At 64.0% G+C, this 57,169-nt stretch carries 51 protein-coding genes and 4 pseudogenes (2 of these 55 only partly in view); 28 read left to right on the plus strand and 27 right to left on the minus strand.

All coding sequences use genetic code 11. The features are described from left to right. Positions 1 to 1,361, plus strand: the 3' portion of a protein-coding gene (locus IM701_RS17365) for a methyl-accepting chemotaxis protein (protein ID WP_193828566.1). 55 nt of this gene lie to the left of the window's left edge; only the last 1,361 of its 1,416 coding nucleotides appear in the window; its start codon lies off the left edge, out of view; it ends in the stop codon at positions 1,359 to 1,361. A gap of 42 nt (positions 1,362 to 1,403) precedes the next feature. On the opposite strand, the gene IM701_RS17370 is transcribed toward IM701_RS17365, so the two are convergent. After that, complete coding sequence (locus IM701_RS17370) at positions 1,404 to 2,498, minus strand: acyl-CoA dehydrogenase family protein (protein WP_193828567.1); 1,095 nt, start codon at positions 2,496 to 2,498, stop codon at positions 1,404 to 1,406. Positions 2,499 to 2,642: 144 nt separating this feature from the next. Between IM701_RS17370 and IM701_RS17375 the strand changes: the two genes are divergently transcribed. Beyond that, complete coding sequence (locus IM701_RS17375; RefSeq protein ID WP_039335645.1) at positions 2,643 to 3,410, plus strand: LuxR C-terminal-related transcriptional regulator; 768 nt, start codon at positions 2,643 to 2,645, stop codon at positions 3,408 to 3,410. Between the two features lie 69 nt (positions 3,411 to 3,479). On the opposite strand, the gene IM701_RS17380 is transcribed toward IM701_RS17375, so the two are convergent. The 5 genes from IM701_RS17380 to IM701_RS17400 form a co-directional block, all read right to left on the minus strand. Next, positions 3,480 to 4,373 carry an MBL fold metallo-hydrolase gene (locus tag IM701_RS17380; protein WP_062343837.1) on the minus strand — a complete coding sequence of 298 codons (894 nt, stop codon included), beginning with the start codon at positions 4,371 to 4,373 and terminating at the stop codon, positions 3,480 to 3,482. A gap of 10 nt (positions 4,374 to 4,383) precedes the next feature. After that, the gene (locus IM701_RS17385) at positions 4,384 to 5,136 is read right to left on the minus strand and encodes an SDR family NAD(P)-dependent oxidoreductase (protein ID WP_193828568.1); all 753 of its coding nucleotides are present in this window, start codon (positions 5,134 to 5,136) and stop codon (positions 4,384 to 4,386) included. A gap of 1 nt (position 5,137) precedes the next feature. Next, positions 5,138 to 6,766, minus strand: a complete 1,629-nt coding sequence (locus IM701_RS17390; protein ID WP_193828569.1) for an FAD-binding oxidoreductase — start codon at positions 6,764 to 6,766, stop codon at positions 5,138 to 5,140. Beyond that, positions 6,763 to 7,095 carry a cytochrome c gene (locus IM701_RS17395; RefSeq protein WP_052242517.1) on the minus strand — a complete coding sequence of 111 codons (333 nt, stop codon included), beginning with the start codon at positions 7,093 to 7,095 and terminating at the stop codon, positions 6,763 to 6,765. Before IM701_RS17395 ends, IM701_RS17390 begins: the two co-directional genes overlap by 4 nt. Before the next feature lie 115 nt (positions 7,096 to 7,210). Continuing rightward, on the minus strand, positions 7,211 to 7,660 hold the full coding sequence (locus IM701_RS17400) for a DUF3429 domain-containing protein (RefSeq protein WP_230487896.1): 450 nt from the start codon (positions 7,658 to 7,660) through the stop codon (positions 7,211 to 7,213). Positions 7,661 to 7,769: 109 nt separating this feature from the next. Between IM701_RS17400 and IM701_RS17405 the strand changes: the two genes are divergently transcribed. From IM701_RS17405 to IM701_RS17460, 12 genes are all read left to right on the plus strand, one after another. Further along, positions 7,770 to 8,936 (plus strand): FAD-binding domain-containing protein, encoded by a 1,167-nt coding sequence (locus tag IM701_RS17405; protein WP_230487897.1) that lies wholly within the window; start codon positions 7,770 to 7,772, stop codon positions 8,934 to 8,936. A gap of 139 nt (positions 8,937 to 9,075) precedes the next feature. Next, positions 9,076 to 9,471, plus strand: coding sequence for a Zn-ribbon domain-containing OB-fold protein (locus IM701_RS17410; protein WP_193828571.1), 396 nt, complete (start codon positions 9,076 to 9,078; stop codon positions 9,469 to 9,471). Then, positions 9,468 to 10,619, plus strand: coding sequence for a thiolase family protein (locus IM701_RS17415; RefSeq protein WP_193828572.1), 1,152 nt, complete (start codon positions 9,468 to 9,470; stop codon positions 10,617 to 10,619). The genes IM701_RS17410 and IM701_RS17415 overlap by 4 nt, the downstream gene beginning before the upstream one ends. A gap of 5 nt (positions 10,620 to 10,624) precedes the next feature. Next, entirely contained in the window at positions 10,625 to 11,839 is a 1,215-nt protein-coding gene (locus IM701_RS17420; protein ID WP_193828573.1) for an acyl-CoA dehydrogenase family protein, read from the plus strand. Between the two features lie 12 nt (positions 11,840 to 11,851). Continuing rightward, the gene (locus IM701_RS17425) at positions 11,852 to 12,826 is read left to right on the plus strand and encodes a thiamine pyrophosphate-dependent dehydrogenase E1 component subunit alpha (RefSeq protein ID WP_039335658.1); all 975 of its coding nucleotides are present in this window, start codon (positions 11,852 to 11,854) and stop codon (positions 12,824 to 12,826) included. A gap of 17 nt (positions 12,827 to 12,843) precedes the next feature. Next, entirely contained in the window at positions 12,844 to 13,857 is a 1,014-nt protein-coding gene (locus IM701_RS17430) for an alpha-ketoacid dehydrogenase subunit beta (RefSeq protein ID WP_062343830.1), read from the plus strand. Between the two features lie 11 nt (positions 13,858 to 13,868). Then, the gene (locus IM701_RS17435; protein WP_193828574.1) at positions 13,869 to 15,308 is read left to right on the plus strand and encodes a dihydrolipoamide acetyltransferase family protein; all 1,440 of its coding nucleotides are present in this window, start codon (positions 13,869 to 13,871) and stop codon (positions 15,306 to 15,308) included. Continuing rightward, on the plus strand, positions 15,305 to 15,835 hold the full coding sequence (locus tag IM701_RS17440; RefSeq protein WP_193828575.1) for a VOC family protein: 531 nt from the start codon (positions 15,305 to 15,307) through the stop codon (positions 15,833 to 15,835). Before IM701_RS17435 ends, IM701_RS17440 begins: the two co-directional genes overlap by 4 nt. A 75-nt stretch (positions 15,836 to 15,910) precedes the next feature. Further along, entirely contained in the window at positions 15,911 to 16,840 is a 930-nt protein-coding gene (locus IM701_RS17445; RefSeq protein WP_193828576.1) for a helix-turn-helix domain-containing protein, read from the plus strand. A gap of 95 nt (positions 16,841 to 16,935) precedes the next feature. Beyond that, complete coding sequence (locus IM701_RS17450; protein ID WP_193828577.1) at positions 16,936 to 19,578, plus strand: TonB-dependent receptor; 2,643 nt, start codon at positions 16,936 to 16,938, stop codon at positions 19,576 to 19,578. A gap of 81 nt (positions 19,579 to 19,659) precedes the next feature. Continuing rightward, a complete protein-coding gene (locus IM701_RS17455) occupies positions 19,660 to 20,763 on the plus strand; it encodes an NAD(P)-dependent alcohol dehydrogenase (RefSeq protein ID WP_193828578.1) in 1,104 nt (367 codons plus the stop codon). 54 nt (positions 20,764 to 20,817) lie between these two features. Then, on the plus strand, positions 20,818 to 21,651 hold the full coding sequence (locus IM701_RS17460; protein WP_193828579.1) for a kinase: 834 nt from the start codon (positions 20,818 to 20,820) through the stop codon (positions 21,649 to 21,651). Here the strand turns inward: IM701_RS17460 and IM701_RS17465 are convergent. Next, complete coding sequence (locus IM701_RS17465; protein WP_193828580.1) at positions 21,534 to 22,442, minus strand: arylmalonate decarboxylase; 909 nt, start codon at positions 22,440 to 22,442, stop codon at positions 21,534 to 21,536. The genes IM701_RS17460 and IM701_RS17465 overlap by 118 nt on opposite strands. Here IM701_RS17465 and IM701_RS17470 point away from each other — a divergent pair. Continuing rightward, positions 22,332 to 23,366, plus strand: a complete 1,035-nt coding sequence (locus tag IM701_RS17470; RefSeq protein ID WP_193828581.1) for a serine hydrolase — start codon at positions 22,332 to 22,334, stop codon at positions 23,364 to 23,366. The genes IM701_RS17465 and IM701_RS17470 overlap by 111 nt on opposite strands. On the opposite strand, the gene IM701_RS17475 is transcribed toward IM701_RS17470, so the two are convergent. From IM701_RS17475 to IM701_RS17485, 3 genes are all read right to left on the minus strand, one after another. After that, positions 23,341 to 24,318, minus strand: coding sequence for a LacI family DNA-binding transcriptional regulator (locus tag IM701_RS17475; RefSeq protein ID WP_230487933.1), 978 nt, complete (start codon positions 24,316 to 24,318; stop codon positions 23,341 to 23,343). The two genes, IM701_RS17470 and IM701_RS17475, sit on opposite strands and share 26 nt — an antisense overlap. Positions 24,319 to 24,504: 186 nt before the next feature. Beyond that, complete coding sequence (locus IM701_RS17480; RefSeq protein WP_193828583.1) at positions 24,505 to 26,121, minus strand: glycoside hydrolase family 43 protein; 1,617 nt, start codon at positions 26,119 to 26,121, stop codon at positions 24,505 to 24,507. After that, entirely contained in the window at positions 26,118 to 27,350 is a 1,233-nt protein-coding gene (locus tag IM701_RS17485; RefSeq protein ID WP_230487898.1) for an MFS transporter, read from the minus strand. The genes IM701_RS17480 and IM701_RS17485 overlap by 4 nt, the downstream gene beginning before the upstream one ends. A gap of 371 nt (positions 27,351 to 27,721) precedes the next feature. On the opposite strand from IM701_RS17485, the gene IM701_RS17490 reads away from it, so the two are divergent. Then, positions 27,722 to 30,676 carry a TonB-dependent siderophore receptor gene (locus tag IM701_RS17490; protein ID WP_062343820.1) on the plus strand — a complete coding sequence of 985 codons (2,955 nt, stop codon included), beginning with the start codon at positions 27,722 to 27,724 and terminating at the stop codon, positions 30,674 to 30,676. A 105-nt stretch (positions 30,677 to 30,781) separates the two neighbouring features. Here the strand turns inward: IM701_RS17490 and IM701_RS21940 are convergent, their stop codons facing one another. The 3 genes and pseudogenes from IM701_RS21940 to IM701_RS17500 all read right to left on the minus strand — a co-directional run bounded on the left by IM701_RS21940 (position 30,782) and on the right by IM701_RS17500 (position 32,658). Further along, positions 30,782 to 31,375, minus strand: coding sequence for an MFS transporter (locus tag IM701_RS21940; RefSeq protein WP_230487899.1), 594 nt, complete (start codon positions 31,373 to 31,375; stop codon positions 30,782 to 30,784). 1 nt (position 31,376) lies between these two features. Beyond that, a pseudogene (locus tag IM701_RS21945) lies at positions 31,377 to 31,700 on the minus strand (MFS transporter); the annotation flags it as partial. Positions 31,701 to 31,737: 37 nt separating this feature from the next. Further along, the gene (locus IM701_RS17500; protein WP_230487900.1) at positions 31,738 to 32,658 is read right to left on the minus strand and encodes an aldehyde dehydrogenase; all 921 of its coding nucleotides are present in this window, start codon (positions 32,656 to 32,658) and stop codon (positions 31,738 to 31,740) included. 97 nt (positions 32,659 to 32,755) lie between these two features. Here IM701_RS17500 and IM701_RS21950 point away from each other — a divergent pair. The 7 genes and pseudogenes from IM701_RS21950 to IM701_RS17535 all read left to right on the plus strand — a co-directional run. Continuing rightward, a pseudogene (locus IM701_RS21950) lies at positions 32,756 to 33,445 on the plus strand (alpha/beta fold hydrolase); the annotation flags it as partial. Positions 33,446 to 33,476: 31 nt separating this feature from the next. Continuing rightward, positions 33,477 to 33,593: pseudogene (locus IM701_RS17510) on the plus strand (aconitase family protein); the annotation flags it as partial. Further along, positions 33,593 to 34,222: a 3-isopropylmalate dehydratase small subunit gene (gene leuD / locus IM701_RS17515; RefSeq protein WP_193828868.1), complete on the plus strand. Its 630-nt coding sequence runs from the start codon at positions 33,593 to 33,595 to the stop codon at positions 34,220 to 34,222. The pseudogene IM701_RS17510 and the gene leuD, both read left to right, overlap by 1 nt. Further along, positions 34,219 to 34,809 (plus strand): annotated as a pseudogene (locus tag IM701_RS17520) (isochorismatase family protein); the annotation flags it as partial. The gene leuD and the pseudogene IM701_RS17520, both read left to right, overlap by 4 nt. Before the next feature lie 222 nt (positions 34,810 to 35,031). Continuing rightward, a complete protein-coding gene (locus IM701_RS17525) occupies positions 35,032 to 37,209 on the plus strand; it encodes a TonB-dependent receptor (RefSeq protein WP_193828587.1) in 2,178 nt (725 codons plus the stop codon). After that, positions 37,206 to 37,385: a hypothetical protein gene (locus IM701_RS17530; RefSeq protein WP_039335686.1), complete on the plus strand. Its 180-nt coding sequence runs from the start codon at positions 37,206 to 37,208 to the stop codon at positions 37,383 to 37,385. Before IM701_RS17525 ends, IM701_RS17530 begins: the two co-directional genes overlap by 4 nt. Continuing rightward, positions 37,382 to 37,756 carry a hypothetical protein gene (locus tag IM701_RS17535; protein ID WP_193828588.1) on the plus strand — a complete coding sequence of 125 codons (375 nt, stop codon included), beginning with the start codon at positions 37,382 to 37,384 and terminating at the stop codon, positions 37,754 to 37,756. Before IM701_RS17530 ends, IM701_RS17535 begins: the two co-directional genes overlap by 4 nt. A 143-nt stretch (positions 37,757 to 37,899) precedes the next feature. Here the strand turns inward: IM701_RS17535 and IM701_RS17540 are convergent, their stop codons facing one another. Genes IM701_RS17540 through IM701_RS21955 form a run of 4 tightly spaced genes read right to left on the minus strand, consistent with a single transcriptional unit; the run spans position 37,900 to position 40,433 of the window. Further along, on the minus strand, positions 37,900 to 38,406 hold the full coding sequence (locus IM701_RS17540) for a DUF3237 domain-containing protein (protein WP_193828589.1): 507 nt from the start codon (positions 38,404 to 38,406) through the stop codon (positions 37,900 to 37,902). 20 nt (positions 38,407 to 38,426) lie between these two features. Then, positions 38,427 to 39,332, minus strand: coding sequence for a serine aminopeptidase domain-containing protein (locus IM701_RS17545; protein WP_230487901.1), 906 nt, complete (start codon positions 39,330 to 39,332; stop codon positions 38,427 to 38,429). Then, positions 39,332 to 39,706: a cytochrome c family protein gene (locus IM701_RS17550; RefSeq protein WP_193828590.1), complete on the minus strand. Its 375-nt coding sequence runs from the start codon at positions 39,704 to 39,706 to the stop codon at positions 39,332 to 39,334. The genes IM701_RS17545 and IM701_RS17550 overlap by 1 nt, the downstream gene beginning before the upstream one ends. A 31-nt stretch (positions 39,707 to 39,737) precedes the next feature. Then, the gene (locus tag IM701_RS21955; RefSeq protein WP_370584373.1) at positions 39,738 to 40,433 is read right to left on the minus strand and encodes an alpha/beta hydrolase; all 696 of its coding nucleotides are present in this window, start codon (positions 40,431 to 40,433) and stop codon (positions 39,738 to 39,740) included. A 287-nt stretch (positions 40,434 to 40,720) separates the two neighbouring features. Between IM701_RS21955 and IM701_RS17560 the strand changes: the two genes are divergently transcribed. After that, positions 40,721 to 41,698: a quinone oxidoreductase gene (locus IM701_RS17560; RefSeq protein WP_193828591.1), complete on the plus strand. Its 978-nt coding sequence runs from the start codon at positions 40,721 to 40,723 to the stop codon at positions 41,696 to 41,698. On the opposite strand, the gene IM701_RS17565 is transcribed toward IM701_RS17560, so the two are convergent. From IM701_RS17565 to IM701_RS17585, 5 genes are all read right to left on the minus strand, one after another. After that, complete coding sequence (locus IM701_RS17565) at positions 41,695 to 42,300, minus strand: hemerythrin domain-containing protein (RefSeq protein ID WP_230487902.1); 606 nt, start codon at positions 42,298 to 42,300, stop codon at positions 41,695 to 41,697. The genes IM701_RS17560 and IM701_RS17565 overlap by 4 nt on opposite strands. Before the next feature lie 11 nt (positions 42,301 to 42,311). Beyond that, complete coding sequence (locus tag IM701_RS17570) at positions 42,312 to 44,477, minus strand: catalase (RefSeq protein ID WP_193828592.1); 2,166 nt, start codon at positions 44,475 to 44,477, stop codon at positions 42,312 to 42,314. A 155-nt stretch (positions 44,478 to 44,632) separates the two neighbouring features. Further along, positions 44,633 to 44,860: a hypothetical protein gene (locus IM701_RS17575; protein WP_039335700.1), complete on the minus strand. Its 228-nt coding sequence runs from the start codon at positions 44,858 to 44,860 to the stop codon at positions 44,633 to 44,635. A gap of 75 nt (positions 44,861 to 44,935) precedes the next feature. Continuing rightward, complete coding sequence (locus IM701_RS17580) at positions 44,936 to 45,709, minus strand: enoyl-CoA hydratase/isomerase family protein (protein WP_039335702.1); 774 nt, start codon at positions 45,707 to 45,709, stop codon at positions 44,936 to 44,938. Between the two features lie 132 nt (positions 45,710 to 45,841). After that, a complete protein-coding gene (locus IM701_RS17585) occupies positions 45,842 to 48,202 on the minus strand; it encodes a TonB-dependent receptor (protein ID WP_193828593.1) in 2,361 nt (786 codons plus the stop codon). Positions 48,203 to 48,447: 245 nt separating this feature from the next. On the opposite strand from IM701_RS17585, the gene IM701_RS17590 reads away from it, so the two are divergent. Genes IM701_RS17590 through IM701_RS17600 form a run of 3 tightly spaced genes read left to right on the plus strand, consistent with a single transcriptional unit; the run spans position 48,448 to position 51,557 of the window. Further along, positions 48,448 to 49,221 (plus strand): TIM barrel protein, encoded by a 774-nt coding sequence (locus IM701_RS17590; RefSeq protein ID WP_193828594.1) that lies wholly within the window; start codon positions 48,448 to 48,450, stop codon positions 49,219 to 49,221. Positions 49,222 to 49,254: 33 nt separating this feature from the next. Then, entirely contained in the window at positions 49,255 to 50,598 is a 1,344-nt protein-coding gene (locus tag IM701_RS17595) for an MFS transporter (protein ID WP_193828595.1), read from the plus strand. Between the two features lie 11 nt (positions 50,599 to 50,609). Beyond that, positions 50,610 to 51,557 (plus strand): ThuA domain-containing protein, encoded by a 948-nt coding sequence (locus IM701_RS17600; RefSeq protein WP_062343741.1) that lies wholly within the window; start codon positions 50,610 to 50,612, stop codon positions 51,555 to 51,557. Positions 51,558 to 51,572: 15 nt separating this feature from the next. Here IM701_RS17600 and IM701_RS17605 read toward each other — a convergent pair whose 3' ends face one another. The 5 genes from IM701_RS17605 to IM701_RS17625 form a co-directional block, all read right to left on the minus strand. After that, positions 51,573 to 51,896 carry a type II toxin-antitoxin system RelE/ParE family toxin gene (locus tag IM701_RS17605; RefSeq protein WP_193828596.1) on the minus strand — a complete coding sequence of 108 codons (324 nt, stop codon included), beginning with the start codon at positions 51,894 to 51,896 and terminating at the stop codon, positions 51,573 to 51,575. Positions 51,897 to 51,910: 14 nt separating this feature from the next. Further along, positions 51,911 to 52,150 (minus strand): type II toxin-antitoxin system ParD family antitoxin, encoded by a 240-nt coding sequence (locus tag IM701_RS17610; RefSeq protein ID WP_193828597.1) that lies wholly within the window; start codon positions 52,148 to 52,150, stop codon positions 51,911 to 51,913. 65 nt (positions 52,151 to 52,215) lie between these two features. After that, positions 52,216 to 53,913, minus strand: a complete 1,698-nt coding sequence (locus tag IM701_RS17615) for a bifunctional diguanylate cyclase/phosphodiesterase (protein ID WP_193828598.1) — start codon at positions 53,911 to 53,913, stop codon at positions 52,216 to 52,218. A gap of 99 nt (positions 53,914 to 54,012) precedes the next feature. Then, positions 54,013 to 55,572, minus strand: coding sequence for a carboxylesterase/lipase family protein (locus IM701_RS17620; RefSeq protein ID WP_193828599.1), 1,560 nt, complete (start codon positions 55,570 to 55,572; stop codon positions 54,013 to 54,015). Between the two features lie 5 nt (positions 55,573 to 55,577). Further along, positions 55,578 to 56,420: a nuclear transport factor 2 family protein gene (locus tag IM701_RS17625; protein ID WP_082013408.1), complete on the minus strand. Its 843-nt coding sequence runs from the start codon at positions 56,418 to 56,420 to the stop codon at positions 55,578 to 55,580. Between the two features lie 342 nt (positions 56,421 to 56,762). Here IM701_RS17625 and IM701_RS17630 point away from each other — a divergent pair, with 342 nt between their 5' ends. Continuing rightward, positions 56,763 to 57,169, plus strand: the 5' end (the start) of a protein-coding gene (locus IM701_RS17630) for a sugar phosphate isomerase/epimerase (RefSeq protein WP_193828871.1). The gene runs 586 nt beyond the window's last position; only the first 407 of its 993 coding nucleotides appear in the window; the start codon lies at positions 56,763 to 56,765; its stop codon lies off the right edge, out of view.

Here is a 57,169-nt window from a genome sequence, read left to right on the forward strand (position 1 = left end):
TGCTGGCGCTGCTCGGCGCTTCGGCATTGAACCTTTTCGACGTTCCCGCCATTCTGCTGTTCCCCGAACACATCCTCATGCTCGTTTCAGGCGCCGCAGTCATCTCGCTGGTCCTGACCTTCATGATCATGCGCACGGTGACGGAGCGGATTTGCAGGCCTTATGTGGACACGGTCGTACGCATGGAAGCGCTAGCCGGCGGCGATACCGAGAGTCCGATCCGCTATACGAACCATGCCGATTGCGTGGGGCGCATGACCAAGGCGATGGAGAAGTTTCGCCTCAGCATCCGCGCCTCGACCGATCTGGAAACGCAGCGCCGGATCATCGACCGAATGAACAGTTCGCTGGAACGACTGGCCGCCAACGACCTCACGGCAGAAGTCACCGAGGCGTTCCCTGGTGAGTACGAGGAGATGCGCCGCAACTTCAATGCGGGGCTTGCCAGTATCTCGGACGCGCTCGCCAGCATTCGCGGCCTCGCCGGAACGGTGCTGACCGGATCGGAGGAGATTGACGCAGCTTCAGCCGATCTTGCCCGCCGCAACGAACGGCAGGCCGCAAACCTGCAGCGTGCGGCGACGGCGATGAACCAGGTTACGAGCGCGCTTGGCCAGACCGCCGAGCGCGCAGATACCGCCCACCGCTCCGTGGCCAGCGTAGCCGCCAAGGCCGCAGAAGGCCACGAGGTTGCCGCCTCGGCAATGGATTCCATGCACGAGATCGAGAAATCGTCTCAGGAAATCGGCCGGATTGTCGGGCTGATCGACGGCATCGCCTTCCAGACCAACTTGCTGGCGCTCAACGCTGGCGTGGAAGCGGCGCGCGCAGGGGAGGCCGGCAAGGGTTTTGCCGTTGTCGCCACCGAGGTGCGCGCCCTTGCCCAGCGCTGCGCCGAAGCTGCGCGGGATATCAAGGGGCTGGTCGATAGCAGTACCAGCACGGTTGCCAGGGGCGTCACGACCGTCGAGCGGACGCGCTCGGTGCTCGGCGAATTGAACGGACTGATCGACGAGATCAGCAGCTTCATCACCGAAGTCGCCTCGCATACCGCAGAGCAAGTGCGCAACCTTGCCGGCGTGAATGCCGACGTGGCCGAGATGGACCAGATGACGCAGCAGAACGCCGCCATGGTCGAGCAATCGGCAGCGGCGGCGCGCAGTCTGTCGGAACAGGCCAATGCCTTGTCCGCAGGCGTCGGCGCGTTCCTGATCAAGGATCAGCCGAGCGCCAGGCCAAGGGTTACCGGACCGGTCGTGGTACGTTCGCCCGGTGCTGCCCTTCAGTCTCCTGTAAAGTCAGCTGCTCCGATGCAAACCAGCGGCAGCCTCGCGCTTGCCGAAGACTGGTCGGAGTTCTGAGGCAAGACGGCCCTGAAACCTTCAGGTTCGGGCCATCTTCCTTCAGGCAGCAGCAAACCGGTCGAGCGCGGCAAGCCCGTCGTCGGGCCAGCGCGACAGGGCAAGCAGGCGCTTGTGACCGTGGCCGATGAACAGTTCGTCGGTCACGCCCATGCCGCCGTGGAACTGGATCATCTCGTGCCCAAGTTCGACCGAAGCCGGGGCGACGAAGGCGCGCAGGCCGTCAACGGCGGTGGCGAACCTGTCCGATCCCTGGCTGACAATGGCAAGATCGAGCAGTGCCCTACCCTGCTCGATCGCGGCATATTGCGCGGCCATGCGGTGCTGGATCGCCTGGAACGAGCCCAGGGGCGTGCCGAACTGCTGACGCGTGCGCAGGTAATCGAGCGTGGCTTCGAACAGCTGCTGCATTATACCCAGCGCCTCGGCAGATCGGGCGAGCGAGGCAAGCACGCCGACTTCGGCAACATCGGCCAGCGAGCCGCCGAGCCGCTGGGCCGGCACCGCAGCGAGATCGAGCGAGACTGCCAGCGATCCGTCCACCATCCGCCACGGGTTGATCGAAAGACCGGGCGCATCGGCGGCGACGAGATAGAGCGCCACGCCTTCCTGATCGGCAGGTGCGCCATGTTCGCGCGCGGTGACGATATAGCCATCAACCCCGGCGCCAGCGGGCACGCACGATTTCGCTCCGGTCAGAGCGCCCGCATCATCGACGCGCGTTTCGATGAAGGTCCGTCCTGCACGGGCACGCTGTTCAGCATGGGCCAGCGCAAGGCGGCGGGTGCCCATGGCAAGGCCGTCCATCCATTGTGCAGCAAGATCGGCCGGGGCGACGCGTTCGAACAGCCGCGCTGCGACCATCACGTTTTCTATCAGGGGTTCGACGACGAGGCCCTTGCCCAGCGCCTGAAACACCGTGGCGATCGCAGTGGCATCTAGCGCCATCCCGCCACTTTCGAATGACAGGGGTGCCGCAACGAGGCCGAGTTCGGCCAGCAGGGACCACATCTGCGGCGAGAAGCCATTCGCCCCGCCGAGATAGACACGGCGGCGATCGAGGTCGTAGTTGTCATCGACGAAGCGCTCGGCAAGGGCCTTGAGCATTTCCTCGTCTTCATTCAGGTCGAAATTCACGTCCCTCTCCTCAAGGAGACGACCTGTAACAAGTTCGCACGGCTCGCCATGCTGCGCAAATGACTAGGCGTTTGAGCCAATACCGTCGTTGTTTCCAAAGCACTTGGCCGGTATGACCCATGTCCATAAGTACAGGAGAGGTCAGTGCAGCTTTCGGTGGAGTCGATCGACTCGGTCAGGATCAGCAATCCGCAGGACGTGCGCCGCGCGGCAGAAGCCCTGCACCAGATCGCAACGGCCGCCGGCATGCGTGCCGCCCCTGCGCACGATATTGCTGACAAGCGCACGCCGGTCGATGCCGATGGCAACATCTTGGCACGCGACGTATTCGGCTGGAACGACGAGAAGGTGTGGTGGCGCAATTCGCGCATCGCGCTCGATTCGCCGCTGACGTCTGCGTGCCGGTTCGAGAGCGAGCCATTCTGGGTGAACGCCAACGGTTTTCACACCCGCCAGCCTAACCACTACCTGACCGCCATCGACCTCACCAACTTCGAGGCTCGCGCGATGACCCGCGCTGCCATCGTCGTGCCCGTGCACCTGCCGTTCGGGCAGATCGGTGCAGTCAGCTTCAATCCGCTCGATCCTGCGCAGACCGAACTGGATGACGTGTTCCTTGAGAACGGCGACGCCTTCGGCATCTATGCACGCACCTTCATCGCCAGCTATGTCCATGCGATGGGATCGGCGCAGGCCCTGCCCTCGGGCTCGCGCCTGTCAAAGCGTGAGGTGGAGTGCCTGCGTTGGGCGGCCATCGGCAAGACCGACCTGGAAATCAGCATGATCATGGGCCGCAGCCGGGCCACGGTGCGTTTCCACATCCACAACGCCTCGATGAAGCTCAATGCGGTGAACCGCAGCCAGACAGTCTTCAAGGCGGCGCAGCTGGGCTATATCTCGCTGGCGACTTGAGGGTGGTCACCGAGGCATGTGCGTGAACAGCCGTTCGAGGTCTCAGCCTTCCGTCTCGTTCATCGTCCCTCACTCATCCCACGGCGGAATTTCGCCAGCGCCAACCTGGCTGGAGATGCCGAGCAGGAACCCGCCGTAGACTTCGGTCGCATTGGGATACTTCGCGGCCATGATCGCGGCGAGTTCCTTTGAGGTCTTCGACCGGCTGCGCGCCTCGGCGAAGGCCTTGATGTAGGCGCGGGTCCAGCCGATGCTCATGCTGTCATCAGGCAGGCCGGGCTTGGTGTGTCCGGCGACGACCTTGACCGGATTGAGCGCCTCGAGCTGGTCAAGCGTCTTCAGCCAGGCATCGTACTGCGCAGGTCCGTGTTCGCCGAGCCAGACGTAGACGCCATTGTAGAGAATGTCCCCTGCGATCAGGGTGCGGGTCTCGGCGTCCCAGACCACGGTCGAATGGACGTGATCGCCCTGCATCGGGCCCAGAACCTGAAGTTTGTGGCCTTCGAGATCGAAGCTGTCTCCGGCCATCGCCACGGGCTGCACCGGGCGCTTGGGCGCATTCGTGCCGAGCTGTCCGCTCCAGCGCTTGAACTTGATCGGGATCGAGCGCGCCATATCCTTGGCGGCAACCGGATTGGCGATGATCTTCGCGTCCGGGAATGCATCCTGCAGCACGTCCAGTCCGAAGAAGTGATCGGGGTGATCATGCGTGATGATGATCGCCTTGAGGCTCTTGCCGCTGTCGAGCACTTCAGCGGCAACGCGCATGGCGTCGGACCGGGCAAAGGGTACGTCGACAAGGACGGCGTCCTTCTCACCGGTGATCAGGGTGACGTTGGCCACCATGCTGACCGGGCTGGTCGGGATCACCTTGTATTCGAGCGGCCCCTTTGCAGGTGTCTGGGCATGGGCTGCGCTGATTGAAAGCGCCGATGCCGCGAGAAGCGAGAGAACCTTTCGCATTTCCGTCTCCTCAGTGTGCGGTTTGGCCGCCGTCGATGGTGAAAGTGGCGCCGTTGATGAAGCTGGCTCCGTCCGAGCACAGGTGCAGCACCGTGGGAGCGATTTCCTCGGGGCGCGCGGCGCGGCCTGAAATGTTCTGGGCGAAGAACATCTGGGTGAATTCGTTGCTGTCGGCCCAGTGCTGGGTCATCGGGGTGACGACGAAGCCGGGCGCGATGGCGTTCACGCGGATGCCTTGCTGGGCGTATTCCACGGCCGCCGCCTTGGTCAGGCCGGAGACGGCATGCTTCATTGCGCAGTAGGCGCTCATATTGGGGTCCGCGATCAGCGCGCCGACGCTGGCGGTGTTGACGATTGCCCCGCCGCCGACCTTCAGGAAGTGGCGGATTTCGGCCTGCATGGCGAAGAACACACCCTTGAAGTCGACATCGATGGCAAGGTCGAGTTCGTCCTCCGGAATTTCGTGGATCGGACGCTGTGGTGGTAGGACGCCGGCGTTATTGAACGCCGCATCCATCCGGCCGAAGCGGTCGAGGCATTGCGCCACCAGTTCGTCCAGCTCCGGGGCCTTGCGCACGTCGGTCTTGCGGAAGGCCGCCCGGCCCCCTTCTCCGAGAATCATCGCGACGGTTTCATCGGCGCGGTCGTCGATGTCGCCGATCATTACCGAGGCGCCTTCGCGCGCGAATGCGATGGCTGTGGCCCGGCCGATGCCGGTGGCGGCGCCCGTCACGAGGACGGCCTTTCTTTCGAAGCGCATCATCTTACACGATTCCTGATTTGCCGGGGGCGAGAATGCCGTTGGGATCGAGCGCGTGCTTGATCTTGGCGTTGAATTCGCGGTTCACGGCCCCGTACTGCTGGGCGACAAGCTCCATCGAGTTCACGCCGGTGCGGTAGCTCGCCCAGCCTTGCGCGCCGAAGCGGGTGACGAGTTCGCGGTAGCAGGCGTCGGCCTTCTTCTCCTGCTCGGCATCGGACTTGTCGAACAGCAGCGCGATGATGTGGTGCAAGTCGCGCCAGCCGATGGCGTAGGCCGCGGTGTAGTCGAAGCCGTGGCGTTCGACGATTTCCTTGGCCAGCGCGGTCTGGCGCTCGGCCTCAACGCCGCGCGCGGCGGCGACAGGCGCGAACCATGCAAGGCCCCCGCCGGCCCCGCGCCAGCGCAACAGGCCGATCTCGTCAAGGTTGAGGCCGCCTTCCATCAGCGTGGCGTGGTGATGGAACCACGGGTTATCGCCCATTTCGGCCGCGGTAAGCACTTCACCGCCGCTGGCTTCAAGGCTGGCGCGGATGATCGGCTCGACGCCCGCCACGGTCTGTTCGGTGCCGTAGAGTGCGAAGTAGGTGTTCCACATGCCCAGGCCATTGGCCTTGGCTGCTTTCTTTAGAGAAGCCTCATCGAGCACCGCGCCATCGGGCACGATCTCGTTGCGGCGCTTGAACATGGCGAGCTGGTAGGACGCACTCATCATCAGGTTGCAGTTGGCGACGAGATTGGAGACGCGAAGCGGGCGCATCGCCTCGATGATGCGCGGCACGTCGGCCATTTCACCATGACGCACCATGAACGGCTTGTAGACTGGCGGCTTGGGCATGAGCCACAGGCCCATCTTGGTGACGACGCCGAAGTTCGACTGGGTGAACAGGCCGTCGAGATAGGGTCCGTAGCCCCACTTGAACGCCTGCCACGCGGTGCTGCCCTTGATCGAGCCCATGCCGGTGCGCATGACTTGCCCATCGGCCAGCACCACTTCCATTCCGCACTGGAACATGAAGTGTTCGCCATAGGGCGTATAGCCCACCCCGCGATCGAGCGTGTTGCCTACCGGCGAGGCAATCGGGCCGACAGTCGGCACGTCGATCCACAGCGGAATGTTGTTCTCTACCAGGTGATCCTTGAGCTGCTGGTAGGTGACGCCGGGTTCGAGCAGGCAAGTCCCGAGATCGGCGTCGACTTCAAGGATGCGGTTCATCCGCTTGAGATCGAGCACGACCTGCCCCGGCGTGGCGGGCGCGGTCATCCCGTAGCCCATGTTCTTGCCGGTGGAGACCGGCCAGAGCGGCTGGCGGTACTTGTTGGCGATGCGGACGATCTCCTGCACCTGCTCAACGCTTTCGGGGCAGACAGCGCCGATGGGCACGTGGCGGTTCGCCGGGTCTGGCACATAGACCTTGGCGTAGGGAGCGACTGCTTCCTCATCGCCGAACACCCATTCCGCGCCAACGACAGCGCGGAAGGCCTTCATCACCCCGGCAAAGTCTGCCTTGGACATGTGAGGGGCGAGCGGCGCGGGGTTCCTTGCGCTGGCGCCGGTGCCAAGGCCAAGGCTGGCTGCACCGATGATGCCTGCGCCAAGCAGGCCGCGACGGTCGAGGTTCAGATCGCTCATTGTCCGTGCTCCCCCTTGCGAGCATCGCTTTTCTCGATCCAGGCGGCGAGAGCTTCCAGCTCCTCAGGCTTCACCTCGGTCGGGCGGAAGGCGGGCATGCCGTTCTGGCCATGGCGGACGATGTACTTGACGCTCTCCGCCGGGATTGCCCGGCCAAGGATGATCGGGCCGACGTTGCGGCCATGACAGTAGCCGCAGGTCTTGGCGTAGACCGTCTCCGGCGCGCGGATCGGTTGCGTCTCGCCCAGTTTCTGGCTGGCAATGGCGGGCGCGGCCAGCGCGAGCAGCGTTGCCCCTGCAATGGCAAGGGCTGTGGTCTTATCGGGCATGTATCCCCTCCGGTGCGGCGTGATCTCCGCTTGCCGAAAGAGTTATCGCGCCTGTGGGCGCCTCGCTATCGGCGCTGTTCCGGAGCGTTCCACCAAGCGAAACGTGCGTGCGAGATCAGCCAAGTGATGCGAGTGCCAGGGTCAGGATGCCAAGGCCGCCCGCCATCCACGCCCGCAAACGCAACCAGCCCGGCGGCAGAGTGACGTCGCCGGAAAGCTTGCGGTCTACCAGCGGGCTGGCCAGCAGCAGCAGGCCCAGCGCAACCAGCGAAGGGCCCGGCCAGTGCCAGCCCTCACTCCACGGCAGCAGCGCAGCCCACGCAGCAAGGCTGGGCAGCACCGACACGACATAGAGCCCGGACTTCCGCACCCCGCCAAGCAGCCCGGCCATCCACCACAGCCCACCGAGGAACGACAGGATCAACGCAGCGTAGAAGCAGCCTGCCGCCTTGGCGGTCCACTGATACGGCCCCTTGTCCATTACTGCCCAGATGCACAGCGCCTGTGGCAGCCAGCCCGCCAGTCCCAAGACGGTGACGGCAGGAGGCAGGGTGGTTCGGGTCACGCGGGCAGACTCTTTCATCGTTCGCCCGCTCTGCCCCTGCGCCTATCCTCTCGCAACACGGCCCTGTTGCCACGTCGAGGATTACTGCCAGCGGGTTTAGGCCATGGGCATGGACAGGTTCCCCCTCACCCGCGCCGCTGCTCTCGAACGACTCGAACGTTTCGTTCCCCGCGCCGGCAGCGCCTATGCGGCGCGGCGCAATCTCGTCGACCCGCAGGGCAACCACGCCAATGTCTCCCGCCTTTCCGCCGCGCTGCGCCGCCGTCTGATCGGCGAAGACGAAGTTGTGCAAAGCGTTCTGGCGGCGCATCGGCTGGACAAGTGCGAAAAGTTCATCGCCGAGGTATTCTGGCGGACCTACTGGAAGGGCTGGCTGGAGCAGCGCCCCGGGGTGTGGAGCGCATACCTCGCCGATGTCAGCGCGTTTCATCCCGGCACCATGATTGCCGAGGCGATGGCAGGCCGCACCGGCATCGATGCCTTCGACCATTGGGCACGTGAGCTTGCGGCGACTGGCTACCTGCACAACTGGGCGCGGATGCAGGTTGCATCGATCTGGATCTTCACGCTCGGCCTGCCCTGGCAGTTGGGTGCGCAGTGGTTCTTAGAGAAGCTGGTCGATGCAGACCCTGCTTCCAATACGCTGAGCTGGCGATGGGTGGCGGGCTTGCATACGCCGGGCAAGACCTATCTTGCCGATGCCGACCGGATCGCGGCGATGACCGGGGGCAGGTTCAGGCCCGATGGTCTTGCCCGAGTGGCGCGCACTCCCGAGGCGGCTTCACCCTTGCCGCGAACGCCGCTCCGCACGGCAATTGCCCTGGACCCTGCCCTGCCCACGCTGGTCCTGTTGACGCCTGAAGACTGCTCGTTGGAAACTGTCCTGCCAGATCTTGACGTGCGCGCCGTGGTTGTTGCCGACGATCTTGCGGCCAACGAGTGGGACCGGATGGCACTCGACGACGCAGCCCTTCGTGCTGCTGCTCACTGGCAATGTCCTGTCGGGGTAGCCAATCCCGTGGCCTTCGCCGAGCTTCACGGCTGCAGGCAGGTGGTTACCGGCTTTGCCCCCGTCGGTCCGGTCGCTGCCGCGCTTGACGCGCTGCGATCACGACTTGCCGCAAACGGCATGGTCCTTGCCGAACACCAGCGCACGTGGGACCGCCTGTGCTGGCCCCACTGCGGCAAGGGCTTCTTCAACCTCAAGAGCGAAATTCCGCGCCTGCTGGACCAACTTCGACCAATGCGCTCGCCCCTGTCCGTTTGCTTGCCCTAGCGTTTTGCTGACCCTAGCGTTTTGCTGACCCTAGCGTTTTGCCCACCCTAGCGTTTTGCAGAGTCGGCAAATGCTGCTTCGACGGGTCTAGTGCAGGAAACCGGAATCAGGCCTCCGGACTTGCACGGACGGGAGTGGAATGCACGTTATCGCCCAAGGGCTCATTACCGAGGACAACCCGCCGCACCTGATCGGCGGGCGCGAGCGTGATACGGGCCGCGTGGTGTTTCCCTGTCCCACTGGTGACCGGTACGATCAAGTCGCGCTGTCACGCACCGGCACGCTGTGGTCCTACACCATCCAGCGCTATCGCCCGAAATCGCCACCCTACAAGGGCCCCGAGGCCTTTCGCCCATGGGCCGTCGCCTACGTCGAGCTGCCGGGCGAAGTGATCGTGGAATCGCGCCTGACCGACATCGCCTTCGAAGACATCCGCATCGGCATGCCGCTGGAACTGACCATGATACCGCTCGATCCGGATGCCGCCGATCCGGTGATGATCCCCGCCTTCCGGCCTGCAGGAGATGCGGCATGAGCGACGATGTCTGCATTGTTGGCGTCGGCATTCACCCGTTCGGTCGCACCGATGGGCTGTCCGGCCTCGAACAGGGCGTATATGCCGTGCGCGAGGCGCTGGCCGATGCCGGGATCGACTGGCCGCAGATCCAGTTTGCCTATGGCAGCTCGGACGCGGCCGGCAATCCCGATACGATGGTCGAGCGCCTGGGCCTGACCGGCGTGCAGTTCATCAACGTGCGCAATGGCTGTGCGGCTGGCGGGTCGGCGCTGTTCTCTGCCCAGATGGCGATCAAGAGCGGCGAGTTCGACATCGGTCTTGCCGTCGGCTTCGACAAGCACCCGCGCGGCGCGTTCAATGCCCTGCCTTCGGAATACAACCTGCCGGAATGGTATGGCGATGCCGGCTACATGATCACCACGCAGTTCTTTGCGGCCAAGATCATGCGCTACATGCACGAACACGGCATCAGCCAGACCAGCCTGGCGCGCGTGGCCAACAAGGCCTTTCGCAATGCGGTGCATGCGCCCCATGCCTGGCGGCGCGAACCGGTGGACATGGAGACCATTCTCGAGGCGCCGCTCGTTTCGGACCCTTATACCAAATACATGTTCTGCTCTCCGGCTGAGGGCGGCGTCGCGCTGATCCTGGCCAGCGAGAAGAAGGCGCGCGAGCTGGGCAAGCCGCTGGTCCGGCTCAAGGCTGCGACGATGCGCACCCGCCCGCCGAAGAGCTTCGAGGTTTTTGCGCCGTCGATCGACATCGGCGGTGGCAAGGCCACGGCCACGCAGATCGCCAGCGCCGATGCCTTCCGCATGGCCGGTATCGGGCCCGAAGACATTGCCCTTGCCCAGCTGCAGGACACCGAATGCGGCGCGGAGATCATGCACATGGCCGAGAACGGCTTCTGCAAGGACGGCGATCAGGAAGCATGGCTGGCGCAAGGTCGCACCGAGATTGGCGGCAGCCTTCCGGTCAACACCGATGGCGGCTGCCTCGCCTGTGGTGAGCCGATCGGCGCATCGGGCCTGCGCCAGGTCTACGAGAACGTCGTCCAGCTGCGCGGTGATGGCGGCGGCAGGCAGGTTCCCGGCAATCCCAAGACCGCATACAGTCATGTCTATGGCGCCCCCGGCGTCTCTGCCGTTACAATTCTCGAGCGTTGACAGTTATGGATATCGATCTTTCTCCCGAAGAACTGGCCTTCCGTGACGAAGTGCGCGCCTTTCTGGCCGAGAAGCTGCCTGAAGAAGTGAAGCATGGCGCCGCGATGTCGCCCACCGTGTTCGTCGAACCGGACATCGGCCAGCGCTGGAACGCGGTGCTGAACGAACAGGGCTGGCTCGCCTATCAGTGGCCCAAGGACGTGGGCGGTACGGGCTGGACGCCCACGCAGCGCTACATCTTCGAAAAGGAGTGTGCACTTGCCGGCGCACCGAACCTGACGGTGCTGGGTCTCAAGCTCGTCGCCCCGGTGATCTATACTTTCGGAACGCCCGAACAGAAAGCGAAGTACCTGCCCAAGATCCTGTCGGGCGAGGATTACTGGTGTCAGGGCTTTTCCGAACCCGGCTCAGGCTCTGACCTTGCCAGCCTGCAGTGCCGTGCCGTGCTTTCCGATGACGGTACGCATTACAAGCTCAATGGATCGAAGATCTGGACCACGCACGCCCACTGGGCCAACAAGATGTTCGCGCTGGTCCGCACCGATGCCAGCGTGAAGAAGCAGGCAGGTATCTCGTTCCTGCTCGTCGACATGAACCAGCCCGGCGTCTCGGTCCGGCCGCTGCTGACGCTGGCCGGTGACCACGAAGTCAACCAGGTGTTCCTTGAAGACGCCATCGTGCCAGTCGAGGACCGCGTCGGCGAGGAAGGTGATGGCTGGAAGCTCGCCAAGTTCCTGCTCGAGAACGAGCGCGGTGGTTCGTGCCATTCGCCCAAGCTGGAATACGACCTTGCCCAGATCGAACAGGCTGCGGAAGGTGAGCCCGATGGCCGTGGCGGCAGGCTGGCTGACGACACTGACTGGAAGCGCCGCGTGGCCAAGGTGCGACTGGGCATCCAGAGCCTCGAGATGATCGAGCTGAAGATTCTCTCGGAGATCGCCAAGGGTCGCCCGCCCGGACCGCAAACCTCGCTGTGCAAGCTGCTGGCCTCCAACCTCCGTCAGGACGTCGATCTGCTGGCAGTGGATCTTTATGGCCCGGCCGGCCTCCAGCTCGATCTGGCGCGGCCGCTTTATGGCGACAATGCCCCGGCACCGATCCACGCAGAGGGCGCGCAGGTCGCGTCTGCGCGCTATCTCAACAGCCGGGCATGGACAATTTTCGGCGGAACCAACGAAGTGCAGGCAAGCATCATCGCGCGCACTGTGCTCGGACTGTAAAGGAAGAAGAGGATGCAACTGAGCCGTGAGGCGCTATTGCGCGCCTATCGCCAGATGAAGGTGATCCGCGAATTCGAGGAACGCCTGCACGTCGATATCCAGACCGGCGAAATTGCCGGGTTCACTCATCTCTATTGCGGGCAGGAAGCCGTCGCGGTCGGTGTGTGCGAGCATCTCGACAATGACGACAAGATCGTCTCGACCCATCGCGGCCACGGCCACTGCCTTGCCAAGGGCTGTGACGTGAACGGAATGATGAAGGAAATCTGGGGCAGCCGCGAAGGCCTGTGCAAGGGCAAGGGCGGCTCGATGCATATTGCCGACGTCGACAAGGGCATGCTCGGCGCCAACGGCATCGTCGGCGCGGGCGCCCCCATCGCGGTAGGCGCCGGGATCGCCGCCAAGATCGATGGGAAGGGCAAGGTCGCCATCACATTCTCGGGCGACGGCGCGTGCAACCAGGGAACCACGTTTGAAGCGATGAACATGGCCGTGGTTACCAAGGCCGCGACCATCTTCGTGTTCGAGAACAACCACTATTCCGAGCACACCGGCTATCAGTATGCGGTCGGCACCAATGGCGACATCGCCAGCCGCGCTGAAGCCTTCGGCATGAAGGTGTGGCGCGGGGACGGGACCGACTTCTTCTCGGTCTATGAAACCATGCGCGAAGTGCTCGATTACGTGCGCGTCCCCGGCAACGGTCCAGCGGCGGTGGAATTCGATACCGAGCGCTTCTTCGGCCACTTCGAGGGCGACCCGCAGCGCTACCGCGGCCCGGGCGAACTCGACCGCATCCGCGAGGAGCGCGACTGCCTCAAGAAGTTCCGCGAAAGCGTGACCCAGGCCAAGCTGCTGGCAGGCGAAGACCTCGACAAGATCGACGCCGAAGTGCTGGAGGCCATCGAGGAATCCGTCCGGCAAGCCAAGGCTGCCGATCGTCCCACCGCCGAAGACGTCCTGACCGACGTCTACATTTCGTACTGAGACGAGGGAGCGGACCAATGGCAAAAATGATGTACCGCGACGCTGTCGTCTCGACGATCGCAGAGGAAATGGAGCGCGACGAGAACGTCGTGTGCCTGGGCGAAGACATTGTCGGCGGCATGGGCACGCCCGGTGGCCCCGAGGCCATCGGCGGCATCTGGTCGACCTCGACCGGATTGTTCGGGAAGTTCGGCGCGGACCGCGTGATCGACACGCCCATTTCGGAAAGCGCAATCATGGGTGCGGCTGCGGGCCTTGCGCTTTCGGGAAAGCGCCCGATTGCCGAGCTGATGTTTGCCGACTTCATCGGCGTCTCTCTCGACCAGATCTGGAACCAGATCGCCAAGTTCCGCTACATGTTCGGCGGCAAGACCAAGTGCCCGGCGGTGATCCGCATGGCCTATGGCGCGGGCTATAATGCCGCTGCCCAGCACAGCCAGGCAGTGCATCAGATCCTGACCGGCATGCCCGGCCTCAAGGTGGTGATGCCGACCACTCCTGCCGACGTGAAGGGTCTGCTGCGCACTGCAATCCGCGACGATGATCCGGTGATCTTCCTTGAACACAAGGCGCTTTATGGCGTCAGCGGCGAAGTGCCTGACGATCCGGACTTCATGATTCCGTTCGGCCACGCCCGCCTTTCCCGCGCCGGGCAGGATGTGACGATCGTCTCGACCGGTCTGCTTCTCGGCTTCTGCGAAGCGGTGGCGGACAAGCTGGCCGCCGAGGGCATCGGCTGCGACGTAATCGACCTGCGCACCACAAGCCCGCTGGACGAGGAAACGATCCTCGACTCCGTCGAAGTGACCGGTCGCCTAGTTGTCGTCGACGAAGCGCCGCCGCGCTGCAGCCTCGGGGCCGATATCTGCGCGCTGGTAGCTGAAAAGGCCTTCGCCAGCCTCAAGGCGCCCCCGCTGTCGGTCAACCCGCCGCACACCCCCATCCCGTTCGCGCGCGAGCTGGAATCTGCCTACCTCCCCTCGATCGACAAGATCGAGGCGGCGGTGCGCAAGGTTCTGGGCTACCGCTGAGGAGCCGCGACATGGCCAATATCCGCCCGTTCTGCATGCCCAAGTGGGGCATCGAGATGACCGAGGGCACGATCGCCGAATGGATGGTCAAGGAAGGCGAGGCCTTTTCCAAAGGCCAGGTCCTGTGCCTGATCGAAACCGCCAAGATCACCAACGAGGTCGAGGCTGAATACGATGCGGTGCTCAAGCGCCTGCTGACCCCGGCGAGCGACGAAGCGCACCCGGTGGGGGCGCTGCTGGCGGTGTTCGCCGATGCCGATACCAGCGACGCCGAGGTCGACGAGTTCATCGCCGGCTTCAAGCCCGCCGAAACCTCGGTTGCGGCCAAGGGCGGTGGTTCTGCACCGGCCCCGGCGGCAGCGACACCTGCTGCACCTGCCCAGGCACTGGCGCGCGAGCCGAAGAAGATCGTCACCAATCGCGCGATCAGCCCGGAAGCGCTGAAGCTCGCCGAAGCGGAAGGCGTCGATATCGAGCCGATCGAAGGATCGGGCCGCAACGGACGCATTACTTACCAGGACGTGGTGCAGGCTTTGCGCCCGGAACGCGCGGTATCCTACAAGGGCAGCGCGCAACTGGTGGAAGATACACCCGAGGCGTTCGCCTCCCCACTCGCCCGCCGCATTGCCGCGCAGCATGGGATCAGCCTATCCTCCATCAAGGGCACCGGCGCGCGCGGCCGCATATCCAAGGCCGACGTGCTGGCGCTGGTCAAGCCGACCACGGCCGCTGCGCCAGTCTTCGGTGCGCCGTTCGAACTCGTTGCCAACCAGCCGAGCGTCCAGCCCTTCGACAAGGTGCGCAAGGTCGTGGCGAAGCGCCTCACCGAGGCCAAGCAGACCATCCCGCATTTCTACCTGCGCGTCTCGGCCTCGGTCGATGCGCTGATGGACTTGCGCAAGACGGCGAACCTCGTTCTCGGTACCAAGGCGTCGATCAACGATTACATCGTCAAGGCCGTGGCGCTGGCACTGGTGAAGCACCCTGACGTCAACGTACAGGTCCATGGCGACAGCGTGCATTCGTTCCCGCACGCAGACGTCGCCATTGCCGTGGCCAGCCCCAAGGGCCTCGTGACTCCGATTGTCCGCCAGGCAGACCGCATGCACATCGCCCAGATCGCGGCGACCACCCGCGCGCTGATCGACAAGGCGCAAGCAGGCAAGCTTGGCTATGAGGACATGGATGGCGGCACATTCTCCGTCTCCAACCTCGGCATGTTCGGGATCGAACAGTTCGATGCGATCATCAACCCGCCACAGGGTGCGATCCTTGCCGTCGGCGGAGCCAATCGCGTCGCGGTGGAGGCGGACAATGGCGGCATCGCCTTCGAGACCCGCATACAACTGACCATGTCGGTTGATCATCGTGCCATTGATGGCGCAGCAGGGGCGCAGTTCCTGCAGACGCTCAAGGGCCTGCTCGAAGCACCGGAGGGCCTGTTCCAATGACCCGCGCAATCACCAGGCTCGGCCCGGTCGGCCAACTTGCCTACCTGCCGCAGGATTTCGACGCGGCGGTGAAATACTGGACCGAGACGATGGGCGTCGGCCCGTTCTACCTGATGGAGAACGTCGCGCTCGGGGATGCCAAGTACAAAGGCGTGCCCACGGGCGCGGTGTTCTCCATCGCCATCGCCTATTGGGGTGATGTGCAGATCGAACTGATCCGTCCGGAAAACAGCGAGCCTTCTATCTACACCGGCGAATACGCGGTGACCGACAGTCTCCACCACATCTGCATCTTTGTGGATTCGATCGAAGAAGCCCGAGCCGCCTGCGCCGAAGCAGGCGCCGAGATTCTCGTGGAGGGCAAGGTCGGTGCCGACGGCGAGGTGATCTACGTCGATCCCGGAAAGGGCCCCGGCCACGTGATCGAATTGCTCCAGAACATGACCGGCGCCGATGCCATCTTCCAGATGATCAAGGACGCCGCGAAAGACTGGGACGGGTCTGAACCGCTGCGCAAGCTGGGCTGACAAGCGCACGCTTGGCAGGCGTTGCTATATCCTATAACAATGCTGCCGGAGAGTCCTGAAACCGGCGGTAAAACCATGCTCGAAGTTCTCAGCACGCGCGAACTTGCTCCGGTTGATCGGCTCGATTACTGGAACGAGCTGATCGCCTCGACCTACACCGGCATGGTCGTCGACGCCCCGCGCGACCGCTTCGACGCGCGACTGACCGTGTGGCAGATGGGAACGCTGCGCATGGTTCGCCCCTATTCGCGCGCTGCCGTAATCTCGCGCCATGCCGAAAGGCATACCCGGCCCACCGATCAGACGCTCGTCGCGCACCTACTGACGCGCGGCGTAGCCCGGCTCGAACAGCGTGGCCGCACCGTCGATCTGACGGAAGGCGACATGGTACTGTGCGCAGCCGAGGAGTTCTATCGCTTCGACACCAGTACGACGCACGAGATGATGGTGGTGGAGTTCGATCGCCGCACGCTGGCCGAGCGCATGCCCAATATCGACGATTTCGTCGCAAAGCGCATTTCCGGCCAACTGCCTTCAACCCGGCTTGCCCATCGCTACATGTCCTCGCTGTGGCAGGAAGCGCCCGAGACTCTGCCCGATGCGCATTGGCAGATGCACGCGGGCATCCTTGGCGACATCATTGCCTCGTGCATCAAGGGCAGCGGCGAGGTGATGGAAGCGCCGAGTCACTTCCTCCTGACGCGCGCCGAAGCCATGATCCTTGAACGGATCGGTGATCCAGACCTCACCCCGTCGGCTTTGGCTACGAGCCTTGGCGTTCCTCTGCGCACGCTACAGGCCGCTGCTGCCAGTACCGGAACAACGCCAAGCGCCTTGATCATGCGCCGCCGCCTGCATCGCGCGGCAAAGAGGCTGGTGAGCGAGCCCGGTGCGAGCGTGACCACGATTGCCATGGAATGCGGCTTTGCCGATTCCGCACACTTCGCCCGCCGGTTCCAGCAGCACTTCGGCACAACGCCCAGCCACTATCGCCGGATGAACTGACAGGTCCTTGCGCATCCGTCCGGTTTCCTGCGCGCGCAGACAAGCAGCTTTGAAACCGACAGCTAGACCGATCCCATAAACATGGGAGGTTCTGCATGAAGGCTCGATTCACTTCGGCTAGCGTCTTTGCGCTGGCTGCATCCATTCTCGCGGTTCCGACGTTCGCCCAGGAAACCGCGCAGGCCGATGATGCTGGCGGCATCGAGGAGATCGTCGTCACCGCGCAGAAGCGCGTCGAGAACGTGCAGGACGTGCCGATCGCGATTTCCGCATTCGGCGGCACTGCGCTGAAGGAGCGCGCCGTTGCCGACATTTCCGCGTTGAGCGGCATCGCGCCCAACGTCAACCTTGATGGCGGCACGCCGTTCTCGGGATCGTCAGCCGTGCTTTCCGCAACGATCCGCGGCATCGGTTCGGATGACTTTGCGTTCAACATCGATCCGGGCGTCGGCATCTACCTCGACGGCGTATTCCTGGCCCGTACCGTCGGCGCCAACCAGGACCTGCCAGATGTAGAGCGCATCGAGGTGCTGAAGGGACCGCAGGGCACGCTGTTCGGGCGCAACACCATCGGCGGTGCGATCTCGATCGTCACGCACAATCCCGGCAAGGAGTTCCGCCTGACCGGTGACCTTACCACCGGCAGCTTCGACCTGCTGCGCGCCCGCGCCACGCTGGACCTGCCACTGACGGACAGCCTTGCCGCCTCGCTGACGGGCGCGGTCAACAGCCGCAGCGGCTTCCAGAAGCGTATCCCATACAACGGTAGCGCGGCGGAAATGCGCGCTATTGCCAATTCCGATCCTTTCACCTCGTTCAACAACGCGGACTACTCGACGTCATCGCGCCAGAGCGCGGACAACAACTTGAGCCTGCGCGGCAAGCTGCGGTGGGACGATGGCGGTGCCTTCCGCGCAACGCTTTCGGGTGATTACACCAATCAGGATTCCTCGGGGCAGAACAACTCGCTGCTCGGCGTGTCCTTCCCGCCGGGACCGTTTGCCCCGACCAACCCCCTGCCCGGAACCGGCATCAACCCGATCGATCCGGCCGGCGGCTTCCTCTTCGCCGGGCTCTACAACTTCTGCATCGGCTCGACTCAGGCGGAGATCGCCGCACGCGGTGCCAGCGCGATCTGTGGCGCGCGTGGCACCAGCGTCAACCCCGGTCGCCTCCTGGGTTCGCTGGCAGGCGTCAACACCGACGCCGACCCCACGAACAATCGCCTGCCATGGGATGGGCGCTTCATCACCGGCGATCCTGACAAGACCTATGCCACCGGTCCGACGCTCAACAAGCTGCGTGCCTGGGGCTTTGCCGGGAGTCTGGAATATGACCTTGCCGAAGGCCTGATGGTCCGCTCGATCACCAGCTACCGCAAGACCGACTGGAAGGCGGGATCGGACCTCGACGGTTCGCCGCTTTCCATGCTTGAGCTGACCTTCAGCCAGAACCAGCAGCAGTTCAGCCAGGAAGTGCAATTGCTCGGGTCCAACCTTCTCGACGGCAAGCTGAATTTCGTGGCCGGCGCCTATTACTTCAAGGAAGACGGTGACCTGCACGATTACGTGACCTTCGACGAAGGCTTGCTGCAGGTGGATGGCCCCAACAGCTTCGACACCAAGAACTACGCCTTCTTCGGCCAGGTCGATTTCCGCGTTAACGACTGGATCGGGATCACGCTGGGCGGGCGATACACCAAGGAGACGAAGCTGTTCGAAGGCGGGCAGCAGGATCTGAACGGTGGCAACTACAAGTTGTTCGGCTGCGCGAACGCTGCGGGCACGATCTTCCCGTTCGGCGATTTCCCGCTGGCGCCGCCGCAGGCTGCGGGCGGCCCGCCCTGCTTTGCCGCGCTGTCCTATCCCGATCCCACCAACCCGGTACGGGTCTACGTGCCAGGGGTGAACCGCAAGACCTTCTCGAACTTCGCGCCGAAGATCGGCGTGCAGCTGCACCCCAATGACGACGTGATGGTCTATGGCAGCTATTCCGAAGGCTACAAGACCGGCGGTTGGACCACGCGACTGACCAACCCGCAAGGTAACGTGGCGCCCGATTTCGACGAGGAAATTGCCGAGACCTTCGAAGTTGGCGTGAAGTCCACCTGGCTCGACCGTCGCCTGCAAGTAAACGTCGCGGCCTTCTCGACCAATTACAAGAACGTCCAGTTGAACCAGCAGGTCGGCACTTCGCCCACCATCGACAATGCCGGCACAGCGCGGATCAAGGGCGTGGAACTCGAAGCCATCGTCGCTCCGGTCAAGGGCCTGACGATCAACGCGTCGGTCGGCTATCTCGATGCCTATTTTACAGCGCTTTCGGCCAGCGTCCTGCGCCCCGACGTGGCAGGCCCGATCCCCGGCTTGCGCGAAGGTGCCGTGGTTGGCGGACAGCTGCCAAAGACCGCGAAGTGGTCCACCAATCTGGCGCCGCGCTATGAACTCGGCCTTGGCAACGGTGGCTCGATGGTGTTCCTGGCTGACTGGACGCACAAGAGCGCGGTGTGGAACGACGTGGCGCGCTATCTGCCGCTGCGCCGCCAGCCGATCGACATCGTCAACGCCAGCCTCACTTACCGCGAACCGGGCGGCAAGTGGGACCTGACCGTGGGCGCCACGAACCTGACCGATGAGCGCTACCTCGTTTCGGCAGGCGCCAACGACGCGGCCGGGGTTTACTTCGGCAGCTACAACCGGCCCCGCGAATGGTACGCCCGCGTCGGCTTCAAGTTCTGATCGTCCGAAGCCCCGCCACAAAATCCGAACCGTGGACGGGGCTTCGCCTCCATCCCTTTTGCCATTCACAGGAAATCCGACATGACCACCGCCAACGCCGCAGTCCTGCGCACTGCGGGCGCAGCGCCAAGGATCGAGACTGTCACCATTGACGCTCCGCGCGCCGACGAAGTGCTCGTCGAAATGCGCGGCGTCGGCATCTGTCATACAGATATGGTGATGCGCGACGGGCACCTGCCAGTGCCGCTTCCCGTGGTGCTGGGTCACGAGGGTTCGGGCGTCGTCAGGGCGGTGGGCAGCGACGTGTCCGATCTCATGGTGGGCGATCATGTCGTGCTGAGCTTCATGTCCTGCAGCCATTGCCCCAGCTGCGACGAGAAGGCGCCGGCCTATTGCCATTCATGGGTACCGCTGAACTTCTTCGGTGCGCGCGCCGATGGCTCGACCGCGCTGACCGACGCAGGTGGCGCACCGGTGCATAGCCATGTCTTCGGCCAATCATCATTCGCAACGCATGCCGTGGTCAACCGGCGCAATGCGGTGAAGGTGTCCGAGGATCTGCCGATCGAGCTGCTCGGCCCCTTGGGCTGCGGCATCCAGACCGGCGCGGGCGCGGTGCTCAAAGCCTGCCACGTGCGCGCAGGATCCAGCGTCGCGGTGATCGGAGTGGGCGCGGTTGGCCTGTCTGCGGTCATGGCAGCGGGCATCGCCGGCGCAGGAACGATTGCGGCGATAGATGTCAATCCAGCGCGGCTGGACCTCGCCATTGAACTGGGCGCGACCCACGTCTTGCGGAGCGGTGACGACTTCGCGGCGCTGGCGGCGGAAGCGGGCTGTCCGGCAGGGTTCGACTATATCATCGATACCACGGGCATTGCCTCGCTGGTGAACGCTGCGATCCTTGCCCTCGCGCCGCGAGGCGAAATCGCGCTGGTCGGCGCCTATGCCCCCGGCACAGAAGTGCGGGCCGACACCACCCACGTCATGAGCGCGGGCCGCGTGATCCGCGGCGTCGTAGAAGGCAGCGCCGATCCCCAAACCTTCATCCCTGAACTCATCGAATACCACCGCGCAGGTCGCTTCCCGTTCGACCGCCTCGTCGAATGGTTCAGGTTCGACGAAATATCCGAGGCGTTTGCCGCTGCAGAATCGGGACGCGTGGTAAAGCCGATCCTGCGGTTCTAGGTTGCGGCGCTGTTGGGCGCGCCTGATAATCGGTGTCCATCTTGGGGACACCGCATGACAAGCACCGTCGAGATTCTGGCAGAAGCGATCCTTGATCAGCTTTCGCAAGACCGCAATGGTCCCTTCGCGGTCGGCATCTGCGGCGCGCAAGGTTCCGGCAAGACGTGGACCACTCGCCTGCTGGCCGAACGCATGGAGCAAGACGGCCTGCGCACGGTAACGCTGTCGCTCGATGATCTCTATCTGCCCAAGGCAGGCCGGCAGCGACTGGCTGAGATGGTCCATCCGCTCTTTGCGGTGCGGGGCGTTCCGGGCACGCATGACGTTGCAGCAGGCATCCGCATTCTCGATGCGCTTGGCGGAACGGGATCCCTCGCCTTGCCGGCTTTTGACAAGGCGAAGGACGACCAGGTTCCGCACGAGGACTGGCGGATGGTAGACACCCCCGTCGATATCGTCCTGTTCGAAGGCTGGTGCGTCGGAGCGCGGCCGCAGGAAGCCGGCCTGCTCAGCGCTCCCATCAACGCGCTGGAACGGGACGAAGACCCGGATGCGGTCTGGCGGAGCCACGTGAACGCCTGCCTCGCTGGACAGTATCAGGCGTTCTTCTCGAAGTTCGACATGCTGGTGCTGCTGCAGGCCCCCGGCTTCGAGGTCGTGGCCGAGTGGCGTCTGGAGCAGGAGGAGACCCTGCGCCGCGCTCTGGCCAGCGAAGGCCGTGACGTATCAGGCTTGATGGACCGAAAGGCGATCGAACGTTTCGTGATGTACTACGAACGGATCACACGGCACATTCTCGATGAAATGCCGGCTCGGGCCGATCTCGTGATCGAACTCGACGCGCAGCGGCGGCCAGCCTCGGTGAAGGTCAACCGCCAAAGGCGTTGAGGGTGCGCGTCTGCGGAGGGAGAACCGCGCGCGCACCCGTAGCCTCGGAACTCGGAGAGGAGTCTTCCGAGGCCTTCGATCCGGTCGGTAATGCCGAGCGTGCACAAGGCGTGCCAATATGTTGCGGTGTTGATCGCGATCACCGGCTTGTCGAGCTTGAGCTCGTATTCGGCGGCAAGGCTGACCATCGAAAGGTTGGTGCCGACCTGCACGATTGCATCCACGTCGCTACCGTTGAGATGGTCGATCACCTCGCGCAAACGCTGGGGCGTTACCTTGGCGATGTCGGTCCAGCGCTTGCACTGCAGGGCCACGTCCCGCACCACCGAAAAGCCGGATTCCTCAAGGAAACGGCGTACCTCAGCGTTGGCGACGCGGTAATAGGGCGCAACGAAGCTGACGGTCTTGACGTTGCCATAGGCATTCAGCGCCGCCGCCACCGATTCCGATCCGGTCGACGCGCCTACGCCGGCCAGTTCCTCGACCTCGGCCTTGAACTTCTTGCCACCTTCGACCCCGCCGTAGAACGTGATCGCCGACATGCCGAGCACCAGATACTCGGGACGCAGCGTCATCGCCGAGCGCACCGCATCCATCGTGTTTTCGGCAATCGCCGTCGTGCCGGCGATGAAATCCTCATTCGAGAGGGCAACCGGATCTTCCACGAAAATGCGCGAGAAGTGGTTGGTCACGCCGGCGGGGCGCATGCGCTCCATGTCGGGCTGCACGGTCGTATTGGTGGAAGGGGCAATCACGCCGAGACAGGCGCGGTAACCCTGGACGTCAACCATTGGATATGTCTCCGGAAAAAGCCGCGCCGCAGTCCCACCACCGCGACGCTGCTTCGCATCATACGATCGCTGTCAAAGCCGCTGACCGCCATTGCGGTCGGCCGTGCGATTGCCTTGGGCAAAATTCGCTCGCTCGACCAGTCCATTGCCGATTTCATTCCGTCGGCCAAGGGGACGCCGAAAGCGAAGATCACCATTCGATACCTGCTCGACATGCGTTCAGGCATGCTCGACCAAGGCTTCAGCACTGACCCTGCGCATCCCTACAACTCCGCCCTGCTCGACACCGATTTTGGCCAGCGGATCATCGAGAGCTATCCGATGCCGTATGAACCGGGCACGCGCTACTCCTATGCCAATGCGCCAAGCGATCTGATCGCGATGGTGATCGAAGGCGCGACCGGGCAGCGCTATGGCGATTTCCTCAGCCGCGAAGTGCTACGCCCCCTGGGCGCGCAAGGCGGAAGGATATGGGTCGGCAAACCGGGCGGTCTCGCTCATTCGGGCTGCTGCACCTATCTGCCGGCCGAGACCTACCTGCGCATGGCCGTGCTGCTGCTGGATGAAGGCAAGTGGCAGAACAAGCGTCTTCTGCCCCAGGGTTATGTTGCCGACATGCGCAAGGGCACGGCCCAGAATCCCAACTTCGGCCTCGGCATCTGGATCGGTGAACCCTACCACCAGCGTCGTGGCTTTGGCGCTCCGGGGACATTGGGGCCACAGGTGCTTCATTCCGAACCCTATCTTGATCCTGAGCTGTACCTGTTCGATGGCAACTCGAACCAGATCGTGGCGATCAGCCCGAAGTATCGACTGATCACCCTGCGAGTGGGGCCGACGCCTCCTGCACCCAAGGACGGCAGCGCGGAATGGGACAATGCGTTTCTGCCCAACACGCTCATCCGCGGGCTGACCCGCCGCTAGGCGGCGCGCTGGACTGGCGCACAACGATCTCGTGATCGAGAATGACGTCGCGCCCCTCGGCGGCCCTCTCCCCGCCTGACGCAATCTTCTGTACCAGCAGGCCCAGCGCCTCCTTGGCGAGGCGATGGACGGGCTGATGCACGGTGGTGAGCGGCGGCCACAGCATGACAGCGGCGGTGGTATCGTCGAAGCCAACGACGGTGAGTTCATCCGGCACGTGCAATTGGCGGCGGTGCGCCACAGAAACCACAGCGGCGGCCATCTCGTCGTTGCTGGCGAAGACGGCGGTGGGTGGGTTGTCGCTGCCTAGCAACTGTTCGCCGGCCACAAGACCGGATTCGTAGCGGTAGTCGCCTGCGACCACCATCGTTTCCACGCCGTCGACCTCGCGCACCGCGTCGTGAAATCCGGCCATGCGCTCGGCGCTGGCTGACTGGTCGGGGTTGCCAAGGACGAAGCCGATGCGGCGATGGCCAAGGCCGATCAGCAGGCGGGTGATTTCACAGGCGGCCTTGCGGTCGTCAATGCGAACGCGGATCACGCCGGTCGTCCCATAGGCGCCCACAGCAGCGATGGGCAGCCCCGCCTCACCGAGGATGCGCAGGACGCGGGGCGATTCGCCCAACGGAGGCGTGACCAGAACGCCAAGCACGCCTGACCGGACGAGTTCGCGCAGCGCGTCCTCGGATGGAGGTTGCCCGCCCTCGCCCTTGACGAGGATCAGCCGGGCACCTCGCGCCGACGCTTCTTCATAAACGCCCGTGAGGAAATCGCTCATGAATGTTGCGCTGGGGTTGGAATAGACCACGCCGATGCGCAGCTCCGTCGACCGGACGAGGCTGCGGGCGGCGACGTTGGGAACATAGGCGAGTTCGGCGATCGCCTTCTCCACCGCCTCGCGCGTTTCGGGCTTTACCCGCCCCTGCCCGTTGATGACGCGCGACACGGTCATCGCCGAGACACCGGCGCGCGCGGCAACATCGATGACCGTAGCGCCACGCTGCTGGCGCTCGCCTTCACCGCTCTTGTCCCGGCCCCGCCCCTTGCCCTGCTTCATATTAAATCAGACATATCCTTGATCGAACTTGGTTTTACGTTAACATAAGCCCGCGCTTGCGGCACCCGGCAAATGTCTCGCTCAAGCAAGGTCTTTCCCACGATATCGCAGGAAGCGGAAGTCTGCATGCGCGCCGTCTCCGGACAGATCCTGCGCAGCAACGCCGACGAACGTGCCGGTGAAGTTGGGCAAGCCGGGCAGCGATACTTCGTCCGACAGCACGCTGGCATTCAGTACATGCGGCCACTCGATCCACCCGTCATCTCCGCAACGCCAGCTGAAGCGCAGATCAGGTCCCACAACCTCGACCCGCAGCTCGATCGGACCATCGGGCAGCTCTTCGGCGACGACATAGGCAGCCGTCTCCTCGTTTGGCACTGCGGAAAGCACCTGCAACTGGCGACGTTCCCCTTCGACAGTCACGTTGAGGTAGTGAAACTTCGTGCTGTTGTAATAGCAGATGAGTCCGGCGGACTGCTGGAAATCCTGTGGATCAAAGTCGAGGATCGTGCTGGCTTCGAATGCAAAATGCTCCTGCCGGCGCGCGACGAGCGCCTGCTCGAAGAAGCTGCCTACCGTCTCTCGACCATAGAGCCGCAGCCAGCCCGGTCGCGCCGAAAGGCTGAACAGGCGCTCAGGCCGGGGAGTCCGGAGCCATTGCAGAGGCAGCGGCAGGCACCCTGCCTCAAAGGTGCCATCCCAGTCTGCATCGGCGATCTCGGGGGCGGCCTGCAACGGCGGGAGCGGCGGCGCCGGGTCGGGCGCGCCGTCGCCCGCGACGGTCCGCAGCCAGCCATCGTCACCCCAAACCATCGGCTGGATCGCGGTTTCACGCCCGAGAACGCAGCGTTCATGACCTGGCAAGGGTCGACCGCAGAGATAGGCGATCCAGGTGCTGCCATCTGGCAGATCGACAAGATCGCCATGACCGGCACGCGTCAGATTACCCTCCCGGCGCCCGGCCGAGGTCAGCACGGCACCATCGGGATGGACTTCGTAAGGCCCGAACAGATCGCGCGACCGGGCCATGACCACAGCATGGTCCCAGCCCGTACCGCCCTCAGCCACGAGGATGTAATACCAGCCATTGCGCTTGTAGATGTGCGGGGCCTCTGTAAAGCCGCGCTCGGTTCCCCCAAAGACAAGACGGCGCTTGCCAACAAGGCGCATCGTCTGGCGATCGAGCTCCTGCACCATGATGCCGCCGAACCGGCTGCGGCCGGGGCGATGGTCCCACAGCAGGTTCACCAGCCACGTCCGCCCGTCGTCATCGTGAAACAGTGAGGGATCAAACCCGCTGCTGTTGAGGTGAACCGGATCGGACCACTCGCCATCGATCTCTTTCGCGGTGACGAGATAGTTGTGAAAGTCTCGCAGGGACGCGCCGGTGGCACCGCTGACGGTGGTCTGTCCATAGCGCTTCACATCGGTGAACATCAGCCAGAACCGGCCATGCGCATGAGTGAGGTCGGGCGCCCAAACGCCGCAGGAATCGGGATCGCCGCGCATGTCGAGCTGGCTGGGCCGGTGCAACGGGCGTGCCGCGGTTCTCCAATGAACAAGATCGCGGCTGTGGTGGATCTGCACCCCCGGATACCATTCGAAGGTCGACGTCGCGATGTAGAAGTCGTCGCCTACCCTGGCGATCGAAGGATCGGGGTTGAAGCCACGGAGAACAGGATTGGCGAAATGGGTCATGCGGGCTTTCGCACCAGGGTCCAGAGGAGGGCCGCGCCGAAAAGGTCGAGCAAGCCCAGAACAATGAAAAAGGGTTCATAGCCGACGCGGTCGACCAGCCCGCCAAGCAGGAGCGAGAAGATCAGGACGCCGAGATTGGCGGCAAGGCCCGCCAGGCTGGCGGCGGTGGCCACTTCGTTGCGGCGGAACAGGTCGGACGCCATGGTGATGACAGTGACCGACAGCGTCTGGTGGGCAAATCCGCCAAGGCAGAGCAGCGCAATGGCAACGTAAGGGCTGCTGACCATGCCGACGAAGGCCATGCCGGTCATCATCACTGCGCCCAGCGTGAAAGCGAAACGCCGCGCATCGACAAGGTCGACGCCGCGCCGGTTGAGCGCTGACGCCACCGCCGGGCCGAACAGGCAGCCAAGGTCGGCGGCAAGGAATGGCAGCCAGGCAAAGATGGCGATCTGCGTCAGGTCGAAACGGTGAACCCGCGCAAGGTAAAGCGGCATCCAGAATGACAGCATGCCCCAGACAGGATCCGCCAGCAGCCGCGGCAGGGCGATGCCCCAGAGGTTGCGGCGGCGCAGGATCTGCGGGATCGAGGGGCGTCGCTCGGTGGCGGCGAGATGTGCTTCCTGCCCGCTGGCGATCAGTTCCCGCTCGTTCTCTGCGATGTGACGGTGCCGGTCGGGACTCTGATACCAGAACAGCCAGAGCATGACCCACAGCAGCCCGAGGCCGCCGGCCACCACGAAAGCCGCACGCCAGGAGTAAGCCAGCACGGCCCACGCCACCAGCGGCGGGGCGAAGACGGCGCCGAACGATGCACCGATGTTGTAGATGCCACCGGCCGTGCCCCGTTCACGCGCCGGGAACCAGGTGGCGACGAGTTTCTGCCCTGCCGGCTGCGCCGATCCTTCGGCAAGGCCCAGCAGCCCGCGCAAGGCTGCAAAGCTAAGCCAGCCGGAGGCGAAGACATGGGCCATGGTGATGAGCGACCACGCCGCTGCGCAGATCGCGAAGCCGACGCGCAGGCCGACGCTGTCGAGGAAGTATCCGGCCAACGGCTGAAGCATGATGCCAAGCTGGAAGGCACCGGTGACCCAGCCATATTGTTCGCTGGTTATGCCCTGCTCTTCCAGCACGACCGGCGCAGCGACGCCAAGGACCGAGCGCGCCAGATAGTTCAGAACCATCGCGCCGACGAAAAGCGCAATGATCGTCCACCGGATTCGGGTCATCCTCAAGCCTGGCAACCAAGTATCTCCCAAAGCACGATTTTTCGGCCGACGGCGCCGAACGATCATGTGCAGGCATTTCTGCTACTGCGGAGGCAATGCCAATTTGTCAGACTATTGACAAGAGAGGATTCGCGACCTAGAGAAAAATGCGTTAACGTTACCACTAATCGGGGAATTCCGTTTAGTAAAGCCCCGGAACATCAAGGATCGGGGAGGAAAAGCCTAACCACCGACTCGCAGCGCAGACGCTTCCAGGAGCGTCGACGCAGTGACCGGCAGTTACCGGCGGAAACCCTCCCGATCATACTTGTCAGTGAAAAACGCCGCACGATCCGATGCGGAGCACACGAAATTCTATGTGGAGGAGTGGGATGTTGTTGAACTTGCTGGATTGTCGTCGCCTGCTGCTGCAAGGCGCATCGCTTGGGGTCGTGGCGATTGCCGCGCTTGCACCGATCGCGGCCAGCGCCCAGGACGCGGCTGCGCCTTCTGTCGCCGCCGAAGATGCGGATCAAGCTGACGACAGGCCCAGCGCGGCAGAGATCATCGTGACCGGGTCGCGCATCAACACCAGCGGCTTCACCGCGCCGACGCCGACGACGGTGATCGGGAGCGAGCAGATCGCCGCAAACGCCCAGCCCAACATCTTCACCACTATCTCGCAGCTTCCCTCGCTGCAGGGGTCGAGCGGCACGCAGGTCAACACCTTCAGCACCTCAAGCGGCGCGCAGGGACTGAGTTCCTTCTCGCTTCGCGGAGTCGGCACGATCAGGACGCTTACCCTGCTCGACGGCCAGCGCGTCGTCGGCGCCAACGTGACGGGCGTGCCCGACATCAGCCTGTTCCCGCAGCTCCTCACGCAGCGTGTCGACGTGGTGAATGGCGGTGCCTCGGCATCCTATGGTTCGGACGCGGTTGGCGGCGTGGTCAACTTCGTCACCGACACCCGTTTCAAGGGCATCAAGGGCAATATCCAAGGCGGCATCACCAACTACGGCGATGATGAGCAGGCCGTGGCCCAGCTCGCGTTCGGCACCGCCTTTGCGGACGACCGCCTGCGCGTGATCGGCAACGTCGAATACTCGCATGAAGGTGGCGTCGGCGGCGGCGAATGGGGCATCGGCCTTGCCAACGGGCGCGACTGGTTCAAGCAGACCACGCTGATCAACCGCGGCGTGCTCAACGACGGTTCGCCGCAGTTCCTCGTGCGCGACTTCGCGCAATCGACCACCTTCACCAAGTACGGCCTGATCACGGCTGGTCCGCTGCAGGGCATTGCGTTCGACGCCGCGGGCAATCCGTTCCAGTTCCAGTACGGTTCTAATGGCGTTCCTGCCAAGGATGCGGCTGGAAACATCAGCGGCTGCTTCCCCGGCTTCTGCCTTGGAGGTGACCTGACCGGCAACGTCGATGCGGGCCGCTCGCTCAAGTCTCGGATAGATCGCTACAACGGCTATGGTCGCGTCGGTTTCGAGTTCACGCCGGGCAGCGAAGTCTACGCCACGTTCAACTATGGCCGGGTGAAAACGCAGAACCAGCCGGTCAATGGCCAGAACCGCCCGGGCCTGACGATCCAGTGCTCCAATCCGTTCCTGCCGGGTAGCATCGCCGCTGCCTGCGCCAACGCCGGAATCACCAGCTTCCGCTTCGGCACCAGCAATGCCTCGCTTGGCAACACGCAGGTCCATACCGATCGCGAGCAAGTGCGCGCGGTGATCGGCGCCAAGGGTGCAGCCGAGATCGGTGGCACCGAGTGGACTTACGACACCTACTACGAGCACGGCGTCAATCGCACGCGCATCGACGTCGACAACATCCTGCTCAGCAACCGCTTCAACAACGCGATCGACGCGGTACTCGAAAACGGCGTGATCGTATGCCGCAATCCGGTCGCGCGGGCCAATGGCTGCGTGCCGCTGAACATCTTCGGCGACAAGGCTTCGGAAGCTGCCCGGAACTACATAATGCCCGAAGCCGGGCCCTACCAGCGCACGCGCCAGACGCAGGACGTGGCCAGCATCAACTTCTCGGGCTCGCCGGTCGAACTGTGGGCCGGCCCGCTTTCCGTTGCCTTCGGCGGTGAATGGCGGCGCGAGCATTACCGCGTGACCGCCGACCCTTACGGCGCGGGCTTTGCCAACACGCCGGCGGGGGGCGACTACCCGGCCGACCCGCTGCTCATCCAGGGCGGCAACAACTGGTATGCAGGCAATTACAAGAACGGCAACGGCACCTACACAGTCAAGGAAGCCTATCTCGAAGTCGACGTGCCGATCCTCAATTCGGACAGCACCGGCAAGCTAAACATCAACGCCGCTGGCCGCGTGACCGATTACAGCACCTCGGGCACGGTCTGGGCGTGGAAGGTCGGCGGCACCTGGGACCTGCCCGTCGACGGGCTGCGCGTTCGTGGTGTGATGTCGCGCGATGTGCGCGCGCCGAACCTTTCGGAACTGTTCGCGGCGCCCGTCACCACGACGCTGCCCAATTTCTTCGATCCGTTCACCAATTCGAACGTGCTGGCGATCCAGAACACCATCGGCAACACCGCGCTGACGCCGGAGTTTGCCCGCAACAACACGGCCGGAATCGCGCTCGCCAACCCTTCTTGGCTGCCTGGCCTCAACGTCTCGTTCGACTGGTACCAGATCAAGATCAAGGACGTGATCTCGAGCCTCGGCGCCAACGATATCGTCCAGCTCTGCTTCCAGAAGGTGCTGCTCTCCACCTGCAGCGCCTTCAACCTGAGCAATACGAACGGTCCCAACTTCATCAACGTGCAGGCGTTCAACCTCGCCTCGATCAACACCAGCGGGTTTGACATCGAAGCTTCGTACCGCTGGCAGCAGCCGCTGGGCCTGCCCGGCAGCTTCACCTTCCGCGGCCTTGCCACGCACGTGATCAAGTTCATCACCGACACCGGCCTTCCGGGCACGCTTCCGGTCGATACAGCAGGCAACAACAACGGTGCGACGCCGGACTGGAAGTTCCTGCTGATCCAGAGCTACGAGAATGACAAGTTCTCGCTTCTGGTGCAGGAGCGCTGGTTCAGCGATGGCGTGATCGGCAACCAGTACGTGGTCTGCTCGGCGGGCACCTGCCCGGCTTCTACCTCGCAGCGCCCGACGATCGACCAGAACTTCCTGCCAGGAGCCTTCTACCTCGACATCGGCGGCAGCGTGAACATCACCAAGGAAATCGTCGCCTACGCAAAGGTCGACAACGTGTTCGACAATGCCCCGGCGAAGACCAACATCTTCTCCAACCCCGCGCTCTATGACGGGCTCGGCCGGATCTATCGCGCGGGCGTCCGTTTCCGCTTCTGATCGAACTTCCCTCGCGCGGTCGACCTACCCACCACACGTCGCCGCGCAGACCGGGCCATGCCGTTCCACACCCTCCCGGAAAGACATGGCCCGGCCCCCTTTCTGTCAGGCGTCAGGCAAGCGATAACGGCTGAAGATCAACAGGGCGATCACCTGCAAGGTGGCAGGGATTGCACTGTAAAGCAGGATGATGCCGGTAAGCGCGCTTTCGCTCTGCGCGGCGGCACCACCAGTGGACGAGACGAAACCGAACGCGCTCATCACGATCCCGGCGATGACCGGGCCCAGCGCAAATGCCAGCTTCTCCGTGGCGGAAAACAGCCCGGCAAAGACGCCTTCGTTTGCCACCCCTTGCATGCGGCGCTGAAGGTCGACCGTATCGGTCATCATCGACAGGGCAAGCAGGATGAACCCGCCGTTGAACGCGCCAATGATCACCGCACGCAGCAGGATCAGCAGGTGCTGGGTGTTGACCGGCTGCCCGCCCGGTAGCGTGGCAACATCGCCCCCGCCCTTGCCGACCCAAAGCCAGGTGATCGTCACCGCTGCCCAGATTGCAGCGGCAAGAACATAGGCGCGCGGTTTGCCAATGCGCCTTGGCAGCCACAACCACAGCGGCTGCGAAGCAAGGCTGGTGGCAGACATGCACAGGATGAAGATCGGAATCAGCCAGATCGCCTGAACCACATAGAGAAACACGAACCCGAAAGAGCGCGATGAAACCCAGCGTCGTGCCCACCGCTCCGGCGATCAGAAACGGCGTACGGCCGATTGCCGTCTTCATCCGGTCCGACCAGGCTCCGACAAGCGGATCGCACACGATCTGCCACAGCTTGGGCAGCAGCACGACAAGGCCGGCAAGCCACGCCGGCACGCCCAGCATGGTCGTCATGAACAGCGGCAGCAGCACCGCTGGTGTATCGCGGAACACCTGCGCGCCCAACTGGCCCACGCCGTAGCGCAGGACGACGCCGGTCGGCACCTCGTCGGGCATGGTGGATTTTGCGGCGAGGCTGGCGTTCATGGCTGGGATCCGGGTGTTCTGGGGAGAGGGTGAGGCGTCAGACGCAGGCGCAGACCGTCTTCCATTCGAGGTAGTTGTCCATCGCCTGCCGCCCGCTGTCGCGGCCCCAGCCCGATTGCTTCACCCCGCCAATGGCGAGCGAGGCGTCGTACATGGCATGGCAATTGATCCAGACCGTGCCGGCGCGGATGTCGGCAGACATGCGGTGCGCGGTAGAGAGGCTCTCGGTCCAGACGCTGGCAGCCAAGCCATGGTCGCTGGCATTGGCGGCGGCGATCACCTCTTCCTCATCATCGAACGACTGGACGACGAGGACCGGTCCGAACACTTCCTCGCGCACGATTTCCATGTCGGGCTTCACGTCAACCACCACGGTCGGGGTAATGAAGGTGCCGGCATCGCCGGTACGCTCGCCACCGGTCAGCATCGTCGCGCCTTCGCCCTTCGCGCGCTGGAGGAAGCCCTCGACGCGCTCGGCATGGCGGGCCGAGACGACCGGCCCCATCTGCGTGTCCTGCAGCAGGCCATGGCCGATCTTCAGCCCCTTGGCATAGGCCGCGACGCCTTCGACAACCTGATCGTGGACCGAGCGGTGCACGTAGAGCCGCGAACCGGCGATACACACCTGCCCGCCGTTGAAGAAGATCGCATTGGCCACGCCCGGCACGGTGATGGCCATGTCGGCATCGGGGAAAACGATCGAAGGCGACTTGCCACCAAGCTCCAGCGTGACGCGCTTGAAGTTGGTCTTGGCCGCATCGAGCACGGCACGGCCCGTCGCGGTCGATCCGGTAAAGGCGATCTTGTCGACATGGGGATGCGCAGCCAGCGTTGCGCCGGTCTGTCCGCCAAGGCCGGTGACGACGTTGAGCACACCGGCGGGCACGCCAGCCTCGACCATCAGTTCGCCAAGACGGATTGCGGTGAGCGAGGTGTCCTCGGCGGGCTTCAGCACCACGGTGCAACCAGCTGCCAGCGCTGGAGCTGCCAGGCCCTACCTGACCGTCGACCAACTCCGCCGGATCTATGCCGACAAGAACAGCCGCTTCTTCACGGTGGGTGGACTGAAGATCCACTACAAGGACGAAGGTCCGCGCAAGGGGCCGGCGCTCCTGCTGGTCCATGGCTCGGAAAGCTCGGTCCGCACATGGGACGTGATCGCCAAGCGGCTCAAGGCGCGTTATCGCATCATTCGCCTCGACCTGCCGGGCTACGGCCTCTCCGATGCCCCCCCCGACGAGTCTCTCAAGACTCTCGTCCCCACCGACGTTCCCATTGCCCTGCTCGATCATCTGCAGGTTCGGAAGGTGACGTTTGCCGGCGTTTCCAGCGGCGGCACGATGGGCATGTACATGGCCGCCCGCCGGCCGGACATGATCGAACGCCTGATTCTTTCGAACACGCCTTCCGATCCGGTGGATACCAGCCATCTGAAGCTCAGCCAGGACCTGAAATCCGCGATGGACCAGGCGCAGCAAACCGGCTTTCGCGATCAGGATTTCTGGACGAACTTCCTGACCTTTTTCGCAGGCGATCCAGCCCGCATTTCCGCGCAGACCCAGAAGGAGTATTACGACTTCTACCGGCGCGTGCCCGAAAAGAACCTCATCGGGCTGATTGCCCGCATCGGCGATGGCAAGCCGGCCACCATCGAGATGGCCAAGGTGCGCAAGCCTGTCCTGCTGCTGTGGGGAACGGCCGATCCGTTGCTGCCGGAATCTGCGCTGAACGCCATTGGACGTTACCTATCCAATGCGCAGATCTCGCGCGTTTCGATGCCGCAACTTCGAAGGACGGCAGGGGCCGGGTGGTCGAACGCACCTCGTCAGTCCGGCCATGGCTGCAGCCGCCGCCGTGACCGGCCACCTCGTCGATGCAAGGAGCCTTGCCTGATGCCCGCCCAGCCGTTCACCACCGTATCGGGCCGCGCCGCCGCCATGCGCGAGGACAATTTCGATACCGATATCATCTTCCCCGCGCGTTTCCTGCTGATCACGGCGAAGGCGGGCCTCGGGGAATACGCCTTCCATGATCGCCGCTTTGCCAGCGATGGCAGCAAGGTCGAAGGTTACGTCCTAAACGATCCGCCCTTTGCCGATGCCCCGGTGATCATTGCCGGTGCCAACTTCGGCTCGGGCTCAAGCCGCGAACAGGCGGTCTGGGCGCTCCTCGGCCTTGGTGTCCGGACCGTCATCTCTTCCAGCTTCGGCGAGATTTTCCAGTCCAACTGCATGCGCAACGGCATCGTTCCAATCGTCCTACCCGAAGGACAGGTTGCCGCGCTGATGGATCTGGCAGAAGCAGGCGCAAACTTTTCCGTGGATCTTGAGAGTCAGCAGCTGAGCGCAGAAGGCCTTGCGCCCATCTCGTTCTCGATCCCGCCTGAACGCCGTCTTGCCCTTTTGAACGGGTGGGACGAAACCGATCAGATCGTGAATCAGTACAGTGGCGAGATCGAGGCGTTCGAGGTCCGTCAGCGCCAGAGCCAGCCGTGGCTCTACACCAGGGAGTTTGCCGCGTGAGCACCGAAGAAGACCTGCTGGCCAACTACAAGAAGGCCTATGACAACCGGGTTGGTTTCGGGACAAGGCCGGCACTGCTGCTGATCGATTTCTGCCAGGCCTACTTTGAAAAGGGCAATGCCCTCTATGCCGAGGTGGATGAGGCGCTGGCATCCGCGCTGCGCATCCGCTCTGTCGCGCATGCCGCCGGCATTCCGGTGATCCTGACCAATGTCGTCTACCACCCCAGCGGGTTCGACGGCGGCCGCTTCTTCGAAAAGGCCATACCCTTGCGCAATTTCACGCAAGGCAATCCCATGGCGGCCTGGGGCCCGGGCCTCGAACCGCTGGAAACGGAACTCGTCGTCTCCAAGCAGTATCCGAGCGCATTCTTCGGCACCTCCCTCGCCTCGACCCTAACGGCTGCCGGCGTTGACAGCGTGATCCTGACCGGCCTGACGACATCGGGCTGCGTCCGTGCGAGCTGCGTCGACGCGATGAGCCATGGCTTCAAGACCGCGGTTGTTGCGGAGGCGTGCGGCGATCGTCACGCAGGTCCCCATGAAGCGAACCTGTTCGACATGAACGCAAAGTATGCCGACGTGGTCAGACGTTTGCTCTCACAATCGGCCACCGAAACGCTTCTGAAGCATTCCACCACTGCATTCGCGGAGAACGCGCTTCCATCCGACAGACGGACACGCCACAGATTCGCTGCGAGGCAGCGACGCAACTTTGCCATTGTTCGATGGAGTCAGGGCATGGAGTTACAGCTCAGTCCATGATCTCGATCAATATTGGCCTGCCGGATATCGGCGTTTGAAACCCTTTTGACTACGCCGATCGCGATTGCTGCGATGCCGTCTGAGGAAATCGGCCAGCGCGGCATCATCTCGCTGACCGACCTGATCGACGCAACGCCCGGCATCAACGTCACCGGCAACAACTCGGGCCGCAATGACCGCTCGTTCCAGCAGATCTCGCTGCGCGGCTTCACGCCCTCGACCACGGACTCGACGCTGACCGCGACCTTTATCGACGGCGTGCCGGTTTCGTCTGCGTCTGCGCTGAACTCGATCACGGATCCGGCCCGTGTCGAAGTGCTCAAGGGCCCGCAGAACGCCTACTTCGGCCGCAATGCCTTCGCCGGCGCGGTCAACGTGGTCAACAAGACCCCGAAGAGCGATTTTGGCGGCAGCTTGAACGCCTCGGTCTTCAGCCGCGATGGTTATGATATGCAGGGCTCGCTCGAAGGCCCGATCGCGCGCGACATCCTGAGCTTCCGCATTTCCGGGCGCGCGCTCGAGCGCGGCGGTTCCTACCGCAATCGCGCAAACCCCAACGAGCGTCTCGGCGATCAGCGCACCCGCACCGTCACCGGCATGCTGATGTTCACGCCCTCCAGCCAGCTGACGATGAAGGTCTTTGGTCTTTACAGCGAAGACAATGACGGCCCAGCCGCACAGGGCATGCTTTCGGCCTACGAAGTCCGCTCGAACAACGGCGTCGTCAACATCCCGGCGCTGAGCGGAAACACCAACGGCACGATCATCGTCCCCGGCCTGTCCAACTGTACGCTGAACGGCGTCAACCCGTTCATCTGCGGTCAGGCCCCGGCGCTGCCGGCAGCGTTCTCGCCTGCCCAGAACACCTACATCGATGCCAGGACCTCGGCCGTGCTGGCCGATGGCCGTTTCCGCCCCGTCTCGCCCAGCGATGGCGTTCAGGGCTATGGCCTCAAGCGCAAGTACCTCCATGCCGACGCCAACATCGATTACGAACTGGGCGACACGGGCATCACGCTCTCGTCGCTCACCGGCGTCAACGACGAAAAGTGGTCGCAGATGTCCGAGCTCGACAACTATGACAGCTCGTCGCTGATCAACACGGCCGCCACGCCGACCAACGGCCTGCTTCCCTATTACAACTTCCCCTTCGCGATCGAACGCCACAGCAAGGACTTCTCTCAGGAACTGCGCGCTTCCTTTGACAATGGCAGCATGATCTCGGGCATGATCGGCCTCAACTACATGGACACCAAGGTCAAGCGTGACCTGTTCAACGTCTATGGCGAAGCTGTTCTGGGCCTGGCCCGCAGTGCTGGCACGGCTTCTGCCCCGCAGCGGGTGGAAACCAAGGGCATCTTCGGCAGCGTCAACATCAAGCCCACCGACGCGCTCGAGATCAGCCTCGAAGGTCGTTACCAGCGCGACAAGGTGTTCGGTTTCACCGGTGGTCTGGGCGCAACGATCTCGGCGGCCGCTGCTGCTGAAAACGGTGTTCCGGCCGGCACTTATGCCCCGCTGACGCAGTTCTTCGCGAAGAACTACGACAACTTCATGCCGCGCGTGATCGTCAACTACAAGATCACGCCCGAAATCATGGCTTACGCGTCATGGTCGAAGGCGGCGAACGTCAGCATCTCGTCGTTCAACGCCCGTCTGTTCTCGGGCACCGCCGGCGAAATCGCCGCGTCCCAGTCGCTTGGCCTGCGTGGCATTACTGTTCCGGAAAAGCTGACGAACTACGAAATCGGCCTGAAGGGCCGGGCCTTCGACAACAAGTTGATCTTTGCTCTTTCGGCTTACTACGGTGACTGGAAGAACCAGTACAACACGCGCAGCGTCTTCTTCGTGGACAATTCGCTGAATCCGCCGCTGAGCTCAACCATCACCGGCATCGCAAACTCGGGCCGGACCAAGGTCAAGGGAATCGAACTCGATACGACAATCCTTCCCATGGAAGGCGTGTCGCTCGCGTTCTCGGGGGCCTACAACGACACCAACATCCGTTCGTTCAATGACCCGGCGATCACTCGTGTCACGGGCGTTACGGGCGATGGCTTCAAGGGCAACAGCCTGCCGCTGACTTCAAAGTACTCTTTTGCGATCACGCCAGAATTCTCGGGCGACATTCCGGGCCGCGACAATGATACCTGGTTCATCCGCAGCGACGTGAATTACAAGTCGCGCTGGCCGAAAAGGCCGGGTTCGATCGGGCGGACGTGAAGTTCGATACCGCGCCCATGGCGGTGATGGAATTTGCCGCCGCCGCCGAAGGCTACAGCCAGGAAGCCAGCGAGGCCGTGGCCGAGCGTGAATTCACCGCGGGCGAATTTGCCCCCGGCGGCGGCTGGGAAGTGCTGATCGCCCGCAAGCCGCTCGAAAAGCAGATGGCAGCATGACCGGAACCGAAACCATGACCGAACGCCCCCACGTCATCCGTCACGCCCGCGGCAAGCGCCCTGGGTTCTACGAAATCCCCGGCCTCGATCACGTCATGTCGATGATCATGGTGCTGGCCAACGAAGTCTCGGTCCTGCGTGACCGCATGGACAGCGCAGAGCGCGTGGCCAAGGCATCGGGCATTGATCTTGCCGCCGGCATCGAGACGCTCGAACTCGATCAGGCCGCGCTGGAAGAGCGCGAGGAGCGCCGCCAGGATTTCCTGCGCCGCCTGTTCTATCTCCAGCTGAAAGACGCCGACGAAGCCGCCCAGGCCCAGACCGCCGAGGGCTTCAACGCGACGATCGCGGAAATCGCGCTTCAGGATTGAGGGGGTTCGAACCCCATATCGTCCACCAAACCACCCCGGGCTTGACCCGGGGGCCCGCTATTTTCCCAGCCACAGCGCCGGAACCAAAAAGCGGGACCCCGGGTCAAGCCCGGGGTGACGAGGAACTTTGGTTCGCGAAGCCCTCAATTCACCCGGTAGAACCGGATTCGCACCGATGGGACCTTGGCATCCCCCGGCACCAGCGCGCCGATGAAGGTCTGGCGGTTGAGCCAGTCGTACTTGCCATTCGGCGCCTCGAACACGGCGTGTGTCCGAACCGGCACGGGCTTGCCTTGCGCATCGCGGCAGGCAGTCGCGGTGTTGACGATGTTGATCACCACGCCGTCGTCGGTCTTTAGGAAATAGTCGGCCTTCAGCTGCACGCAGCCATCGGGGCGGATCAGTTGCCAGTCCCACCCGCCGGGCATGACCGCGCCACTGATCCCCGGGCCGCTGAACGTGCCGCCGGTAATCGGAATGATGTTGCGCCCACCCAGCGGCGTCGTGCCGGGAGTGACACTCTGGGCGAGAAGGACCTCTTCCTCGAACACGAATTCGAGCGAGGGCTCGGGCATCGGAGGCTTGTCAGCCGCATATGCGGATGCTGCGCCCACAAGGGCCAGAATGGCCCCGGCAAATCCAGATTTCATGCTTTCTCCCGCCAATGCTCCTACTTGCGCAAGAGCATCACCGGCAGGCGGTCTGTCAACATTGCATCGAGCCGCTTGGCCGCAGCTTTCTCGCCCCGCCCGTAAGCGTCGACAAACAACGCCGATATCCGCGCCGCATCTGCCAGCCGATCCAGCTGCTTCGGCCCCGGCAGATCATAGCGGCAGATCGCGCCGCCGAAGTAGTGGTCCACGCCTTCGAGCACGAGGCCATAGCGATTTCCGCCCGGCGCTGCCGCCTCATAAGGCACGAGATGGCCGCGCCAGCCGTCGCCATCGGTGCTGGTGATGCCCGGCACGATGTCCTTGGTGCCAGTCTGGACCACCGCCGGGACCGCAATCTTGCCATAACCTTCGGCCGTACATAGCACCGGGATCGGCGCGGGCGGACTGTACGCCACCACCGCGCGCGCATTGGGATCGCGCATCGGGCCGCTCCAGCCTTCGGGCGGAACTGCCGCCGCGCCGCCCATGGTCAGCGCTACCAGGCCGCCATAGGAATGCCCGGCCGCGATCCAGGGCCGCTTGCCAACGTGGGCAGACAACGCGCGCATGTCCTCCAGCCGGGCCTTCCAGCTGGCAAGGCCGGGATAGTCCTTGGTTTGCGGATGCTCGCTCGAATCGACGTGCAGCGGGGCGAGGATGTGAAATCCCGCCGCCAGCCAGGGCGCGAAGATTGCCTCATAGAACCGGGGCGAGGACGCGGCGCCATGGCTGAACAGCACCAGCGCCTTTGCCTTGCCCCGCGGCTTCCACTCGCTCACCCGGATCTCGCGCCCGCCGGGTCCGGCCAGCGTGAACTGCCGCTCTGCCGCTGGCCTTCTGGCCATCGCGTCCAACCGGGCCGAGGCGACCAGCGCCCCCGCCCCGACCAGAAGACCGCGCCGATCGATCGGGAGTCCGGCCATCAGGGCATCGGCTTCTTGAGATAGGCGATGATCGCTGCGCGCTCGGCAGCGTTGGGCACGCCGCCAAAGGCCATCGACGTGCCGGGGATCACCGCCGAAGGACGCGCCAGCCACTTGTCGAGCGTGGCCGGGTTCCACACGATGGCCGCGCCCTTGGCCTTCATCGCCGCCGAATAGCGGAAGCCGGGCGCCGTGCCCGCCTTGCGGCCGACCACGCCGAACAGGTTCGGGCCGATCTTGTTCGGCGCACCCTTGGCGATTGAATGACAGGCCACGCACTTGAGGAACGCGCGCTTGCCCGCAGCGGCATCCTGCGCCTGTGCAGGGGCGGCAAGAACCAGGGCGGCGGCGAGGGGGGCAACAAACTTCAGCATTGCAGTCTTTTCCATTGTTTGCAGCGCGCGATCAACGCGAACCATGCGCCTTGAGCCAAGCCTTGGCACGCAGCGCGGCATTGGCGGAAATATCGGCCCAGAACAGGCCGACGTCGTGATAATGCATCGAACCGCCCGGCAGCGGCTTGAGGCCCAGCGATGGCGCAGGCCAGACGGTCAGGAGTCCATCGCGGCACTCGGCGGCCACGGCTCCGGCCTTGAGCGGCCCCATCGGCCCGAAGCCCTGATCACCGGCAACTGCGCCTTTCGCATCCGATGAAAGCGACAGCGTACGGCGCGTGTCGAACGTGACGGGGTTCACGCAAAGCGGCTTGCCGCCATCCTTGCCCCCGTTCTGCGCCAAAAAGATGTCGCGGTAGGACTTGAGCATCGGCCCGCTGTCGACGCCGGGAATGCCGCCCACGCCCGGCGCCAGCGTTGCCTGCACGCGCTGCCGCATCGCCTCGTTGGTCTCGCCCGGAGGGGATTGGATCAGGCGGTATTTCAGCACGAACGCCGCCACCCCGCGCGCCGCCAGCCAGCGGGCCACGCGCGTGCCTTCGTGGTGGATTACCAACAGGCGAAAGCCGCCTCCCGGCGCGATAACCACAGCCATGCCATTGGCCTTGGCCGGATCGGGCAGGAACGGCTGCAGCGTCGGCACGGTGACGTTCCACACCTGCTCGCCATTCTCGCGCAGGCCTTCCTGCACCGGCACCTTGGCCAAGCCGGCCATCCCTTCATCGAAGGCACGCCAGCGGGCCACACCGGCATCGGCGCAAGTTCGCCCTCTTGCGCCAAGGCTGGCAGCGAAAGCAGCAGGGCAAGGCCGGCAAGGACGATCCGCAGCATCCACGCTTCTCCGGAAGGTTAGAAAGCGGGGACAGTGGCAATGCGCGCGCCTGGGCAGCAGGCCTGCGTCGCCACTATCCGCCCATCGGTCAGCGGTTTGCAAAGCGCGGCATCGGCGGTCTAGGGTCGGCCAAACCATTCGCCATCCAAGGAGAGCCCCCCATGCACGCCAAAGCCGTCCGCCTTGCCGCCACCGGAGGCCCGGAAGTCATCGCATGGGCGGATATCGACCTGCCTGCACCGGCTGCGGGCGAAGTGCTGGTCGAACATACCGCTGTCGGCCTCAACATGATCGACACCTACCACCGTGGCGGGCTCTATCCGATCCCGATTCCCGGCGGCCTGGGCGTGGAAGCGGCAGGGCGCGTGGTTGCGGTGGGCGATGGCGTTACCGCGTTTTCTGCAGGCGATCGCGTCGCCACCTTCGGGCCGGAACTTGGCGCCTATGCCACGGCGCGCATCTATCCCGAAGGCGCACTGTTCAAGCTGCCCCATGGCATCAGCGATGCGACCGCTGCGGCCGCCATTCTCAAGGGCTTCACCGTCGAATTCCTGGTCGAGCGCTGCGCACAGGTTCAGCCGGGCTGGCCGGTGCTGGTCCATGCCGCAGCGGGCGGCGTCGGTCTGATGCTGGTGCAGTGGCTCAAGCACATCGGCGCCACGGTGATCGGCACCGTCTCCACGCCTGAAAAGGCCGAGATTGCACGCGCTGCCGGGGCGGACCACGTGATCGACTATTCGCGTGAGGACGTCGCCCCGCGTGTACGCGAATTGACTGGCGGCGCCGGAGTGCGCGTCGCCTTCGATGGCGTGGGCAAGGATACCTGGGAAGCCAGCCTCGATTCCACCGCGCGGCGCGGGCTGATCGTCAGCTATGGCAACGCCTCCGGTCCGGTCAGCGGTGTCGCGCTCGGCACATTGTCACAAAAGGGTTCGCTGTTCGTGACCCGCCCGACACTCTACCACTACTACGCCGACCCGGCCGAACGCGCGGCGGGATCGGCGCGGGTGTGGGACATGATCGCCAGCGGCGCGGTTGCCGTGACCATTGGCCAGACCTACCCGCTCGCCGAAGTCGCCCAGGCGCACCGCGATCTCGAGGCGAGGAAAACCACCGGATCGACGGTACTGATGCCTTAGGCGATATCGTTGATCCTCAGCCTCGGCTTCACTTCCGCCGCCGCCTTTTCCGCCTCCTTGCGCCGCTCGAACACGGCCAGCATGTGCTTGCGATCAGCCGCGGTCAGGATCTTCTCGCTTTCCACGAACTGCTCCTGCTCCTCCTCGCGGATATGGTGCAGGTATTCATGCTTGAGCGCGGCAAAGCGCTCCAGCCACTTGGGTGTGCCCATGTCGCGCGCGGCAAGATCGTCGAGCATCTTGTCGATGTCCTTGTGCTCGGCCACGGCATGGCGGGCAAACTCGGTGGTTTCAGAATTGCGCAGCACGGTTGACCACAGCGCCTGCTCCTCGGCAGCGGCGTGGCCCTTCAGTTCGTAGACCAGCTCCTCGAACAGCGCCTTGGCATCCTTGCCCTTGCCGCCGGTCGCCTCGAGCATGGCGAGCAGCGCACGGTGCCGGTCATGGTCCTCGATCAGCCGCCCGAACACGTCGGGCAGGCCACGCAGATCGGTTGCCGGGGTCTGCCCGATCTGCGCCGGGACGTCAGGAGCAATCGCCTTGGCCTTGGCGATAGCCTTCGCCTTGGCCTCGGCAGGCTTCATCTTGGTCACTGTCGCCATCAAACGTCTCCTCAGGCGAGATCGCGGAGCTTCGGCTCGCGCGCGAAGTGGCGCACCGGCCCCACTTCCAGCAGCTTTTCGTTCGGCACCACGCCTTCGTCCGGCTCCACGCCCGCCTTCTCGAGGATGACCTTCGTGCCATTGCAGTGGGCAATGGTCTTGCAGTGGCCATAGGCGTCCATGAACCACTGCACCGCCGCGCCTTGTTTCGCCAGTTTCTCGGCCTCCGCCGGCATCAGCACCGAAGCCACCGCATCGAACAGGACAGAAGGCGAGCCATCAAGCTTGCCATCGGCCTTGAGCGTTCCGCCCTTGACGGACAAGCCGCCAACCTTGGGCGCAACCAGGAACACCGATCCGCCCGCCGCTTCCACGCCCGCCTTCAGCTTGTCGATCGTCGCCTTGTCCGATCCTTCGGCAAAGAGGATGCCGACCTTGCGGCCCTCGAAGGTCATCTTCGCCTGCTTCTGGATCGACAGCGCGTCCGATGGCTTCATCTCCACCGGCTCGCGCGCGGCAGGCGCCTTCTCGGGCAGGTCCATGGCCAGGCCATCAGCCACCCGTGCGGCCAGATCCTCGTCCACGTTGCGCAGGCGCGAAAGCACGCGCATCCGCACATGCTCCATCGCACACTTCGAAAGCTCGAACACCAGCGCCGAGGCCATGTGCGCCTGCTCGTTCTCGGTCTGCGAGTGATAGAACAGCGCCGCCTGGCTGTAGTGATCGGCGAACAGCTCGGCGCGCACGCGCACCTTCTCGGTCGGGTCGTTACGTTCGCCGTTCTCGCGGAACGAGGTGAAGCCGGTGTCGGGGCAAGCGCGCGGGCCGCTGTCCTCGCCCGCCTCGTTGAGCGAGTTGGGTTCGTAATTGGCGCGTCCCGTCGGCACCAGCGTCTGCATCAGGCCATCGCGCTGCATGTTGTGGAACGGGCACTTGGGCGCGTTGACCGGGATCTGGTGGAAGTTGGTCGTGCCCAAGCGCGATTTCTGCGTATCCAGGTACGAAAACAGCCGCCCCTGCAGCAGCGGATCGTTCGAGAAGTCGATGCCGGGGATGACATTGCTCGGCAGGAACGCCGACTGTTCGGTCTCGGCAAAGAAATTGTCGACATTGCGGTTCAGCGTCATGCGTCCGACGATCTGAACAGGCACGTCCTCTTCCGGGATAAGCTTGGTCGCGTCGAGCACGTCATAGGGCTGCGCTGCGGCGAACTCCTCGTCGAACACCTGCACGCCCAGGTCCCATGCCGGGAAGCTGCCCATGGCGATGCTTTCGAACAGGTCGCGGCGGTGGAAATCGGGATCGGCCCCGGCAATCTTCACCGCCTCGTCCCATATCAGCGATTCCATGCCCAGCACCGGCTTCCAGTGGAACTTCACGAACTTGCCCTCGCCCGCGGCGTTGACGAAGCGGAAGGTGTGGACGCCAAAGCCCTGCATCATGCGCAGCGTCCGCGGGATGGTGCGGTCGCTCATCGCCCACATGATCATGTGCATGGTTTCGGGCATCAGGCCCACGAAGTCCCAGAACGTATCGTGGGCACTGGCGGCCTGCGGATAGCCGCGATCGGCCTCCATCTTCACCGAATGGACCAGATCGGGGAACTTCATCGCATCCTGGATGAAGAACACCGGGATGTTGTTGCCAACCAGATCCCAGTTGCCTTCGTCGGTATAGAACTTGACCGCAAAGCCGCGCACGTCACGCGGGGTGTCGATCGATCCGGCACCACCGGCCACGGTCGAAAAACGCACGAACACCGGGCAGGTCGTGCCCTCCTTCTGGAACAGGCCCGCCTTGGTCAGTTCCGGGATCGCCTTGGTCACCTCGAACACGCCATGCGCGGCAGAGCCACGGGCGTGGACGATGCGCTCGGGGATGCGCTCGTGATCGAAGTGGAAGATCTTCTCGCGCAGGATGAAGTCTTCCAGAAGCGTCGGCCCGCGCGCGCCCGCCTTCAGGCTGTTCTGGTTGTCCGACAGGCGGTGGCCGAAGTTGTCGGTAAGATAGGCCGCGCCATCGGCTCCGGCGGCAGCGTCCTGATGCGTTTCACCGGCATTGCCGGTCTGCGTGGCATAGGCGCCCTGCCCGGCCCCCGGCTGATGATCGGCAAGCGCATTGTCGAGCGCGGGCGACATCGAGGACGATTCATTGGTGGTCTTGCCGGTCTTGGCCATGGCGCGTGTCCTTGGGTTGCGCGCACGGGTGCGGGGCGCAGGAACACTGCGCCCGCCCGTCCACGCGGGAAAGGTTGAGAAAGTCGGTTCCCGAGGGGTGGACCGCCGCGCGCCGGGAGGGGGGAAGAGCGCGCGACGGTCCGAGGGGAACGGGATCAATACGTGCGTGTCGTGCCCGAAGCGCCCTGACGGGCCTGCTTCTTCTTCATGGCGCGCGATACCGCCCAGGTGCCGCCGGCGGCTGCCAGCATGCCCAGCGGCCCCATGCGCCGCATGACCGTGGCCGCAGCAACGCCGATCAGCGCGCCAGTGCCTTCGCTCATGCCGGGGGTGCGGTCGGCAATCTTCTTGCCGACCACTGCGGAAATGATCTTGCCTATCATGGATTACCTCTTTGGAACCCTTCCAGAACCGCGCGGGCCGGACTTGGTTCCAAAGGGCACGCTATCTGCCGAACGCTATTTGCCGAACACCGGCTTTCGCTTCTCGACAAAGGCGGTGGTGCCTTCGCGGAAATCCGCACCCTCGAACGCCGAGGCGAACACCTGCAGGCTTTCGGCGTCATCGCCAACCTGCCCGTCGAGCACGTTGCGCACGAAGCCCTTGATTGCCTGCGTGGAGAACGGCGAGGCCGCCAGCAATTGCGCGACCAGCGCGTCCTCGCTCGCGGCCAGTTCCTCGACCAGCCCGACGTCCCTCGCCTCCTCTGCCCCCAGCAGCATGCCGGTAAACAGCATCCGCCGCGCCTGTCCCGGCCCCACGAGATCGACCAGCAGCTTCACGTCATGCAGCGGATAGACCAGGCCCAGCCTGGCCGGCGTGATGCCGAACCGCGCCTCAGGCCCCGCCACGCGGATGTCGCAGGCCAGCGCGATGCCGCAGCCGCCACCCACGCAATCGCCCTCGACCATTGCCACGGTCGGCAGGCGAAAGCGGGTCAATTCGTATTGCGCGCGGTTGATCGCGGTCTGGTTTGCCGCGCGCCATGCCGCATCGTCCTTGTTGGCGAGCAGTTCGGCAATGTCGGCGCCAGCGCAGAACGCGCCACCATTGGCGGATTTCACCACCAGCACCCTGACGTCCGGATCGGCGTCGGCCTCGGCCAGCAATTCGGGCAGACGCTGCCACATCGCGATGTTGAAGGCGTTGCGCTTGTCCGCCCGGTCGATCAGCAGGCGCGCCACCGCGCCATCGCGTTCCAGCCGCAAGGTTGTACCCGCCTCGTCACCCATCGCGCATCCCCGATCGTCGTCCAACCCGAGCCGCTCTGGACGCGCGACCGTCGCTTGGCAATATCGTGACGCCCAATGAAAAGAGGCGGACCTTGCGGCCCGCCTCTTCTGTCCGTCAGGCGATCACGCCGATCAGAAGTCGACGCTCAACCGCACGCCATAGGTGCGCGGCGCGGCGAACTGCCAGTTATAGATGTCGTCCGGCCCGGCCACGGTGAACCCGGCATAGGTCAGCGGACGGGTGTTCTCGATGTTGCGGACAAAGCCCTGCAGGCTGAAGCGCTTGTTTTCCGGCGCATAGGTCAGCGACAGGTCGGTCTGGGTAAAGGCCGTCTGCTTCGAATCGCGGTAGTTGAACACGTCGCCGAAGTACGCGCTCTTGAAGGTGGAGAACACGCTGGCCGTCAGGCTGCCCATGTCGCCCAGCGGGATCACCTTGTCGTAGGCCAGAGTGATCGTCCACTCGGGCGTCATCGGCGGGGTGTTGCCGGCAAGGTTGGGCTGCGTGACAACGCCCGGCGTCGTCTCGAGGTTGCCGACCGTCAGCTCGCCGTTGCCGCCGCTCGGACGGCAACCCGAGCCGCTCACGCAGAACACCGGGATTGCAGTCAGGAGCTGCTGGTACTCGGCGTTGACGTAGTTCGCCGTGGCCGAGAACGTGTCGTTGTCCGAAAGCTTGATCACCGCTTCGGCTTCGACGCCCCAGATCCTCGCCTTGCCGGCGTTGAAGATCTGGCTGCCCTTCGTCGTATCGAGCAGCACGCCGACCTGCAGATCCTTGTAGTCATAGTAGAAGCCGGCAAGGTTGAAGGTGTGCTGCGACGATGCGCCGAAGTTCTTTTTCAGGCCTGCTTCGTACGCCGTGTTGGTTTCCGGCGCATACTGGCCGACTGAATCGAAGCCGCCCGCCTTGAAGCCGGTCGAAACCTTGCCATAGATCAGCGTATCGGCATCGGGCTTGAAGTTCACGCCGGCCAGCCAGGTCAGCTTGTCCGCTTCCGAACCCAGAGTCAGATTGCGCAGGGGCGTGCCGGGGTTGGTCGGCCGGACGTTGCCGGTGTTGAACAGCGGGTTGGACGGATTGGCAATCGCACCGCCATGGTCGCGATAACGGGCGGAGCGCTTGTCATCGGTATAGCGCAGGCCGGCCACGATCGTGAACTGGTCCGAAAGCTTCACGTCGGTCTGGCCGAACACCGCCCAGCTGCGCGATTCCACGTTGCGGAAGAAGTAGTTCACGTATCCGCCATTGGCGCCGAGCAGGAACGGCGGCGGCGGCAAGCGAAAGAGCCCGCGCTCCACGTCGAGCTTCTCGTTGAAGTAGAACGCGCCCGTCTGCCAGACCAGCAGGTCGCTCTCGCCATTGAGGCGCAGCTCGTGGCTGTGGGTCTTGGTGTTGCCGACAAAGGTGTTGAAGCGATAGGCGGGCGAAAGGCCCAGCGCGGAAAGCGCATCGGTCTCGCGGAAGCCGCCGGTGTAGGTCACGGTGGCGGCGCCGAAATCATAGGCGATGCTGCCGCGCACGGCGGTGGACTTCAGGTCGTTGCTGCCAAGGCCGCTCGCCGGTGCATTGTAGGTCGAACGGTCCACGTTGGCGAGATTGTTGGTCAGCGCCGGAATGCACTGCGTACCCGGAACAGCCGGGGCAATCTCGACCCAACCGGGGTTGGCGGCGCAGCCCGCTCCCGGCGAGTTGCCGGCCGCGTTGAAGTTCATGAAGGCCTGGGCAGGAACGACGATGTCCTGCTCCACCCGCTCGACCGCCGCGTTGATCTTCAGGCCCGAGACCGGCTCGAGCCGCAGGCTCAGACGGCCACCCCAGGTGTTGTCATCGCCACTGCGCTTGTCGATGTTCGGATGGTAGTTGTAGCCATCGCGGTCGGAGTAGATGCCCGACGCGCGGATGCCGCCGATGTCGCCCAGCGGCACGGTGACGCCGCCCTCGGCGATCACGTGGTTGAAGTTGCCATAGCTCAGGCTGCCGTTGGCGGCGAATTCGCTGCCGGGCTTGCGCGTGATGAAATTCACCGCGCCGCCGGTGGCGTTGCGGCCATAGAGCGTGCCCTGGGGTCCGCGCAGGACCTCAACGCGATCGAGATCGAAAAGCGCGGCATTCAGCACGGTCGGGCGATTGATGTATTCGCCATCGATGTTGATGGCGATGGCCTGGTCCTGCGCCTCGTCGTTGCTGTTCGAACCGATGCCGCGAACGGTGACGCGCGTCAGCACGGTATCGTTCACAATCTGGACGACCGGCGCCACGCGCTGGAGCGAGACGAGATCGGTAACGCCCGAAGCCTTGAGCGCCTCACCGCTGACCACGTTGATCGCGATCGGCACGTCCTGCACGTTCTGCGACCGGTTCTGCGCGGTCACGATGATGACATTGGGGTCGGCAGCCTCGTCGGCTTCGCTTTGCGCCAGAGCCGCCGAAAACGGCACGATGCAGCCTGCGCCGCACAGCAGCAGGAACTTGAATCCATTCGATTTCATCTGGTTTTTCCTCCCAAAACTTGTTCGCCACCGATTCGGCCGGAATGCGAAGGCTTATTCTGGAATATAGATTCTATTTGTCAAACCCCGGTCTGCATTATGTCTTAGTGTTGCTGCCGCATTCGGCGGAGCCCCCTTGACCTAGGCCCGCGAGAATGCGAACATGCATTCCAATAAAGTAGCGGCCCTTTCTGCCGCCAGGCAAACGCACCGCATGGTGTGGGGCCGCCGATTGGGAGATCGACGTGCCTGCTGCTTATCCGCTTTCATCCTGCATCGAATGGCAGTTCGCCGAAGCCGGTGACCTTGCGACACGTATCCGCGCCGCCAAGGCTGGCGGTTTCGACCTGGTCGAATTCCACCTCTGGCGGGACAAGCCCGTCGAAGCCATCGGCGCGGCCCTTGCCGAAACCGGCGTCACGCTCACCGGCATCTGCGTCGATCCGCGCCGCTCCATCGTCGATCCGGCCGAACGCGCCGAGATGGTGCAGGCCGTGCGCGAGACCATCGAAGCCACTGCCCCCCTCGGCAAACCACCGCTGATCGTCGCATCGGGCTTCAAGGTCGAAGGCATGAGCGAGGAAGACCACTTCGCCAACGCCGTCGCCGCATTGAAGGAAGCCGCCGCGCTTGCGGAAGCAGCAGGCGTCACCCTCCTGCTCGAACCACTCAACACCCGCCTGTTCTCGGCAATGTACCTTGTCAGCACCACGCTCGGGCTGGACCTTGTCGAAGCGGTCGGCAGCCCCAACCTGCGCCTGCTCTACGATGTCTGGCACAGCGCCGTGATGGGCGAGGATATTGCCGACGTTCTGAAAGGCCGCATCCACCTCGTCGCCCACGTGCAGGTGGCCGACATGGACGACCGCAACGAACCCGGCACCGGCACGGTTGACTGGGGCCATGTGATGGGAACGCTCGAAAGCCTTGGCTACAAGGGCAGCATCGGCATGGAGTATTTCCCCACCCTGCCGATGGACCAGTCGCTCGAGCTGACCCGCAAGACGCTGGCGCTCTGAGCAAACTGTAACGCTGCGGTCCGGGAGAGGGATGTGGCAAACGAAAAGTTGAGCTTCGCCGAACGCCTCAGCTACGGCATGGGCGACATGGGCACCAGCCTTGCCTACAACATGGCCAGCGGGTTCCTGCTGTTCTACTACACCAATGTCGTCGGCATGCCGGCGGCAGGGGTGGGTACCATCTTCCTGATCGCGCGCCTGCTCGATGCCATCATCGATCCGGTGGTCGGCATCATGGTCGACAAGACCCGCAGCCGCTGGGGCCGAACGCGCGGCTATTTCCTGTTCACCGCCCTGCCCTATGCGCTGCTCACCGTCGCGCTGTTCCACGTGCCCGACTGGAGCGACAGCGCGCAGCTGGTCTATGCCTTCGTCACGTTCAAGGCCTTGGGCATCCTGATGTCGGTCCAGGCGATCCCCTATACCGCGCTGATGCCGATGATGACGCTGGACCCGAAGCAGCGACTCAAGCTGTCCGGCATGCGCGGCGTCGGCACCTCGATCTCGGTCGTGCTCGGCACCGCTGCCGTCATGCCGCTGGTCGGCGTTTTCGGCGGGGAAGACCAGAACAAGGGCTTCCAGTACGTCGCGATGCTCTTTGCCGCGATCGGCTTTGCCGCAACGCTCGCGCTCTTCGCCAACTGCAAGGAGCGCTTCGAGGACGGCTCCTCGCCCGATTTCGCCATCGGCCCGGCGGTAAAGGAAATGCTGCAAAACAAGGCCTGGCTCGTCGTCTTCGCCTCGTGCCTGCTCTATTTCATCCGCTTCGGCCTGATGATGAGCGCGACCGCCTATTTCGCGATCGACGTGATGCGCCAGCCCTGGCTGATCTCGGTCATGCTGCCTGCCGTCTCGGGGATGCTGCTGCTGTCCTCGTTCGTCGCCCCGCCGATCCTTGCCCGCACCGGCATCAGGAAGGGCAGCGCCTTCGTGCTCGCGCTCGCCGCCGTGATTTTCGCTGTGCTCCCGCTGGCGCAGGAGAACACTGCCGCCTTCCTCAGCCTCTACATCGCCGCCTGCCTTGCCACCTCGATCACCATCACCGCTGCCTTCGCGATGATCGCCGAGACGGTGGATTACCATGAATGGAAGTTCGGCACCCGGCGCGAGGGCCTGCTTTCGGCAGGGATCAGCCTTTCCACCAAGGTCGGCATGGCAGTGGGCACCGCAGGCTTCGCCTTCATGCTCGGCGCGGCAGGCTATGTGCCCGATGCCGTGACTGATGCCGCGCGCGAAGCGATCCGCTGGACCTACTACGGCAGCGCCGTCGTCCTGCTCGGCCTGCAGACCGTGGTCGTCCTGATGTGGCCGATGGACGGCCTGCACGAAACCATCCGCAACGACATCGCCGCGCGCCAGCCCGCAGCGGCGGAATAAGGGAGAACCTCATGAAGAAGATCACAGCCGCCCTGCTTGCGGCCTGCATCGCCGTGCCTGCCGCCGCGCAGGTCATTGTCACCATCGATTACCGCCCGCCCGAAACCGTGCAGCGCGTCGCCATCCCGGTGAACCCGGCCGAGAACCGCCTCAAGGTCCTCATCATTTCGGGCCGCAATTCCTACGAGCATGACTGGACCGGCGTGAACAACATGCTGCGCACCATGATGCAGGATACCAAGCGCTTCGACGTTCGCGTGACCGAGGATTTCGACAACGGCACGCTGGAAACGCTAAAGCAGTACGACGTCGTCCTGCTCAACTATTCCAGCCGCTGGAACTATGCCGATCCGGTGCAGAAGGTGTGGTCGGACAGCGCCTTCAAGGCGCTCTACCAATACGTGCGCGAAGGCGGCGGGCTCGTCGCCTATCACTCCAGCTTCACCTGGGGGCGGGACATACCCGAATACAAGAAGCTGATCGGCGGCGCGATGGAACCCGGCACCAGCCGCCGTGCCCCTCCGGGTGCCTTCCCCGTCCATCTGGTTGACCGCACCCACCCGATCACTGCGGGCATGCGCGAATTCATCTGGACCTACAACGACGACATGTACACCAACATGGGCATGGACCCGGATGCGAAGATCCACGTCCTCGCCACCGCCCACGATTCCGCCGCCGCCTATGACCCGAAGCTGACCGGCCCCAAGTATCCCGCCGCCGCCTATACGCCCGAAAAGCTCAAAGCCATGAAAGGCATCGACGCCGATCACCCTCAGGTCTGGACCGCCGACTACGGCAAGGGCCGCGTCTTCTCGATCACGCTTGGCCACGATGAAGTCTCGCTCCACTTCCAGCCGCTGCAGACCCTGATCCTGCGCGGCACCGAATGGGCCGCCACCGGCAAGGTCACCCTGCCCGTACTGGAAGAAGCGAAGGACTATCCGACCAGGCCCTGACCGCGGCTTGGCAATTCACGCTTCTGGATCGGCGGCGAGCCATGCAGGGATGTCGCTCTGCAGATGAAGCAGGCGGAGGATTTCGATGCGATCCTCCGCCACAAGATAGAAAGCCGCCCAGGGAAATCCCTTTACGCTTCTCGAACGAAGACCCGGCACCGACAACTCGTAAGCCCACCGCGGTGAACCTCCGTTCGGCGCACGGGCGATCGACGCATATGTATCCTGCAATCTGTCGACAAAGCGCAGGGCAACATCCAGCCCGGCTGTCAGGGCATAGTCTTCCGTAGCGCGCCGGGCATCCTTGTCTGCCAGCTCATGGAAAACCAGACGGCGCATCGGCCCGCTTCTGCTCAGCTGCCGACGCTGTCCCGCGCCAGCTTTCGCAATCCGTCGAAGTAGGCCTCATCCACCTCGCCCACAATTGGCGAGGCCGCGCCATCCAGAATCATCCCCCGCAGTCGCTGCACGTCCTGGTCCTTGCGGATCAGCTCGCGGACGTATTCGCTGTTCGTGCCGAACCCCCGGTTTGCAACTTGGGCGTCAACGAAAGACTTCAAGGCGTCTGGCAGCGAAATGTTCATCGAAGACATGCCGCCAGGATAGATTGCATGGCAAAAAATGGCAACCTACCCCTCTCCCAGCCTGCCGCGCTGCCCTACCTTGCAGCAGCCACCCGCGCTTGCGGAACGGGCGCGAACAGGCGCACGATCTCGTCCGCCGCAACGGCCCGTCCATAGAGGAACCCTTGCGCTTCCTTGCAGCCAAGTTCGCGCAGCACCCGTTCCTGCTCGCGCGTTTCCACCCCTTCGGCGATCACTTCCAGGCCAAGCGTGCGCGCCATCTGCAGCACCGCATCGACAATCGCGGCATCCGCATCCGAACGATGGATCGCTTCAACGAAGCAGCGGTCGATCTTGAGCCGATCCAGCGGATAGCGCTGCAGCAGGCTGAGCGAGGCATACCCGGTTCCGAAATCGTCGAAGGCAATGTCCACGCCCAGCGTCTTCAGGCGCTTGAGCATCGTGGCAACTTCGTCGTTGTGCTTGATCACGATGTTCTCGGTGATCTCGATTTCCAGCTGCGTGGGAGCGATGCGATGCTTGCGGCAGGCTTCGCCGATCACGCCATAGAGCCGGGGCGAGCGCAACTGCGCCGCAAACAGGTTCACCGCCATGCGCACTTCGCCAAGCCCGGCGCTGCGCCAGGAACTGGCCACGCGGCAGGCCTCGTCGATCACCCAGTCGCCCACGTCCTCGGCTACAACGCTGTCATCCAGAACCGAAAGGAAGGCATCGGGGTGCAGCAATCCGAACTGCGGGTGCTTCCACCGCAGCAGCGCCTCCACGCCCAGCAGCGCCTTGTCTTCGAGCGAGACCTGCGGCTGGAAGTGCAGCACGAACTGCCCTTGCGGCAAGGCCTCGCGCAGTTCCGCGCCCAGCCTCTGGCGCTGCTCCGAGCGGTTGTGCATCGTCGGCAGGTAATACTTGCGCTGCGCCCCGTGCTCGGCCTTGGCGCTGTAGAGCGCAAGGTCCGCGCGCGACAACAGCTGGTCCACCGTCGATGCATCCTTCGGCGCCAGCGCGATGCCGATGCTGGTGCCGACAAACACGTTCTTGCCGTTGATCTGGAACGGGGTGGCCAGACTTTCGAAGATTGCACGGCACAGCGAATCGATCCGCAGCGGATTGCTGCAATCGGACAGGACGATGGCAAACTCGTCGCCGCCGAACCGCGCCACCATGTCGGCATCGCCCACGCAGCCTTCGATCCGCCGCGCCACATCAGCCAGCAGCAGGTCGCCTACGCTATGGCCCAGCGTGTCGTTGATGTCCTTGAACCCGTCGAGGTCAAGCAGCATCAGCGCGCAGGAGCCGCGCGCGATCGCTTCCTCCAGCCGGGCGTTCAAGGCATTGCGGTTGGGCAAGGATGTCAGCGTGTCGCAATGGGCGAGATGCTCGAGCCGGCGTTTGGCCGCCTGCCGATCGGTGATGTCGCGGATCAGCGCGCCGAACATCGGCTGGCCGTTCTCGTCCCACATCGACAGCGAAAGATCGACCGGGATCTCGTGCCCGTCGGCATGGCGCACCAGCATCTCGATGGCCTTGCCCGCCAACCGCGCCTTGCCGCTTTTTACGGCGCGGGCCAATCCCGCCTCGTGCGCGGCGTGGTAGCGCTCCGGCATGATGATCGTCAGCGGCTTGCCGATCGCCTGCTCCGCGCTGAAGCCGAACAACTGCTCGGCCGCGGAATTCCACGAAAGGATCAGGTTGTCAGGCCCGGCGCAGATGGCGGCAGTAGCGGACCGCGCAAGCATCTGCGCATAGCGTCCCGGCGTGGATCGTCCCGTCGGCAAGGCGTTCTCCGTGGCTGAAAAGAAACCCGAGAGCAAAATCTCAGGCTCTACTTACGACCAGGAACCTAAACTATCGTCGCCACACTAACGTATTGTTACTTAAATCAATCCCAGCTTGCCACCACTCGCAGCATAGGCCTTGAACGCCTCGAGCCGTTCGGGCGAAGATACCGCCGGCCGCATCGCTTCACGGTCCCCCAGCCCCATCACGCCGCTCGTCGCCGGGCCCACCTGGGCCCATCCTGCGCCCGGCGCGCCGCTGCGCATGAAGGCCAGCAGGCGGTCCTGCCACTGCCGCACAATGCGCCTGTCAGCCGCCGTCCACGTCCGATCGCCGATCCCGATGTTGCCGAACACATAGGGCAATTGCGAGGAGTGGAAGGCTCCCCACGATTGCCCGCCCCGCACCGCCGGATAGGCGTGGTCATAGACATAGGCGAAAACCGGTTGCCGCGCACTGCGCGTGCGCTCCTTCGCCCACAGCAGCAGCCCTGCCATGTAGCGATCGCGCGCGATCAGCGTGTTCGATGCAATCGCTTCCGCCTCGGTCGCATGCGGATAGAGCGCCAGCAGACGGTCCGCGAACGCGCCATAGCGTGCCCGCACCGCCGCCTCGAACTGCGCCGGCGTCCGCACCGAAGGATCGATCATCTCGGCACTGTTGTACCCGGTGATCAAGGGCACCGGGCTAACCACCGGGCCGCTCGCCCGGACCGGATCGAACGGCACCACCTTGCCATCGACATTGGGCACGAACCGCAGCGGCGGTGGACCGCTGCTGGCGCCCGGCACATAGCGCGTCGCCTCGATCAGCGCCTCGCCAGAAACCTCGCGCATTTCCGCGATGCTCGCCTTGCCCAGCTTGGCCGCAAGCTCTGCCCCGATCTGCTCGTTCTTCGCCAGCGGCGGCACATCCACTGCCATGCTGGCGCCGCTGAAGGCGATCGCCTTGTCGAACAGGCCCTTGGCCATCGGTGATACCATCAGGTCCGCCACCGAAGCCGCGCCCGCGCTCTCGCCCGAAACGGTCACGTTGGCCGCGTCGCCGCCGAATGCCGCAGCATTGGCGCGCACCCATTTCAGCGCGGCGATCTGATCCAGCAGTCCGTAATTGCCCGAAGACCCCAGCGGCGATTCCGCCGTGAGCGCCGGATGCGCCATGAAGCCCAGTACGCCGACGCGATAGTTGATCGTGACGACGACCGCGCCCCGCGCGGCAAGCTTCGCCCCGTCATAGATCGGCAGGCTGCCCGCCCCGCCGCCATAACCGCCGCCGTGGATGAACACCAGCACCGGCAATTTCTTTACCGCATGCTGCGGACGCCAGATATTGAGCGTCAGGCAGTCCTCGCTCATCGGCGGCGCGGCAAGGAACTCGGCCGTATAGGGGCCCCACGGCGCCGGTACGCCCTGCTGGCACACCGGCCCGAACGCAGATGCCTCGCGCACGCCTTGCCACGGAGCCGCCCCCTGCGGCTCGCGCCAGCGCAGCGGCCCCACCGGCGGCGCGGCATAGGGGATGCCGAGGAAAGCCTCGGCGCCCCCCTTCACCGTCCCGCGGACCGCGCCGCCGCTGGTCGCCACCACGGTCTGCGCAAAGGAGACGTTCGCCGCGAAAGCAAGGGCGAGCGCCCCGACAGAGCCCGCGATCCGCATCATGCAGGTCAGTACTCGAAGGTTTCGCTGAAGGTGCGATACGGTTCGGGCGGACGCGCCTCGAGCTTCTGCGAGGTATCGGTGCGGTAGGTGTTGGAAAGCACCGTGGCGGGCCCATCGACCTTGGGCATGAACACCGGCTTGCCGTCCTCACCCACATACATCAGGTCAACGTTGAAGGCATCGTCCTGCGCGACAGCAGCAAAGGGAATCCAGCCCATGCCATAGGGCGCGCGGGCCACCTCGAAGCAGTGGAAGTGCCAGATTTTCCACTGGCCGTCCTGCTTGATGAAGTCGACCCCGTACTTGAGGTAGACGTTGTGCATCCACACCTTCTTGCCCTGCACGAGATCCTTCTCGAACATCCAGGCAGGCATGTTCTTGGCCTTGTCGACATCGACCAGGCCCGATTCCAGCCCGTTGACGATCCACAGGCCCTTGGCGGTCTGGCCATCGCCAGCCACTTCGATCACCGGCGTCGTCACATAGTGGAACACCAGCTTGCTGACCGGCGCGGGACGGCCCTGGTGGTAGGACATGATCTTGTCCCAATCGGTGTAGACGCCAAGGTTGCTGTACTGCGAGCGTACGCCCGGCGTGCCCTTCTTCGCCCACAGCGGGATGATGTCGGTATCGCGGAAGGCATTGTGCAGGTACATGTAGCGCGAGAACAGGTTTTCCACCGCCGCCCGGTCGCGCGCACCTTCGACCTGCGCCTTCAGCACCTGCATCTCGGCCTTGATCGCGGCCAGATCGTCCTTTGCAGCGGCCGGACCTGCCATTACCGGACCTGCCAGCGCGGCACTTGCCAGAAGGCCGATCATGGCCCGGCGCAACGTCTTTGCGTTCATCTCCATCTCCCTTTGCAGTCTTTTCGGGCAGCACCGCATCATGCGCGGCATCGCGGATTCAGAATAAGTATGGTGATTCTAAAACGATGGTCAAGCAGGACTTGACGGACGCCGCATATTGTTAGAATATCCATTCCAATAAGGGGCGGCAGACCCCAGGAGAGAGCGAAAGGCCTGCGCTATCTTGCACGCCCCTTCCCGCCCTGTCCGCAACGCTAACTCGGCATTTCGATCGAGCCTGTGCCGGCTATCCGCAACAACCCCGCCAAGAGGTGACGTGTGTCCAAGATCAAGAGGGGCGTGAGCCTCTATTCCTACCAGAACGAGACCTTCCAGGGTAAGATGACCCTCGAGGACTGCATCCGCACCAGCGCCGAACTCGGCGCCAAGGGCATCGAGGTCATCGGCGAACAGTCGTTCTGGGGCTGGCCCGAATATGGCGTGGCCGATGCCGAGATCGAAAACTGGCACCGCATTATCGCGCAGTATGATTGCACCGCCGTCTGTCATGACTTCATGCTGGACTACAAGCGCTACAAGGGCCGCCTGATGCCTCTGGAAGAGCAGGTCGCCAGCGTGAAGAAGGACATCGACTTCGGCGCCCGTCTTGGCGCGAAGTACATCCGCGCCCTCGTCTCGATCGCGCCCGAAGTGCTGGTTGCCGCCGCGCCTTATGCCGAGGAAAAGGGCATCAAGATCCTCATCGAGGTCCACGCCCCGCTGCACTTCGATCACCCGTGGATCATCCG

Origin of the sequence: Novosphingobium sp. ES2-1, assembly GCF_015169775.1 — a bacterium.
Lineage (GTDB): Bacteria > Pseudomonadota > Alphaproteobacteria > Sphingomonadales > Sphingomonadaceae > Novosphingobium > Novosphingobium subterraneum.

Excerpts from the sequence above, each read along its gene's own strand:
- IM701_RS17380 (WP_062343837.1), bottom strand. The coding sequence starts at position 4,373 with ATGCGAAAGGTTCTCTCGCTTCTCGCGGCATCGGCGCTTTCAATCAGC.
- IM701_RS17385 (WP_193828568.1), bottom strand. The coding sequence starts at position 5,136 with ATGATGCGCTTCGAAAGAAAGGCCGTCCTCGTGACGGGCGCCGCCACC.
- IM701_RS17390 (WP_193828569.1), bottom strand. The coding sequence starts at position 6,766 with ATGAGCGATCTGAACCTCGACCGTCGCGGCCTGCTTGGCGCAGGCATC.
- IM701_RS17395 (WP_052242517.1), bottom strand. The coding sequence starts at position 7,095 with ATGCCCGATAAGACCACAGCCCTTGCCATTGCAGGGGCAACGCTGCTC.
- IM701_RS17405 (WP_230487897.1), top strand. The coding sequence starts at position 7,770 with ATGGACAGGTTCCCCCTCACCCGCGCCGCTGCTCTCGAACGACTCGAA.
- IM701_RS17410 (WP_193828571.1), top strand. The coding sequence starts at position 9,076 with ATGCACGTTATCGCCCAAGGGCTCATTACCGAGGACAACCCGCCGCAC.
- IM701_RS17415 (WP_193828572.1), top strand. The coding sequence starts at position 9,468 with ATGAGCGACGATGTCTGCATTGTTGGCGTCGGCATTCACCCGTTCGGT.
- IM701_RS17420 (WP_193828573.1), top strand. The coding sequence starts at position 10,625 with ATGGATATCGATCTTTCTCCCGAAGAACTGGCCTTCCGTGACGAAGTG.
- IM701_RS17425 (WP_039335658.1), top strand. The coding sequence starts at position 11,852 with ATGCAACTGAGCCGTGAGGCGCTATTGCGCGCCTATCGCCAGATGAAG.
- IM701_RS17430 (WP_062343830.1), top strand. The coding sequence starts at position 12,844 with ATGGCAAAAATGATGTACCGCGACGCTGTCGTCTCGACGATCGCAGAG.
- IM701_RS17435 (WP_193828574.1), top strand. The coding sequence starts at position 13,869 with ATGGCCAATATCCGCCCGTTCTGCATGCCCAAGTGGGGCATCGAGATG.
- IM701_RS17440 (WP_193828575.1), top strand. The coding sequence starts at position 15,305 with ATGACCCGCGCAATCACCAGGCTCGGCCCGGTCGGCCAACTTGCCTAC.
- IM701_RS17445 (WP_193828576.1), top strand. The coding sequence starts at position 15,911 with ATGCTCGAAGTTCTCAGCACGCGCGAACTTGCTCCGGTTGATCGGCTC.
- IM701_RS17450 (WP_193828577.1), top strand. The coding sequence starts at position 16,936 with ATGAAGGCTCGATTCACTTCGGCTAGCGTCTTTGCGCTGGCTGCATCC.
- IM701_RS17455 (WP_193828578.1), top strand. The coding sequence starts at position 19,660 with ATGACCACCGCCAACGCCGCAGTCCTGCGCACTGCGGGCGCAGCGCCA.
- IM701_RS17460 (WP_193828579.1), top strand. The coding sequence starts at position 20,818 with ATGACAAGCACCGTCGAGATTCTGGCAGAAGCGATCCTTGATCAGCTT.
- IM701_RS17465 (WP_193828580.1), bottom strand. The coding sequence starts at position 22,442 with ATGGTTGACGTCCAGGGTTACCGCGCCTGTCTCGGCGTGATTGCCCCT.
- IM701_RS17475 (WP_230487933.1), bottom strand. The coding sequence starts at position 24,318 with ATGACCGTGTCGCGCGTCATCAACGGGCAGGGGCGGGTAAAGCCCGAA.
- IM701_RS17480 (WP_193828583.1), bottom strand. The coding sequence starts at position 26,121 with ATGACCCATTTCGCCAATCCTGTTCTCCGTGGCTTCAACCCCGATCCT.
- IM701_RS17485 (WP_230487898.1), bottom strand. The coding sequence starts at position 27,350 with ATGACCCGAATCCGGTGGACGATCATTGCGCTTTTCGTCGGCGCGATG.
- IM701_RS17490 (WP_062343820.1), top strand. The coding sequence starts at position 27,722 with ATGTTGTTGAACTTGCTGGATTGTCGTCGCCTGCTGCTGCAAGGCGCA.
- leuD (WP_193828868.1), top strand. The coding sequence starts at position 33,593 with ATGCCCGCCCAGCCGTTCACCACCGTATCGGGCCGCGCCGCCGCCATG.
- IM701_RS17535 (WP_193828588.1), top strand. The coding sequence starts at position 37,382 with ATGACCGGAACCGAAACCATGACCGAACGCCCCCACGTCATCCGTCAC.
- IM701_RS17540 (WP_193828589.1), bottom strand. The coding sequence starts at position 38,406 with ATGAAATCTGGATTTGCCGGGGCCATTCTGGCCCTTGTGGGCGCAGCA.
- IM701_RS17545 (WP_230487901.1), bottom strand. The coding sequence starts at position 39,332 with ATGGCCGGACTCCCGATCGATCGGCGCGGTCTTCTGGTCGGGGCGGGG.
- IM701_RS17550 (WP_193828590.1), bottom strand. The coding sequence starts at position 39,706 with ATGCTGAAGTTTGTTGCCCCCCTCGCCGCCGCCCTGGTTCTTGCCGCC.
- IM701_RS17560 (WP_193828591.1), top strand. The coding sequence starts at position 40,721 with ATGCACGCCAAAGCCGTCCGCCTTGCCGCCACCGGAGGCCCGGAAGTC.
- IM701_RS17565 (WP_230487902.1), bottom strand. The coding sequence starts at position 42,300 with ATGGCGACAGTGACCAAGATGAAGCCTGCCGAGGCCAAGGCGAAGGCT.
- IM701_RS17570 (WP_193828592.1), bottom strand. The coding sequence starts at position 44,477 with ATGGCCAAGACCGGCAAGACCACCAATGAATCGTCCTCGATGTCGCCC.
- IM701_RS17575 (WP_039335700.1), bottom strand. The coding sequence starts at position 44,860 with ATGATAGGCAAGATCATTTCCGCAGTGGTCGGCAAGAAGATTGCCGAC.
- IM701_RS17580 (WP_039335702.1), bottom strand. The coding sequence starts at position 45,709 with ATGGGTGACGAGGCGGGTACAACCTTGCGGCTGGAACGCGATGGCGCG.
- IM701_RS17585 (WP_193828593.1), bottom strand. The coding sequence starts at position 48,202 with ATGAAATCGAATGGATTCAAGTTCCTGCTGCTGTGCGGCGCAGGCTGC.
- IM701_RS17600 (WP_062343741.1), top strand. The coding sequence starts at position 50,610 with ATGAAGAAGATCACAGCCGCCCTGCTTGCGGCCTGCATCGCCGTGCCT.
- IM701_RS17605 (WP_193828596.1), bottom strand. The coding sequence starts at position 51,896 with ATGCGCCGTCTGGTTTTCCATGAGCTGGCAGACAAGGATGCCCGGCGC.
- IM701_RS17610 (WP_193828597.1), bottom strand. The coding sequence starts at position 52,150 with ATGTCTTCGATGAACATTTCGCTGCCAGACGCCTTGAAGTCTTTCGTT.
- IM701_RS17620 (WP_193828599.1), bottom strand. The coding sequence starts at position 55,572 with ATGATGCGGATCGCGGGCTCTGTCGGGGCGCTCGCCCTTGCTTTCGCG.
- IM701_RS17625 (WP_082013408.1), bottom strand. The coding sequence starts at position 56,420 with ATGAACGCAAAGACGTTGCGCCGGGCCATGATCGGCCTTCTGGCAAGT.